Genomic DNA, 56,174 nt, shown 5'->3' on the forward strand with positions numbered 1-56,174 from the left:
GAGAGCGGCATGTTCATCGGACGGGCGGCGGAGCTCGCCCTGCTGCGCGCCGAACTACGGGCGGCGGCCGGGGGCCGCGTCAGGACGGTCGTGATCGAGGGCCCGGAGGGCATCGGCAAGACCGCCCTGGTCCACCGGCTGCTGAGCACCGAGGCGCCCGGCCCGCGAGACGGGCAACCGGGCGACCCGCCCGCCGAAGGCCGGGACAGGCCGCCGGTCGGGGACACCGGCGGGGCGGCGATCGGGCCGCCGGTCGGGGTGGCGAGCCGGGCGCCGATCGGGACGCCGGTCGGGGCGGTGAGCGAGACGCCGGTCGGGACGGCGAGCGGGACGCCGGGGATCCGGGTGCTGTCGGCGAGCGGGGAGCGGGGCGAGCGCGATCTCAGCCTCGGCGTCATCCGCCAGCTCGCCGCCGAGGCCCGGCACCGCCTCCTCCCGGACGCGGCCCTCCCGGACGCGGCCCTCCCCAACGCAGCCCTCTCGGACACGGCCGGTTCGGACACGGCCGGTTCGGACACGGCCGGTTCGGACACGGCCGGTTCGGACACGGCCGGTTCGGACACGGCCGGCTCGGACGTGGCGGCCTTGGCGGCCTTGGCGGCCGGGCCGGTGGGGGGCCGTTTCGCCGCGTCGTGGGTCGCGATGGCCGGCGGGGTGATCGGTGAGGTCATCTCCCAGGTCCAGGTCGGCGGGCCGGTGGTGATCGTGGTGGACGACGCCCAGTGGGCGGACCAGGCGTCCCTGCACGCCCTGACCTGCCTCCTGCGCCACCTGCGTGCCGGGCGCGTGCTCGTCCTGTTCGTCTGCCGCGACCTGGCCGGTGCCTGGCTGCCCGACGGCCTGCGGCGCCTCCTGACCGCCGACGGCGTCCTCCACCTCGCCCTCACCGGCCTCGGCGCCGCCGACCTGGACGAGCTGTCCGCCGTCCTGCTGCCGCCACCGCCCCCGGCCCGGCTCGCCGGAGCCCGTCATCCGGCATGGCCGTCCCTGCCCGCCCCGGCGTGGGACGGATCACCCGCCCCGGTGTGGGACGGATCGCCCGCCCCGATCTGGGGCGGTGCGCCCGTCACGGGACCGGGCCATCCGGTGTGGGGCGGCGCGTTCCCTTCCGCGCCGGCCACGGATGGCGGGCCGTTGGATGGCGGGTCGTGGGGCGGCGCGTTCCCTTCCGCGCCGGCCGCGAGCGGCGGGCCGTCGGGCGGTGGGCTCGGGGAGGAGGCCGCCGAGCGGCTGCGCGACCACACGCTCGGCAATCCCCTCCACGCCCGGGCCCTGCTGGCGGCCCTCCCGCTGCCCGTGCTCCGGGACCTCACCGTCCGCCTGCCCGCCCCCGCCACCTACACCCGCCCCTTCACCCGCCGCCTGGACGGCTGCGCGCCGGCCGCCCGCCGGCTCGTCGCCGCCTGCGCGGTCCTCGGCGACGGCTGCCCGCTGCACGTGGCGGCCACCGTCGCGGGCGGCCTGGACGACCCGCTGAGCACCCTGGAGGAAGCCGCCGCCGCCGGGCTGCTGCGCGAGCTGCCCGGCCGCCTCGTCGCCTTCCCCGACCCCCTCGCCCGGGCCGCCGCCTACGACGGGCTCGGCGCGGGCACCCGGGCGCGCCTCCACCTGACCGCCGCCGCGGCCTCCGGCGACACCGGCACCGCCCTGCGGCACCGCGCCGCCGCCGCGGGCGGGCCCGACGACCTGCTGGCCGAGGAGCTGGCCGGGTACGCCGCCAAGGCCGCCCAGCACGGCCAGTGGCAGGAAGCCGCCGCCCACCTGGAGCTGGCCGCCGGGCTCACCGACGCGGTGCTCGCCCCGGCCCGCCGCGAAGGGCTGCGCACCGCCGTGCTCGAACACGTCCTCATCGGCGGCGACGCCGTACGTGCCACCCGCCTGGCCGCCGCCCTCGCGCGCGAGACCTCCGGCCACCTCGCGGCCCGCGGCGCCGGCCCCGATCCGGCCCGCCAGTACGTCCTGGGCCGCCTCGCCCTCGTCACCGGCCGCTTCGACGAGGCGGCGGAGCTGCTGGCCGAAGCCTGGCGGCACCGGGCGTGGCAGCACCGGTCCTGGCAGCACCGCGCCCCCGGCCTCGCCGCCGACGTGGCCGAGCAACTGGCCTGGCTGCACCTGCTCACCGGCGACCGCGACTCGGCCGCCACCTGGGCCCGCCAGGCGATCGACCAGCCGATCGAGGGCGCGGTCGCCCGCCCGCACGACGTCCTGGCGCTGGCGGCGGGCACCCGCGGCCACGGCCGCGCGGCGTCCGGGGACGGTTTCGCCGCGGCGCTGGACTGGCTGGAGCGGGACGAGCCCGAGCGGGCGTGCGAGGTCCTGCGGCACGCCGTGACCCGGGCCGGGCAGGCGGGGCTGGCGCACCACCGGCTGCTGGCCACGGGGCTGCTCGCCGCCGCCGAGCACGCGGCGGCCCGCTGGGACGACGCCGCGGCGCGGGCCGAGCGCGCCCTGTGCGAGGCGGCGGCGCTCGGGCAGCGCTGGCTCCTGCCCGTCCTGGGGGCCGCCTGCGTGGCGCCCCTCGCCGCGCGCGGCCGGCACGAGCGCGCGCTGGCGCACGCCACCGCCGCCCTGGACGCCGCCCGCCGCACCCGGCACGCCCTCGGCGAGCGCCAGGCCGCCCTGGCCCTGGCCCTGCTCGGCGCCGGCGACCTGCCGCCGGGCCACCTGCCGCCGGGCGACCTGCCGCCGGGCGACCTGCCGCCGGGCGACCTGCCGCCGGGCGACCTGCCGCCGGGCGACCCCGCGACGGGCGGCGCCCGCGACCCCTTCGTCGCCGACCCGCGTCCGCGCCGCGTCGAGGCCCTGGTCGCCGCCGGCCGCCTGCCCGAGGCGGAGCACGTCCTGAACGCCCTGGGCGACGGTCCCGGGCGGGACGGTGACCGCTCCCGGCCTTCCGCCGGGAGCCCGCCGGGCGCGCGGCGGCGGGCCGAGCGGATCAGGCTGGCGGGCCTGCTGCTGGCCGCCAGGAACGTTCCAGAGGAGGCGGAGAGGAGCTTCGCCGCCGCCCTGACGCTGGTCGAGCACGGGGTGTGCCCGCTGGAGGAGGCCCGGGTGCTGCTGGACCTGGGACGGCTGCTGCGGCGGACCGGCCGGCGCAAGGCGGCGGCCGAGCGGCTGGCCGCCGCGCGCGCCGCCTTCGAGCGGCTGGGCGCCCGCCCGCTCGTGGAGCGCTGCGCCCGGGAGCTGGAGGCGTGCGGTCTGGAGCCGCAGGCGCCGGCCCGGCTGGGCCTCACCCCGCAGGAGCTCAGCACCGCCGCGCTGGTGGCCCACGGCCTGACCAACCGGCAGATCGCCACCGAGCTGCTGATCAGCGTCAAGACCGTCGAGTACCACATCGGCAAGATCTACACCAAGCTCGGCATCGGCTCCCGCGTGGCCCTCGCCGCCAAGTTCGCCTCGGGGGAGAGCGAGGGGCCGGCATGAGCGGCGGGCGGGGCTTGCGCGCAATGCCGAGGCTCCGGCGGCAATCCGACCGCTCGCCCGGCCGGACGGGGACTTTTCGGGCCGCTTACGCGCTGCGTAAAGGGCTTGTCGGATCCCCTGACAGGGGAGCTTGACTGCACCGGCGAGCGGCGGCGAGTAAAGGGGGCCGAGGCTACAAACCGTGACATTTGGTTTCTTGTAAAAGTATGCGGCTTGAGTGGAAAATGTGGCGTTGCTAGGGTGTCTCGATGCCAGGCATGTGGATCGGCCTTCTCAACACACCTTGACAGGTACCACTGACCACGGCACCTCAGGGCGGGCCGCGCATGCGCGGGAGATGTACGGGCGGTGCTGGATGGAATTCGGTCGCTCTGACCATTGGCGACTGCCGACGGCGATCAAGATCCTGATCGCCGGAGGGTTCGGCGCGGGCAAGACCACCATGGTGGGCGCGGTCTCCGAGACCCGGCCGCTGCGTACCGAGGAGGCGCTCACCCAGATCAGCACGGACGTGGACGACCTGTCCGGGGTCGAGCGCAAGCTCACCACCACCGTCGCCATGGACTTCGGTCGCATCACCATCCGCAACGACTACATGCTCTACCTGTTCGGCACCCCCGGCCAGGAGCGGTTCTGGTTCGTGTGGGACGAGCTGGCCCTGGGCGCGCTGGGCGCCGTCGTGCTCGCCGACACCCGCCGCCTGGACGACTGCTTCCCGTCCGTCGACTACTTCGAGAAGCGCGGCCAGCCGTTCATCGTGGCGCTCAACTGCTTCGACGGCACGCAGCACTTCACCGTCGGCGAGGTGCGCGACGCGATCGGCCTGGAGCCCGACATCCCCATCGTGCGCTGCGACGCCCGCCGCCGGGACTCCGGCAGGGAGGTCCTCATCACGCTCGTGGAGCACGCGATGCGCCGGGGCGTCTCCCCGGTCGGAACCATGTCGTGACCATGACCCGCTACCTTTGATCCGGTGGAGGAGATCGACCGCCGGATCGTCACGCTGCTGGCCCGCGACGGCCGCATGAGCTTCACCGACCTGGCCAGGGAGACCGGGCTCTCGGTCTCGGCGGTGCACCAGCGGGTGCGCCGCCTGGAGAAGCGCGGTGTCGTGCGCGGCTACGCCGCGATCGTCGACCACGACGCGATCGGGCTGCCGCTGACCGCGTTCGTGTCGATCAAGCCGATCGACCCCGCCGCGCCCGACGACGCCCCCGAACGGCTCGCCCACCTGACGGCCATCGAGGCGTGCCACAGCGTCGCGGGCGACGAGAGCTACATCCTCAAGGTGCGGGTGGCCTCGCCGGTGGCGCTGGAGGACCTGCTGCAGCAGATCCGGGCCGCCGCCAACGTCTCCACGCGGACGACGGTGGTGCTGAGCACGCCGTACGAGCACCGCACCCCGGAGATCGCCCCCGACCCCGACCCCGATCCCGGCCCCGCGCCCGACGCTCCCTGACCGGAGTTCCCCCGCGCCGGGTCCGCGGGCGGGCCGGCCGCCCACGGCCACGGTTGTACGACGACTTACCATGTCGTCATGATGACTCCCGCGGACCGCATCGCCCGCGTCCGGCTCTCGTCCGTCTACCTCCCGCTCGACACCCCCGTCAGCGACGCCAAGGTGCTCACCGGCCGCCAGCGCCCGATGACCGAGATCGCGTTCCTGTTCGCCGAGATCGCCACTGACGAGGGGCACGAGGGCATCGGCTTCGCCTACTCCAAGCGGGCGGGCGGCCCCGGCCAGTACGCCCACGCCAAGGAGATCGCGCACGACCTGCTCGGCGAGGACCCCAACGACATCCCCCGCCTGTGGGACAAGCTGTGCTGGGCCGGCGCGTCGGTGGGCCGCAGCGGCCTGGCGGTGCAGGCCATCGCCGCGCTCGACGTCGCGCTGTGGGACATGAAGGCCAAGCGCGCGGCGCTGCCCCTGGCCAAGCTGCTCGGCGCCCACCGCGACTCCGTCCGCTGCTACAACACCTCGGGCGGCTTCCTGCACGCCCCCGTCGAGCAGGTGCTGGAGAACGCCACGGCGGCGCTGGAGCGCGGCATCGGCGGGATCAAGATCAAGGTGGGCCAGCCGGACACCCGCGCCGACCTGGCCCGGGTGCGGGCGGTGCGCGAGCACCTCGGCGAGGGCGTCCCGCTCATGGTGGACGCCAACCAGCAGTGGGACCGCCCGGCCGCCGCCCGCATGGGCCGCGCGCTGGAGGAGTACGGCCTGGTCTGGATCGAGGAGCCGCTGGACGCCTACGACCACGCCGGGCACGCCGCCCTGGCCGCCGCGCTCGACACGCCGATCGCCACCGGCGAGATGCTGACCAGCGTCGCCGAGCACGCCGAGCTGATCCGGGCCGGCGGCGCGGACGTCGTCCAGCCGGACGCGCCCCGCATCGGCGGCATCACCCCGTTCCTGCGGCTGGCGGCCCTCGCCGCCCACGAGCGCCTCCAGCTCGCCCCCCACTTCGCGATGGAGATCCACCTCCACCTGGCCGCCGCGTACCCGCTGGAGCCGTGGGTGGAGCACTTCGAGTGGCTGGAGCCGCTGTTCGAGGAGCGGCTGGAGATCCGCGACGGGCGCATGCTCGTCCCGGGACGGCCGGGCATCGGCGTCACGCTGAGCGAGCAGGCCGCCAAGTGGACCGCCGAGCGCTACGAGACCCCGTGACCAGCCGCACCCAGCAGCTCGTCGACACGCTGACCGCGCGCATCCAGGAAGGCGTCATCCGGCCGGGCGAGCGGCTGCCCACCGAGAGCGATCTGGTGGCCGCGTACGGCGTGAGCAGGACCGTCGTGCGCGAGGCCGTCGCCCGGCTCAAGGCCGCCGGGCTCGTCGAGACCCAGCACGGGCGGGGCAGCTTCGTGCTGGCCCGGCCCAGCACGACCGGGTTCGGCCCGGCGCCCGCCAGGACCCGGCAGGAGGTGCTGGACCTGCTGGAGTTCCGGATGGGGGTCGAGATCGAGTCGGCGGGGCTGGCCGCCGCGCGGCGCACGGAGGCGGCGCTGGCGGGGCTGCGCGAGGCCCTGGACGCCTTCGCGGCGGCCGGCGGGAACCCGGGCGCGGCGGTCCACGCCGACTACCTGTTCCACCTGCGGATCGCGCTGGCCACCGGCAACCGGTACTACGGCGACCTGATCGGCTCGCTCGGCCCCTCGATGATCATCGTGCCGCGCGACCGGCTGCGGTCCGGGCGGCCGGAGCTCGCCGGGATCGTGGCCGAGCACGAGTCGATCCACGCCGCCATCGAGCGGGGGGACGCCGAGGCCGCCCGCGCGGCCGTCCGCGTCCACCTGTCGAACAGCCGCGCCCGGCTCCTGCGCGACCCCGGCACCTGAGACGGGCGAGCCGGGGAGCCGGGGCCCGATCGGGGAGCCGCCGGGCGGGTCAGGGGACCGCGGGGGCCGGGCTGGGGGCCTCCGGAGCGCCTGCCGGACGGCGCCCGGCGCGGTACCCCGGGCTGTAGTGGGCGCGCAGGCGGATCTCGACCGCCTCCGGGGCGGACGGCTTCGGGACGGCCGCTTCCCGGGTGGACGCTTCCCGGGCGGCCGCATCCCGGGCGGCCGGTTCCCGGGCCGCCAGGTGGTCCAGGCCGAGCAGGGCCGCGCCCATGACCGGCGGCACGTCGGCCACGACCGGCTCGGCCAGCGGCGCCCGCGCCGCGAACTCCCGCTCCAGCAGGGACGTCATCAGCGGGTCCCGGGCCGTCAGCAGGCCGCCGCCCAGCACCACCTCGGCCGGCCGCTCCAGCAGCCCGAGCCGGCGCAGGCACACCTCCGCCATGATCGCCACCTCGCCGGCCTGCCGCTCGACCAGCGACCTGGCCACGGCGTCCCCGGCCGCCGCCGCCGCGAACACGCCGGGCGCGAGCTCGTGCAGCCGCTGCTCGTCCAGGCGGCCGAAGTGCAGCGCGAGGACGACCTCCTCGACGGTCGGCGTCCCGAAGTGGGCGGTGACCAGACCGGCGAGGGCGGTCGGCGCGCCGCGGCCGTCCTCGGCGCGGGCCGCGTGCCACAGGACCTCCTCGCCGAGGGCATGGCCGCCGCCCCAGTCGCCGCTGACGCGGCCGAGCGCCGGGAAGCGGGCCACCGCGCCGCCGGGGGAGACGCCGACGGCGTTGATGCCCGCCCCGCACACCACCGCCACGCCCCACGGCGCGGACGCGCCCGCCCGCAGCAGCGCGAACGTGTCGTTGCGCACCACCACGTCCGTCCCGAGCCCCCGGGCGGCCAGCTCCCGCGCCAGGGCCTCCTCCTCCACGGGCAGGTCCGCCCCGGCCAGGCACGCCGACACCAGATCGAAGGGCCCGTGACGCCCCGGAGAAGCCCCGGCGGGAGGCAGGGCGGCGGGAGGCAGGGCGGCGGGCGGCAGGGCGGTGACCGCCGCCGCTATGACGTCCACGGCCGCCGGCACGCCCTCCCGCTGCGGGGCGAACGCGCCCGCCCGCGCCGTGGCCAGCACCCGCCCGTCCTCGGTCACCACGGCCACGTCCGTCTTGCTGTTGCCGCCGTCCACGGCCAGCACGAGCCTGGGCCGCCTCACGCGACCACCGTCCCCGGGCCCTCCGGGGCCCCGGCGGCCGCCCACGGCAGGTGCTCGCGGCCCGCCTCCAGCAGCAGCCCCGTCAGCTCCTCGGCCGTCTCGTCCTGCCCGACCAGCGGATGGGCGAGCAGCGCGTCGCGTACCCGGTCCGCGCCGCCGCGCAGGGCCGCCTCCAGGGCCAGCGTCTCGTACGCCGACACGTGCGCGATCAGCCCCGCGTACAGCGGCTCCACCGGCGGCACCGGCAGCGGCGCCGCGCCCGCCGCCCCCACGGCCGCCGGCGTCTCGATGACCGCCTCGTCCGGCAGGAAGGGCAGCGTGCCGCCGTTGCGCACGTTCACCACCTGGGTGTCGCCCCGGTCGCCGAGCAGCGAGGCGATCAGCGCCACCGCCGCCTCCGAGTAGAACGCCCCGCCCCGCCGCGCCAGCAGCGCGGGCTTGGTCACCACGGCCGGGTCGGCGTACAGCTCCAGCAGCCGCGCCTCCAGCGCGGCCACCTCCGAGGCGCGCGAGGGCCGGTCGCGCTGCTCGCGCACCACCGCGTCGTGGGCGTAGAAGTACCGCAGGTAGTACGACGGCACCGCGCCCAGCCGGGCCAGCAGCCCGGGCCGCAGCCCGACCTCGGCGGCGATCTCCGCCCCGTGCCCGGCGAGCAGCGCGGGCAGCACGTCGCGGCCGTCCAGGTACACCGCCCGCTCCCACGACAGGTGGTTGAGCCCGACGTGCCCGAGCGAGACCCGGGAGGGCTCCACGCCGAGCAGGGCGGCGAAGCGGCGCTGGAAGCCGATCGCCACGTTGCACAGCCCGATCGCGCGGTGCCCGGCGTCCAGCAACGCCCGGGTGACGATGCCGACCGGGTTGGTGAAGCTCACGATCCAGGCGCCCGGCGCGTGCTCGCGCACGGTCTCGGCGATCGACAACACCACCGGCACCGTGCGCAGCGCCTTGGCCAGCCCGCCCGCGCCCGTCGTCTCCTGCCCGACGCAGCCGCACCGCGGGGGCACCGTCTCGTCCCGCTCGCGCGCGGCCTGCCCGCCCACCCTGAGCTGGAGCAGCACCACCGCCGCCCCGGCCACGCCCTCGGCGGCCGAGGACGTGGCCAGCACCCGCGCCGGGTGCCCGGCGTGCGCCAGCATGCGCCGCGCCATCCCGGCCACCAGCTCCAGCCGGGAGGCGTCCGGATCTATCAGCACGATCTCCGACACCGGCAGCTCGTCGCGCAGCCGGGCGAGCCCGTCCACGAGCTCCGGCGTGTACGTCGAGCCGCCCCCGACCACCGCCAGCCTCACCCCTTCACCCCCGTCAAGGTCACGCCCTCGATGAACACCCGCTGGGCGAGGAAGAACACGATGATCACCGGCGCGGTCACCAGCAGCGTGGCGGCCATGGTGAGGTTCCACTGCACGCTGTGGAACGCCTTGAAGGTCGCCAGGCCCAGCGACAGCGTCAGGTGGTCCTGCTGCACGCCGGCGTAGAGCAGCGGCCCGTAGTAGTCGTTCCAGCAGTAGAAGAACTGGAACAGCGCGACCGCGGCCACGGCCGGCCGGGCCATCGGCAGCACCACCCGGGTCAGCGTCCGGAAGTCGGAGCAGCCGTCCACCTTGGCCGCGTCGGTGTACTCGCGCGGGATCGTGACCAGGAACTGGCGCAGCAGGAAGATGGAGAAGGCGTCGCCGAACACCATCGGCAGGATCAGCGGCCACAGGCTGTCGGTGAGCCCCAGCCGCGCCCACACCAGGTAGAGCGGCACCGCGACGACCTGCGGCGGCAACATCATCGTGGTGATCACCACGAGGAAGGCCATCCGCCGCCCCCGGAAGCGGAAGCGGGCCAGGGCGTAGGCCACCGGCACCGACGACACCACCGTGAACAGCGTGCCGAGCGCCGCGTACAGCAGCGTGTTGCCCGCCCACCGCAGCAGCAGCGACCTGTCGAACACCTCCGTCAGGTTGCCCCAGTTCCAGCTGCGCGGCCACAGCTCACTGGTCAGCGCCTGCTCGTCGGTCATCAGCGCGGTCAGCGCCATGAACGCCACCGGCGCCAGGAACATCAGCGCCAGCGTGACGGCGAGGGCGTGCGTGGCGATCCACAGCAGCACCCGCCGCCGGCGCGCCCGCGCCCCCTCGCGACGGCGGGCGTCGCCCGGCGCGGCCGGGCGGGCGGCGAGGGCGGTGACCTCCCGCGTGACGCTCATGAGCCCTCCTCGGCCCCGGCCCGGCGGAACTGCCGCAGCAGGATCAGCGTGAAGACCATCGAGACGGCGAACAGCAGCAGCGCCAGCACGCACGCGTAGCCCATCGAGTAGTCGCGGAAGCCGGCCTGGAACAGCCACTGCGGCAGCGTGAGCAGCGACTCGTCCGGGTAGCCGGGCGTGAACGAGCTGCCCGGCGAGTCGGTCGTGCCCGAGGCGACCCGGGAGGCGACCATCGCCTGGGAGAAGTACTGCAGGGCGTAGATGACGTTGGTGACCAGGGCGAACATCAGCACCGGCGCGATCACCGGCAGCGTCACGCTGCGGAACTGCCGCCAGGGCCCCGCGCCGTCGATGGCGGCGGCCTCGTACAGGTGACGGGGCACGTCGAGCAGCGCCGCCATGAAGATCACCATGAGCTGGCCGCAGCCCCACAACGACAGCAGCGTCAGGCTCGGCTTCGACCAGTCCGGATCGCCGAACCAGTCCGGCCCGCGCACCCCGGCCAGCGACAGCAGGTGGTCCACCGGGCCGGTGCCGGGGTTGAGCAGGAAGACGAACGTGATCGTGCCGGCCGTCATCGGCACCAGCGACGGCAGGTAGAACACCGTGCGCAGCAGCCCGGCGCCGGCCTTGAGCCGGACGACGAGCTGCGCCAGCGCCAGCGCGAACAGCACCGTCGCCGGGACCATGATCGCCACCAGCCAGAGCGTGTTGCGCGCCGAGACGCCGACCCTGGGGTCGCGCAGCAGGTAGCGGTAGTTGTCGAGCCCGGCGAACTCGAGGGTGTACATGTCGTAGTGGTGGAAGGAGAAGTACACCGTGGACAGCAGCGGGTAGACGAAGAAGATCGACACCCCGGCGATCCACGGCGACAGCCACAGCAGGGCGCGCGGGCCCTCGCCGCGCCACCGGCGGGCCGGCGGCGCGGGCGGGAGACAGGTCACGGTCAGCCTCCGGACAGCTTCAGCTTGTCGTCGATCTGCCGGTCCACGTCCTTCAGCCCGGCGGCCAGGTCGGGCACCGCGCCGCGCTCCCACTTGGCGGCGAACGCGGCGAACGCCTCCTGGTTGAAGACGCTGTTCACGCTGGGCGGCAACGTCGAGGTCCTGGGATGGGCGAAGATGTCGAGGAAGGTCTGGAAGTTGGCGTCCTTGGCCAGGTCCGGCGACTGCATGGCGGCCTTGGTCGTGGGCACGTTGCGCAGCGCGTTCGACAGCGTCACCAGCGAGGCGGTGTCGGTGGTCAGGTACTTCACCAGCTCCCACGCCTGCCGCGGGTGCGCGGCGCCCTTCGGCACGCCGATCACGGTGCCGGCGGTGAAACCGCTGCCGTACAGGTCGGGCCGGTCGTCGGCGACGGGCAGGGGAGCGGTGCCGTAGTCCAGGCCCTTGGCGTCATTGGCGATCATGGCGTTGCGCCACTCGCCGTCCAGGACCATCGCGACCTTGCCCTTGTAGAAGGGGTGCTCGGCGCTCCACTCGTCGCCCAGGCCCTTCCTGAACTTCTCCAGCTTGTCGTGGCCGAACCAGTCGACCAGCTCCTTCTGCCAGGTCAGCAGCTTCTTCCAGGCCGGGTCGGAGCCGATGGCCGAGGTGCCGTCGGGGTTGTACCACTTCGCGCCCACCATCGGGCCGAGGTGGCTCGGGGTGTTCTCGTAGTACTGGACGCTCGGCACGAACCCGGCGACCTTGATGGTGCCGTCGGCGTCGCGGACGGTGAGCTTCTTGGCCAGCTCCGCCAGCTCGCTCAGCGTCCTGGGCGGCCGGTGGCCCTTCATCAGCGCCTTGTTGTAGTAGAGGCCGTAGGCGTCGGCCAGCAGCGGCAGCGTGCACTGGCGGCCCTCGAAGGCGGTGTAGGAGCGGGCCACGGCCGGCAGCACCGACAGGTCGACGCCGTCCTGCCTGATGACCGGCGTCAGGTCCTGGAACGCTCCCGACCGGCACCACTGGGCGACGTTGTCGGTGGTGAACGAGGCCGCCACGTCGGGCGGGTTGCCGCCGCGGACGGCCTGGGTGATCTGGTCGTCCTGGACGCCCTTGGTGGCCTTGACGGTGATCTGCGGGTACTTCTGGTTGAACCTCGCGATGGCCTCCTCGAACGCCTTGACCTCGGCGTCGGTGGAGAAGCCGTGCCACAGCTCGATGGTGGCGGCCGGCAGGGCCTGCGAGGCGGATCCGGAGGGCCGGGGGGCGCCGAGCGAGGGCCCGGCCTGCCTGCCTGCGGTGCAGGCGGTCAGCGCCGCGGAGCACAGCAGTGCCGCGGCGGCCGCGAGAGGGACGAAGCGCACGGGGGGTGCCTCCTGCCAGTTCGGACGGGGCCGGTCACGAGGGGACCGTGGAGCCGAACACCTCCTCGCGCACGGTCCCCAATGCCAGGTCCAGGGCGCCGGCCAGGACCGGGTTGCCCTCGACGCTCGACAGCCGCACACGGGGGCGGGGGATGGTCAGGGCGTGCAGCTCGTGCTCGACGAGCTCGCGCAGGGTCTCGCCGCCGGACAGCACGACGCCGCCGGTCAGCACGATCAGCCCGGGGTCGATCACGGCCGTGATGGCAGCCAGGCCCACGGCCAGGCGGGCGGCGATGTCGCGCAGCCCGGCCCTGGCGTCGTCGGCCCGCGGCCCGCCGCCCTCCGCCAGCCGGACGGCGTTGGCGACCGCCTGGCGGAAGTCGGCGCCGCGCACGCCGTAGGAACGCAACAGCTTGAGCACCGCGGGGCCGCCGGTGAGCGCCTGGTAGCCGTGGCTGGCGTAGCGGCCGGCCTCGCGGGCGGTCGGCGCGCCCGGGGTGGGCATGTAGCCCACCTCGCCCGCGCCGCCGGTCGCGCCCCGGTGCATGCGCCCGCCGAGGACGACGGCCGAGCCGATGCCCTCGTCGGCCCACAGCAGCACGAAGTCCCCGCCGCCGCGGGCCGCGCCGTGGGCCTGCTCGGCGAGCGCGACGAGGTTGACGTTGTTCTCGACGTCCACCGGCACGCCCAGGCCGGCGGACAGGGCAGGCACCAGGTCGGGGATCTGCCAGCCGGGGACGTCCTTGGCCGCGGCGTACCCCAGCCGGCCGGTGGCCGGGTCGATCGCGGCCTGCACGCCGATCACCACCCGGCGCGGTCTGTCCGGCGGGTTGGCGCCCGCCAGCGCCGCGGCCAGGCGCTCCACCAGCTCGCCGGCGGGCCGCCTGCGGGGCGTGGGCAGCGTGTGCTCGCCCACGACCGTGCCGGTGAGGTCGGCGATCCTGGCCTCGATCCGGTCCGGGGTGACGTCCAGGGCGCCCGCGTACGCCGCCGCCGGGTTGATCCGGTAGACCTCCGCCGTCCGCCCCGGCAGGCCCTCCCTGACGCCGTCCAGCACCACCAGGCCCGCCTCCTGGAGCCGGACGAGGAGCTGGGAGGCGGTGGGCTTGGACAGGCCGGTGAGCGCGCCGATCTCGGGGCGGGTGAGCGGGCCGCGCTCGAGGAGTGCGTGGAGGGCCGCGCGGTCGTTGATGGCGCGTAGCAGACTGGGGGTCCCCGGCACCGGAGCGCTCACGCCGCCTCCCTCCATCGAGTTAGGAAACTTTCCTAACTCACGATGACCATAAGAAGGCCACGGGTGAACGGTCAAGAGGCGAGACGAAGACGTAACGGAGGCTTGGGAGGGAAGGAAAGCGGGCGGAGCCTCGCTGCAGGCATGCTAATGTCGTCGTTTGTCGTAACAACAAGCAGATTGGCCTGGAGTGTCCCATTAACCACATTAATGGTCAGGCGGCAACGCGTCAAACGGAGCTCGCCAAGGAGCAGGAATACGTCACCGCGCTCTACGACCGGCTCGACGCCCTGCGCGAGCGCACCCAGCACCAGCTCAAGGAGGTACTGGCCACCGGCGCCGTCGGCACGATGCAGAACAGGTCCGAGCGCGACACGTTCGCCGAGATGTACGCCTCCAGGCTGGCCCGGCTGTGGGCGGTCGAGCGCGGCCTGGTCTTCGGCCGGCTGGACCACGTCGAGGAGGGCCGGCTCTACATCGGCAAGCTCGGCCTCACCGACGACGACCAGCGGCGCCTGCTCATCGACTGGCGCGCCCCCGTCGCGCAGCCGTTCTACCGCGCCACCCCCGCCGCCCCGATGGGCGTCACCCGCCGCCGCCACCTGCAGACCAGGGGCCGCGCGGTCATCGGCGTGGACGACGACCTGCTCGACCTCGACGCGCTCAGCGACGACGACCGCGCCACCCTCAACGGCGAGGCCGCGCTGCTGGCCGCGCTCGACGAGCACCGCACCGGCCGCATGCGCGACATCGTCGCCACCATCCAGGCCGAGCAGGACCGGGTCATCCGCGGCGACCTGAACGGCGTGCTCGTCGTCCAGGGCGGCCCCGGCACCGGCAAGACCGTCGTCGCCCTGCACCGGGCCGCCTACCTGCTCTACACCCACCGCGAGCGGCTGGAGCGCCGCGGCGTGCTCATCCTCGGCCCCAACCTGACCTTCCTGCGCTACATCGAGCAGGTCCTGCCCTCGCTCGGCGAGACCGACGTGCTGCTGTCCACCGTCGGCGAGCTGTACCCCGGCGTGACCGCCGCCGGCAGGGAGCGCCCCGAGGTGGCCGCGCTCAAGGGCGACCCGCGCATGGTGGAGGTCCTCGCCAGGGCCGTGCGCGACCGGCAGAAGATGCCGCGCAAGCCCGTCGAGATCGCCCTGGGCCGGCTGACGCTCACCATCGACAGGAACATGCTCGACTCCGCCAGGAACAAGGCCGCCCGCTCGCGCCGCCCGCACAACCAGGCGCGCGCCGTGTTCGTCCGCTCGCTGCTCAACGCCCTGGCCCGCCAGCAGGCCCGCAAGCTCGGCAAGGGCCTCATCGACGAGGACGAGCTGGGCGACCTGCGCGAGGAGCTGCGCACCGAGCCCGCCGTCAAGGCCGCGCTCAACCGGCTGTGGCCGTACCTGACGCCCCAGCGGCTGCTGCTGGGCCTCTACACCTCGCCCGAGCGGCTCGGCTACGCCGCCGCCCACCTGGCGCCCGAGGAGCGGGCGCTGCTGCGCCGCGACGGCGCGCGGGCCGGGGAGTGGACCGAGTCCGACGTGCCGCTCCTGGACGAGGCCGCCGAGCTGCTGGGCGACATCGACGAGCAGGTGCTGCGCGCCACCGCCCTGCAGGCCGAGGAGGAGCTGGCCGCCGCCCGCCGGGCCGAGGAGCACGAGCGCGAGGCCGAGCTGGCCTACGCCCGCGAGGTGCTGGAGCTGACCGGGCTGTCGGACGTCATGGAGGCCGAGCGGCTGGCCGAGCGCCAGCGCGGCGAGGGCCCCTACCTCACCACCGCCGAGCGGGCCGCGGCCGACCGCACCTGGGCCTACGGGCACGTCATCGTGGACGAGGCGCAGGAGCTGTCGCCCATGGCCTGGCGGGCCGTCATGCGCCGCTGCCCCGCCCGGTCGATGACGATCGTCGGCGACATCGCCCAGACCGGCTCGGCCGCCGGGGCCCGGTCGTGGGCGCAGGTGCTGGACCCGTACGTGGCCGGGCGCTGGCGCCAGGAGCGGCTCACCGTCAACTACCGCACGCCGGTCGAGCTGATGGCGGTGGCCGCCCGCGTCCTGGCCGCCATCGACCCGGCGCTGGAGGCGCCCGCGTCGGTGCGCGAGAGCGGCGCCGAGCCGTGGGCCGCCCCGCTGGAGGCGCTGCCCGAGCTGGCCGCGGCCGAGGCCGGCGAGGGCGGCAAGGTCGCCGTGGTGGTGCCGGACGAGCTGCTGGAGCCGCTCGGCGCGCGGGTCGCCGCGGCCGTGGCCGGCACGGTCGTGGTCACGCCGGGGTCGGGCCGGGCCAAGGGGGCCGAGGCGCTGGACGCGCCGGTGGCCGTCATGGGGGTGGCGGACGCCAAGGGGCTGGAGTTCGACTCGGTCATCGTGGCCGAGCCCGGCCTCGTCGCCGGCCAGTCGCCCCGGGGGCTCAGCGACCTGTACGTCGCCCTCACGCGGGCCACGCAGCGGCTCGGCGTCGTACACGAGGGGCCGCTGCCCGAGGCGCTGCGGGGCCTGCCTCGCCGGCCGCCGCCCGCCGCCGGGAGGCGCTGACCGGGCCCGTCGCGGGCGGCTCCGCGCGCCCCACCGGCGGAAAGCCGGCGTCGCCGCTGATCGGGACACGGTTGACATCTGAGGTGGAGTCGGTAGTTTGCTGCGGAGTCCAGCACGGGACTTGGCCGGTTGGCCGTCTCTGACATCGTCGGATCCTGCGTCCGTGACGGAGCGTGACTTCGTCCACACAGCCAGGTGCAGGGCCGTCGGTCCGTCGAGTCGGGGCACCCCAACCGGGCGGGGGGTTGGACCCGGGACGGGCCCGGGAGCCCAGTAGACAACGGAATTCCGCGCTCGCCGCCGACGAGACGGATCCGGTCCGAAGGGTTTCCGGGCCCTTTTCCCGCTCCCGTGCGCCGGACGCGAGTGCGCCGGGTGATCCCGTCGGCCGCGGGATCACCCTGCCGCGCCGCCGCGACCCCGCATGCCCCCGCACGGCCCCCGCGCGGCCGTGGGCGCCACCCGGGGGCGGTACCGTTTGCGCAAGCAGGCGTTCGACGGTGGCGGAGGAGACCCGCAGTGGTGCAGGAACGAACGAGCCCGCCGTCCCCGGGCTCCGCGGGCGGCGCGGGCGGCGTCCCGGCCGTTCCCGCGGGCGCCGGGCGGTTGCCGGTGCGGGTCGCGGCGGCCGCGTCCGGCGGGCTGGTGCTGTTCGCCGCGTTCCCGCCGCTCGGCTGGTGGCCGTGCGCGCCCCTGGGCATCGCCCTCCTGGTGGTCTCCCTCTTCGGCGCCCGTCCCCGCCGCGCCGCCTGGATCGGCGCCGTCGGCGCGGCGGTGTTCCTGTTCCCGACCCTGGCCTGGGTCAGGGCGATCGGCGACGACGTGTGGGTCCTGCTGGTGGCCACGGAGAGCGTCTTCTACGCCGCCCTGGCCGCCCTGGCCGCGCTGGTGTTCCGGCTGCGCGGCTGGCCCGTGTGGTTCGGCGGCCTGTGGGTGGCGATGGAGTGGGCGCGCGGCCTGGTGCCGATCGGCGGCTTCCCGTGGGCGCGGGCGGCCTTCAGCCAGGGCCGGTCGTTGTTCACCGAGTACGCCGCGCTCGGCGGCGCCCCCCTGGTGTCGTTCGCCGTGGCCCTGTGCGGCGCCCTGCTGGCCGGCGCCGTCGTGTCCCGGCCTCCGGCCGCCCGCCCCTGGGCGCGCGCGGCACCGGCGCTCCTGGCGCTGGCGGTGCCCCTCCTGACCCTGGTGGTGCCGCGCCCCGGCGACGAGGGCCGCACGGTCAACGTCGGCATCGTGCAGGGCAACGTCCCCGGCCGCGGCATGTACGCCCTCGGCGACGAGCCGGCCGTCGTGCTGCGCAACCACGCCGACGAGACCAAGCGCCTGGCCCAGGCCGTCCGCGAGGGCAGGCTGCCCAGGCCCGACATCGTGGTCCTGCCGGAGAACTCCACCGACATCGACCCCTACCGCGACGAGTACGCCCGCCAGATCATCCAGGACTCCGTCAGCGACGTCGGCGTGCCCACGCTCGTGGGCGCCGTGGTGGCCATCGGCGACGACCGGCGCGCCACCCGCAGCCTCACCTGGGACCCGGTCACCGGGCCCGGCGCCTACTACGACAAGCAGAACCTGGTGCCGTTCGGCGAGTACACCCCGTTCAAGGACCTGGTGCTGGCCCTGTCGGAGCGGGCGAACCTGGTGGGCCGCCAGTCGGTGCCCGGCCACCGGCCCGGCGACCTCAAGCTGGGCCCGGTCACGATCGGCGCGGTCAACTGCTACGAGGTCGCCTACGACGGCACCGTGCGCGAGACCGTGCGCGCCGGCGGCACCCCGCTCGTGGTGCAGACCAACAACGCCAGCTACGCCCTGTCCAACCTGCCGGCGCAGCAGCTCGCCATGTCCCAGCTGCGCGCCGTCGAGCACAACAGGGCCGTCGTCACCGCCGCCACCACGGGGATCTCCGCTTTTGTCACGCCTGACGGTAAGGTCTCCTGGCAGACCCGCGAACTGATCGCGGACATGAACGTGGTGAAGGTGCCCGTCCGCACCCAGGAGACGCTCGCCACCAAGGTGGGCGCCTGGCCGGAATGGGCACTGACGGTGATGGGAGTCGCGGCGGCCGCGGTCGCCGCGTGGAGCGGCGGACGACGGGCCAGGCGGTGAGGTGACGGGTGAGGACCTACTGAACATGGAGACTCTCGGCAGGGTGCTCGTCGTCGTCCCGACCTACAACGAGCGCGACAACCTCCCCTCGATCGTCGAGCGCATCCGGTCGGCCGTGCCGCACGCCCACGTGCTCGTGGCCGACGACAACAGCCCCGACGGCACCGGCGAGGTCGCCGACGGGCTGGCCGCCGCCGACGAGCAGGTGCACGTCCTGCACCGGCCCGGCAAGCAGGGCCTCGGCGCGGCCTACATCGCGGGTTTCCGCTGGGGCCTGGACCAGGGCTACGAGGTGCTGGTGGAGATGGACGCCGACGGCTCCCACCAGCCCGAGGAGCTGCCCCGGCTGCTGGACGCGCTGGGCGAGGGCGCCGACCTGGCCATCGGCTCGCGGTACGTCCCCGGCGGCCGGATCGTCAACTGGCCGCAGCGGCGCGAGCTGCTGTCCAAGGGCGCCAACGTCTACACCCGCGTCATGCTCGGCCTGCCGGTGCGCGACGCGACCGCGGGCTTTCGCGCCTACCGGGCCGCCGCCCTGGAGAAGGTGGGCCTGGCGGGGGTGGAGTCGCAGGGCTACTGCTTCCAGGTGGACCTGACGCTGCGCACGTCCCGGCACGGGCTGCGGGTGGTGGAGGTGCCGATCACGTTCGTGGAGCGGACGGTCGGCAAGAGCAAGATGAGCGGGAAGATCATGTCCGAGGCGCTGTGGCGCATCGGGTTGTGGGGCGTGGCCGGCCTCCCCAGGCGGCTGCGCCGCGGCCGCGGCACCGGCACCGGCTAGCCCGGACCGGCCGGCTCGGCACAGGTCAGCCCGGCCGCTCAGGAACGCGCGCGGCGCCCCGCGCGTTGTTCCCGGTGTACGCGGTCCCTGGCGTGCGTGCGCGTGATGCGGAATCGAGGAAAACGATGCGGCTCCTGCTGTTCCTGGCCTTCCTGGTCGTCCCCGTGCTGGAGATCTGGCTGCTGATCCAGGTCGGGTCCGTGATCGGCGGGCCCGCGACCGTGGCCCTGCTGATCGCCGACAGCCTGCTCGGCGCCTGGCTCGTGCGCCGCGAGGGGCGGCGGGCCTGGCGGGCGCTGCAGGAGGCGCTGCGCTCCGGCCGGATGCCCGAGCGCGAGCTGGCCGACGGCGGCCTGGTGCTGGTGGGCGGCACGCTGCTGCTGACGCCCGGCTTCTTCAGCGACGTCCTCGGCTTCGCGTGCATCCTGCCGGCCACGCGGCCGTTCATGCGGCGGCTGGGGGCGTGGCTCTTCGAGCGGCGCATCAAGCGCATGGCGGCGGCCTCGCCGTACGCCGGCCTCTTCCCGGCCCGCCAGGACCCCGGCGCCTCCCACGGCGCTCCCCACGGCGGCCCGGTGGTGACCGGCGAGGTCATCAGGGAGGAGCGCGACCCGCGCTAGCACGTATGGCCCGTCCCCTGCGGGGAAGGCGTCCCCGATCTCCGAGGAACGCCGGGAGGGCACATGCCGCGGGTGGACAGAATCGCCGAGCCGTGGGGGACGCGGACGCCGTACGGGCCGGGTGAGCCCTGGCCGGTGCGCGTGGACTCCTTCCTGGAGGCGGGCCTGGGCGAGCAGGACGTGGAGCGCTGGGTGCAGAGCGCGTCGATCCTGCACAGCAACGGCGACGCCATGGACATCGCCGTCCGCGCGGGCCGCATCGTCGGGGTGCGCGGCCGGGCCGCCGACCGGGTCAACCGCGGCCGCCTGGACCCCAAGGACCTGTACGCCTGGCAGTCCGGCCGCGCCCCCGACCGCCTGACGCGCCCCCTGGTCCGCGAGAACGGCCGGCTGGTGGAGAGCGACTGGGAGACCGCCATGGACCGCGTCACCGGCAACCTGCGGCGGCTGCTGGCCGACCAGGGGCCGAGCGCCGTCGGCTTCTACACCACCGGCCAGCTCTTCCTGGAGGAGTACTACACCCTCGCCCTGCTCGCGCACGGCGGCATCGGCACCAACCACGTGGACGGCAACACCCGCCTGTGCACGGCCACGGCGGCGGCCGCGCTGAAGGAGTCGTTCGGCTGCGACGGCCAGCCCGGCTCGTACGCGGACGTGGACCATGCCGACGTCATCGCCCTGTACGGCCACAACGTCGCCGAGACCCAGAGCGTCCTGTGGAGCCGCGTTCTCGACCGGCTGGCCGGCCCCAACCCGCCCGCCCTGGTCTGCGTGGACCCGCGCGAGACCGAGGTCGCCCGCGCCGCCGCCGTCCACCTGGCCCCGCGCCCCGGCACCAACGTCGCGCTCATGAACGGCCTGCTGCACGAGATCATCGCCAACGGCTGGATCGACGAGGGCTACCTGCGCTCCCACACGGTCGGCTTCGAGGAGTTGCGCGAGCGCGTGGCCGCCTGGCCGCCGGAGGAGGCCGCCCGCGTCTGTGACGTGCCGGTGGCCGACCTGCGCGAGGCGGCCCGGCTGCTGGGCACCGCCGAGCGGTTACTGTCCACCGTCCTGCAGGGCTTCTACCAGGCCCACCAGGCCACGGCCGCGGCCGTGCAGGTCAACAACGTGCACCTGCTGCGTGGCATGCTCGGCCGGCCCGGCTGCGGCGTGCTGCAGATGAACGGCCAGCCCACCGCCCAGAACACCCGCGAGTGCGGCGCCGACGGCGACCTGCCGGGCTTTCGCAACTGGGCCAACGAGGCGCACGTGCGCGACCTGGCCCGCGTCTGGAACATCGACCCGATGGACATCCCGCACTACTCGCCGCCCACCCACGCGATGCAGATGTTCCGCTACGCCGAGGAGGGCTCGATCCGGTTCCTGTACGTGATCGGCACCAACCCGGCGGTGTCGCTGCCCGAGCTGCGCCGCGTCCGCTCGATCCTGGCGCGCGAGGGGCTGTTCCTGGTGGTGCAGGACATCTTCCTGTCGGAGACCGCGCGGCTCGCCGACGTGGTGCTGCCGGCCGCGACCTGGGGCGAGAAGACCGGCACCTTCACCAACGCCGACCGCACCGTGCACCTGTCGGACCAGGCCGTGGACCCGCCCGGCGAGGCCAGGTCCGACCTCGACATCTTCCTCGACCTCGCGCGCCGCCTGGACCTGCGCGACAAGGACGGCGCGCCGCTGGTCAAGTGGAGCGACCCCGAGGGCGCGTTCGAGGGCTGGAAGGAGTGCTCGCGCGGCCGGCCGTGCGACTACACCGGGCTGACGTACGCGATGCTGCGCGGCGGCAGCGGCGTGCAGTGGCCGTGCGACGAGGCCCACCCCGTCGGCACCGAGCGGCTCTACGCCGACGGCCGCTTCTTCAGCGCCCCCGACTACTGCGAGGGCTACGGGCGCGACCTGGTGACCGGCGCGCCGCTGTCGGACACCGAGTACAAGGCGCTCAACCCCGGCGCCAAGGCGATCATCAAGGCGGCCGAGTACGTCCCGCCGCACGAGCCGCCCGGCGAGGAGTTCCCGCTCTGCCTGATCACCGGCCGCACGCTCTACCACTTCCACACCCGCACCAAGACCGGGCGCACCCCGCAGCTCCGGCAGGCCGCGCCGCAGGTGTGGGCCGAGCTGTCGCCGGGGGAGGCCGCCCGCGCCGGGCTGGCCGAGGGCGACCTGCTGGAGGTGGCCACGCCGCGCGGCACGGTCCGCGCCCGGCTGCGGGTGACCGCCATGCGGGACGGGGTGGTCTTCCTGCCGTTCCACTACGGCTACTGGGACGAGCCCGGCGGATCCGGGCCGCGGGACGCGGAGAGCGGCCGGGCGGCCAACGAGCTGACCGTCACCGACTGGGACCCGGTCTCCAAGCAGCCCCTGTTCAAGACGGCCGCGGCCCGGGTGCGGCTGGTCGAGCCGGGCGGCGGCGAGCCGTCCCCGGCGCCCACCACGGCCGCGTCCAGGCCGGTCGCGCCGGGCGTGCCGGCCACCGCCGGCGGCGAGGCCGCCCTGGCCCGCGAGGGAGGCGCCGCGTGAAGCTGGACCTGGTGCTCAAGGAGCTGCACCGCGCCGAGAACGGGCTGGCCCACCTGCTGCTGCGGATGTCGGAGCGGCACCGTACCGACCACGAGACGTACTACGTGGCCCGCGACCTGGCCGCCTGGTCGCGCGACCACGTGCGCCTGCTGGCCGAGGCGGGCGAGGGCTACGGGCTGGAGCTGGACCCGTCGCCGGCGGGGGAGTCCACGCCGGTGGAGCGGATGCGGGAGAAGGCCGCCGAATGGCTCGGCCGGCGCCAGGAGCCCGGCCTGCTCCTGCTGGCCGACTTCCGCCACCTGTACCGGGAGGCCGCGGGCGTGTCGATGGACTGGGAGCTGCTCGCCCAGGCCGCGCAGGGCGCCCGGCGGCGCGAGCTGCTGGAGCTGGCCAGGAGCTGCCACCCGCGGACGCTGCGCCAGCTCCGCTGGGCCGACTCCCGGCTCAAGGACACCGCCACCCAGGTGCTGGTGAGCTGAGGCGGACACGAAGGACCCCCGGGCCGGAACCGGCCCGGGGGTCTCACCGTGAGAAGAAGCTCAGGCGCTCTTGCGGCGCTGGGCCCGAAGGACCGCCAGCCGCTCGTTGAGCACCTCCTCAAGATCCTCGATGGACCGCCGTTCCAGGAGCATGTCCCAGTGTGTCCGCGGGGGCTTGATCTTCTTCGACTCCGGCTGCTCGCCGTCCACTCGCACCGCGGTCGCGCCGCACATGCGGCACTCCCACGTCGCGGGGATCTCGGCCTCGGCGGCAAGCGGCACCTCGAAGCGATGGCCCTTCGGACAGGTGTAGGACACCTCCTGGCGCGGGGCCAGATCCGTGTTACGGTCGTTCTCGTAGCTGGTTGCCCCGAGCCGGGTGCCACGAAGCGCGCGCTCGCCCATGTCTGAATGCCTCCTACAGGGCCCCCATGCGTGGGGGGTCTGTCTCCCACGGTGTCTAACGCTTGGTACCGTGATGGGATTCCCACCCTCGGGGTGATCCAATCGCGCTCGGCCCCTCGGTTTCTGGCCCCGCTGCTCCGGGCGGGTGGCGATGCGCGGCGATCAGCGGCGATCAGCGGTGGTCAGACGCGTTCGGGCACCTCGTTGCCCGCGTCGCGGATGGCCTTGGGCAGGTTCGTCAGGGCCAGCAACACGAAACCGAGCACGAAGAAGACCACCATCGAGACGATGGCGATGCGGTAGCTGTTGGTCAGCTGCAACGCCACGGTGACGGTCAGCGAGCCGATGAACGCCGAACCCTTGTCGCTGATCTGCAGCAGGCTGAAGTACTCCGCCTCGCGCCCCTTCGGGATGACCTGCGAGAACAACGAGCGCGACAGCGCCTGCGTGCCGCCCAGCACGATCGCGATGGCGAAGGCCATCAGGTAGAACTGCAGCGCCTGCCCCTCGGCCACGAACATGGCCGCCGCCACGATCGCCGTCCACAACACCAGGCTCCCCAGCACCGTGCGCTTGGTACCGAGGGCGCGCGCCAGCCGGCCCAGCAGCAGCGCCCCGAAGAACGCCACGAACTGCACCATCAGGATCGCGGTGATCTGCACGGTCTGGGGCAGCTTGAGCGCCTCGGAGGCGAACGCCGCGCTGTTGCCGATCACGGTCTGCACGCCGTCGTTGTAGACCAGGTACGCCACCAGGAACAGCAGCGTCAGCGGGTAGCGCCGCAGCTCGGCGAGGGTGCGGCCGAGCTGGCGGAAGCTGCCGCCGACCGAGGCCAGCGCGGTGCTCTCGTGCGCCGGCACCGGCCGGTTGCGCAGCCGCAGCAGCGGCACGATGGTGAACGTGGCCCACCACAGGCCGGAGGAGGCCATGCAGATCCGCACCGCCATGCCCTGGCTCAGCCCCAGGCTCTCGTACTGCAGGTACAGCACCAGGTTGAGGGCCAGCAGCAGGCCGCCGCCCAGGTAGCCGATGGCCCAGCCGCGCGAGGAGACCCTGTCGCGCTCCTGCGGGGTGGAGATCTGCGGCAGGAACGAGTCGTAGACCACGATGGACGAGCCGTAGGCCAGGTTCGCCAGGATGAACAGCACCCCGCCCAGCAGGTAGCGGTCGCCCTCGACGAAGAACAGGCCCATCGCGGCCAGCGCCCCGACGTAGGCGAAGCCGCCGAGCAGCTCCTTCTTGCGGCCGGTGTGGTCGGCCAGCGCGCCCACCACCGGCAGGAACACGATCTGCAGGAACACCGCGACCGTGGTGATCAGCCCGAAGTACGCGGCCGGCCGGATGTCGGCGCCCAGCACGTCCACGTACCCCAGGCCGGGGTTGGCGGCGGCCAGCTCGTCGAAGGTGTCGGCGCAGGTGGCGGCGGCCACGCCGGGGAAGTCCTTGGCGCAGGCCGCGGTCCTGGCGACCGGGATGAGGTAGGGCCCCAGGAAGACCGAGATGACCACGGTGTAGAAGGCCGAGTTGGCCCAGTCGTAGACGTACCAGCCGCGCTGCTCGCGCCGGCGCGCTGCGGGGGAGTCGTCGAGGGCCGCGGGGGGTGCGGGTACGGGCATGGGGACGGGTCGCTCCTTCGCGGCGGCGGGGTGGGGGAGAGGCTCGGGGTCAGGCGGCCAGGCTGCCGGGATGCCACTGGCCGCGCCGGCTCAGCACCTCGCGCAGGCCGGTGACGTTGTCGGTCATGATGCCGTCCACGCCGAGGTCGAGCAGCTGCTCCATGCGGGCGGGGTCGTTGACGGTCCACACGTGCACCTGCATGCCGATGGCGTGCGCGGTGCGGACCAGGCGGCGGGTGGTGACGCGCAGCCCGCGGATGCCCACCGGCACCTGGGCGCAGGGGACGCCGGCGCGCGACAGGCGGGCCAGCAGCCGGCCGTAGCCGGAGGTGGCGGCCGCGGCGCGCAGCGCGGCCACGCCGCGCGGCCCGAGCGCCGAGCACACCTCCCGGCCCAGCGCCGCCTTGGCCAGCACCAGCCGCTCGTCGGAGAAGGAGGTCAGGCAGATCCGGTCGTAGGCGTTGGTGCGCCGGACCGCCTCGGCCAGCGGCGCGATCGCCGCGGCCTCCTTGACGTCGATGTTGAAGCGGACCTGCGGCCAGGTGCCCAGGAGGTCCTCCAGCAGGGGGATCTCGTGGACGCCGCCGATGCGGGCCCGCCGGACCGCCCGGTAGGGCAGCTCGGAGATGCGCCCCCGCTGGTCGGTCACCCGGTCGAGGGTGTGGTCGTGGAAGGCGACCAGCACGCCGTCGGCGGTGGCGTGCGCGTCGGTCTCCAGATAGGTGTAGCCGAGCCCGACCGCCCGTTCGAAGGCGGCCACGGAGTTCTCCGCGCCTTCCGCGGCTCCTCCGCGGTGGGCGAAGGCGAGCGGGCCCGGATGGTCGAGGAAGGCGAATCGGCGGCTCAGCACGTCCTGAAGTATGCCCTTCCGGGATGAACGGTGTGGTTACGAATCGGGGAGATTCTGCCACTCCTGGCGGCGTGCCTCGGCCAGCGCGATGGCGGTGGCCACCGCGACGTTGAACGAGCCCACCCGGCCGACCTGCGGGATGTAGCAGGCGCCGTCCACGGCGTCGAGCAGGGCGGGGGAGCAGCCGTGGTCCTCGCTGCCGACCACCAGGCACACGTCGCGCCCGAGGTCGGCCCGGTGCAGCGGCACCGCCTCGGCGGTCAGCTCGATGGCCAGCACGGTGAAGCCCTCCTCGCGGGCGGCCTTGACCGCCTCGGTGGCGGGCACCGGCTCGTGCCAGGTGACCAGCCGCTCGGTGCCGAGCGCGGTCTTGCCGGCCTTGGGGTTGGTCGGCGGGGTGGCGTTGCCGGCCAGCCAGATCTCGTCCACGCCGAACGCCGCCGCGCTGCGGAAGATCGAGCCGATGTTGAACGGGCCGGTGACCGACTCCACGATCAGGCCGAGGCGGTTGGCGGTGTTCCTGCGCCAGGTGCGGTTGAGCCGCTTGACGTCGGTGGGGCGCAGCTGCCTTCTCATGGGGTCACCTTCAGGATGCGGTAGGCGGCCCGGCTGGCCTCGCGGGAGACCTGCCAGCCCTGCTCGCCGAGCCAGCGCTGCAGGGAGTCGGAGCCGAGGTGTTTCTGGACGACCAGGTAGGCCACGCCGTCGGGCGTCAGCCGGGACAGCCACCTGGTGAGCATGTCGTGCAGGGCCTGCTTGCCGATGCGGATCGCCGGGTTGGACCAGATCGCCCGGAACCGGACGTCGCCCGGCACCTCGTCGGCATGCACTGACCTTACTTTGTCAAGGCGGGCGGTCTTGGCATTGCGCTCGGTCAGCTCCAGGCCGCGCCGGTTGACATCGACGGCCCACACGGTGGCCCGCGGGGCACGGGAGGCCATCGTCAGCGCGATCGGCCCGTAGCCGCAGCCCAGGTCGAGCAGGTCGCCCTCCTGGGGCGGCGGCGGGACGCTCTCCAGCAGCACGCGCGTGCCCACGTCGACCCGCTCCGGCGAGAACACCCCGCTGTCGGTCTCCAGCCGCAGGTGCAGGTCGGGCAGGACGAGATCGACCGCGCCGGGCCGGCTGGCGGCGCCCGGCCGCTCGGAGAAGTAGTGGGCCACGTGGTGAAACGTTACGGGATGCGCGAGCCGAACATGACCGCGGCGCCCGCCACCAGGAGCCCGGCGATGACGGCGGCCACGATGAACCACTGGGTGATCTCCTGGCTGACCAGCTTGTAGCCGAGCGAGGTGCCGATCTGCTCGTAGACCTCGCGCAGCTCGGCGCCGGACTCGGCGGTGTAGGCGCGACCGGAGGTGCCGTCGGACAGCGACTGCAGGGTCTGCTTGTTGACCGGGACGTTCACCGGGCGGCCGTCGATGTCGACGGTGCCGTCCTGGGTGCCGTAGGCGATGGTGGAGACCGGGACGTGGGCCTGCTGGGCGGCCTCGATGGCCTCGTTGACGGAGCGGCCGGAGGTGTTGTCGCCGTCGGACAGCAGCACGATCGCGGCGGGCGGCGGGTCGGTGGCGGCCTGCTGGTCGAAGGCGCGCAGCGAGTCGAGGGCGTTGAAGACGGCCTCGCCGATGGCGGTGCCCGGGCGGGTGGTGAGGGTGCCGATGGCGGTGATGACGGCCTGGTGGTCGGTGGTGGGGGAGATGACGACGTTGGCCGAGCGGGCGAAGGAGACGACGCCGACGTTGAAGCGGTCGGGCAGCTCGCGGGCGAAGTTCTGGGCGGCGGTCTTGGCGGCGGCGATGCGGTTGGGCTGGACGTCGCCGGCGTCCATGGACAGCGACACGTCCAGGGCGATCATGATGGTGGCCCGGTCGCGGGGGACGCGGACCTGGTCGGCGGGCTTGGCGGCGCCGATGACCAGCAGCGACATCATGACGAGGAAGAGGGCGGGCGCGACGTGCCGGCGCCAGCCGGGGCCGGCGGGGGCGACGAGGTCGAGCAGGGCGAGGTTGGTGAAGCGCACGGTGTAGCGGCGGCGGGCGAACATCGCCGCGACGTAGCCGGCCACCAGCAGCGCCACCAGGACGAACAACCACAGCCAGCCGGGCGCGAGGAACGTCATGTCACCTTCCCGTGGGCTCTGCGGGCGACGTGGCTCATGCGGCGCTGGCGCAGCACGAACTGCGCGATGTCGAAGACCCAGTCGCGGTCGGTGCGCAGCACCAGGTGGGCGATGCCGGCGCGGCGCAGCGCCCGGCGGGTGCCCTCGCGCTGGAGCTCCGCGGCTTCGGCGTAGGCCCGGCGGACTTTGGGCGTCAGGTGCACCTCGCGTACGTTCCCGGTCTCGGGGTCGGCGAACGCGACCCGGCCGACGTCGGGCAGTTCGAGCTCGCGGGGGTCGATGACCTCGACGGCCAGGACCTGGTGGCGGGCGGCCAGCCGCCTGATGGGGCGCTCCCAGGGGCGTTCGGCGTCGGGGTCGAGGTCGGGGCGGGCGTCGAGGAAGTCGGAGACGACGAGCCGCATGCCGCGCCTGCGGCGGGTGGCGGTCAGCACCTCGATGCCCTCGGCCAGGTCGGGCGGGTCGGGCACGACCTGGCCGCGGGGGGCGTCCATGAGGGAGTGCAGCAGCCCGTACAGGGCGGGGCGGCCGGTGCGGGCGGGCATGCGGTGGACGTACTCGTCGTGCAGGACCAGCGCGCCGAAGCGGTCGCCCATGCGGCTGGACAGGAAGCCGATGGCGCCGACGGCGGCGATGACCAGGTCGCGTTTGTCGGTGTCGGCGGTGCCGAAGTCCATGCTGGGCGACAGGTCGGCCAGGGCCCAGGTCTCCAGCTCGCGGTCGGCGATGAGGTCGCGGACGTGGGGGACGGTGGTGCGGGCGGTGACGTTCCAGTCCATGCGGCGCACGTCGTCCTCGCCGGGGACGTAGACGCGGCTGTCGCCGGCCTCGCTGCCGGTGCCGGGCAGCAGGCCCTGGTGGGCTCCGTGGAGCAGCCCGTCGAGCCGCCGGGTCACGGTGAGTTCCAGCCTGCGCAGCGCCTGCTCGGCGGTGGGGGTGCTCAACGGTTCTGGTTCCAGACGACGAGGGGCGGGGGGACGGAGTGCAGGATCTGCTTGACGACCTGCTCGGGGTCGACGCCGTCGGCCAGGGCGTCGAAGGTGAGCATGAGGCGGTGGGCCATGACGTCCACGGCGACGTCGCGCACGTCGTCGGGCAGCAGGTAGTCGCGGCCGCGCAGCAGGGCCAGGGCGCGGCCGGCGGCGACCAGGCCGAGGGTGGCGCGGGGGCTGACGCCGATCTCGATGGTGTCGGTGAGGTCGGCCAGGCCGTACTCGGCGGGGGCGCGGGTGGCCATGACCAAGCGGACGACGTAGTCGGCGACGAGCTGGTGGACCGAGACCTCCTCGGCGGCCTGCTGGAGGGCGAGCAGCTTGTCGGGTTCGAGGACGCGGTCGGGGACGGGCGGGGTGACGCTCATCCGCTGCAGGATCTCCAGCTCCTCGTGGGCGGTGGGGTGGGGGACGCGGACCCGGAACAGGAAGCGGTCGCGCTGCACCTCGGGCAGCGGGTAGACGCCCTCGGACTCGATGGGGTTCTGGGTGGCCAGCACGATGAACGGCCTGGGCAGCGGATGGGTGACGCCGGCCAGGGTGACCTGGCGCTCGGCCATGACCTCCAGGAGGGCGGACTGGACCTTGGCGGGGGCGCGGTTGATCTCGTCGGCGAGCAGGAAGTTGACGAAGACGGGGCCGAGCTCGACGTCGAACTTCTCGTTGGAGGGGTGGTAGACGCGGGTGCCGACGATGTCGCTGGGCACCAGGTCGGGGGTGAACTGGATGCGGGCGAAGGTGCCGCCCACGACGGTGGCCAGGGTGGAGGCGGCGAGGGTCTTGGCGACGCCGGGCACCCCTTCCAGCAGGCAGTGGCCGCGGGCGAGCAGGGCCACGACGAGCCTTTCCACCATGTGCTCCTGGCCGACGATCACCCGCCGGACCTCGTCGAGACTCTGACGCAGCAGTGCCGCGTCGGTTCCGTCCGGCAACTCTTCGGCGACGCTCATGACGCCATTCCACCAAACGCGCCGCAAACGTGCACGACGCCACGTCTGTGCTTTCATGGCAAACGTGGCAAGTCCCCTGCAGTACGGTGATCCGCCCCGGCTGGGGCCCTTCGTGGTGCAGGCGCGCCTGCACCAGGCGCCGGCCGGTTTCGTGTACCTGGGTCAGGCCGCCGACGGGCGGGCGGTGTCGCTGGCGGTGCTGACGCGGGGCGCCGCGTTCGACGCCGCGGCGCGCGAGCGGTTCATCACCGCGATCCGGGAGGCGGGGGGCGATCGGGCCGGCCGCCGCGGCTGGTTCGGGCGTCCGGGGCGGTCGCGGGCGGCGGCCGGGGGCACCGGGGGCACCGGGGGCACCGGGGGCACCGCCGGGGGTGCCGTGCTGGACGGGGCGCCGGAGGTGCTGGACAGCCGGCTGGGCAGCGCGCCGTGGGTGGCGGTGCCGTACGTGCCGGGGCGGCCGGGGGCGGAGTGGTTCCTGGAGCCGGTAATGGTGGGCGGGACGCTCATCGGGCAGGCGCACGGGCCGGACTTCGTGCCGTACTGGCTGACCGACCGGGCGCCGGCGCTGCCGGGCACGGCGACGCGGCGCCGGCCGCCGACCGAGACGCGGCGGCGGGTGCTGATGGCCGGGCTGGCGCTGGCGCTGCTGCTGGTGTTGGTGACGGCGATCCTGCTGCTGCTGATGCTGGGCAGGAACGACAGCGAGCCGCAGCCCCGGCAGCTGCCGCCGACGGTGTTCGTGCCGACGGCGCCGCCGACGCCGGAGACGACCGAGCCGCGGCCCTCGCCGTCGCAGTCGCCGTCGCCGACCGAGAGCGGGCCGCTCACGCCGGGCAGCACGCCCGGCGACGACCAGGGCGAGGGGTCGGCCCTGTAGCGGGGCCCGGCCCGCGCCCCGGCCGTGGGCCGGCGGGCCCCGGGCTCAGGGCTCCCTAGATTCAGGGCTCCCTAGATTCAGGGCTCCCTAGGTTCAGGGTTCCCGGCTTCAGGGCTTCAGTGGCGCGGCGACCGCCAGCGTCGTGTAGGACATGGTGAAGCCGCCGCCGGCCGCGTCCACGGCGGCTCCGACGGCCGCCAGCACCTCGGCCAGCGCGTCCGGCGGGAGCCTGGTCAGCCCGCCCGTGGTGGGCAGCAGGTCGAGCCACGCGTCGCGGGTGTAGTGGTGCTCCCAGTCGAAGCGCCAGTGCTCGGGCTCGCCGAACCCGGTGGCCTGCCGGATGCCGTCGGCGAAGGTGGCGAACATCTGGCGGTAGATCTCCCGGGCGGGCTTGGGCGGGCCGGCGGCGAACGGCGAGCCGGGCGCCACGCGCCGCAGCGCGGCGGCGAACGCCTCCGCGATCGGCGGCGGCGGGTCGTAGGCGTGGGCGAAGACCGCCAGCAGGCCGCCGGGGCGCAGCACCCGTGCCGCCTTGGCCGGGCCGGCCACCGGGTCCACCCAGTGCCAGGACTGGCCGGCGACGACCGCGTCGAACGTGCGTCCCGCGTCGTCCCAGTCCTCGAAGGTGGCGACCTCGGCCTCGACGCCGGTGCGGCGGGCGTGGCCGGCCATGCGGGGGTCCGGCTCGACCCCGAGCACCGTGCAGCCGGCGGCGAGGAACTGGCGGGCCTCGATGCCGGTGCCGCAGCCGACGTCGAGGAGGTCGGGGCCGGGGGCGGCGGCTATGATCCGCTGCACCAGGGCCTGCGGGTAGGCGGGGCGGGCGCGGTCGTAGCGTTCGGCGTCCACTCCGAACGATTCGGCCATCTGCCTGGCCTTATGGGGTTCGTTCCCGGGCGGGCGGGGGTCGTCCCGCGGTATAGTGGGCATGCGCCCACCATAGTGGGCACGCGCCCACTCGACAACCCTGGCCCCGTTCGCGCTGATGTGAGGGAGAACCGGCGATGCCCACTGGAGTGGCGCTGCGCGACGTGCGGCGGCAGTTGTTCGACGCCGCCGAGCGGGTCCTGCTCCGGGACGGCGCCGGCGGGCTGACCAGCCGCGCCGTCACGGACGAGGCGGGCGTCGCCAAGGGCGTCCTGCACCGGCACTTCGCGGACTTCGACGACTTCCTGGCCGAGCTGGTGCGGGAGCGCCTGGCCCGGCTGGACGCCCAGGCCGCCGGGCTGCGCGCGGCCGCCGGCACCGGCACCGTCGCCGGCAACCTCACCGCCGCGCTGGTCGAGCTGTTCGACCCGATCGCCGTGTCGATCGTCGCCCTCGTCCTGTTCAGGGACGAACTGCGCGCCCGCCTGCGCCGGGCCGGGCCGGGCGCGGGCGTCCCGGTCCTCACCCAGGCCGCGGGGGCGATCGGCGCCTACCTGGGCGAGGAGCGCGCGATGGGCCGCATCGCGGCCGACGCCGACGTGGACGCGCTCGCGCTCTCCCTGATCGGCGCGGGGCACCTGCTGTTCGCCGGCCGCGACGCCGGCTCCCGGGAGCCCGGGGACGTCGCCCAGGTGGTCCACGCCGTCATCGCCGACGTGGTGCAGCGGCGGCTGTTGTGAGCCCGCTGTGAGCCCGCCGTCGTGAGCCCGCCGTCGTGAGCCCGCGCTAAAGGGCTTGAGCCTCACGTCACGTGAGGGCCTAGCGTCCCGGCCATGGAATTCATCGTGCACGACACCCTGACGACGATGGCCGCGCTGCTGCGCCGGCCCCTGGGCGAGCGGCCGGACGCGGTGCGGGAGATGCTCATGCCCATGCGGCAGGCGATCCCGATGCCCGGCGACCTCGTGGACATCCACCACCAGGCGGGCGGCTTCCGGGTCGACGCCGAGGACCCGCGCTACCTGCCCGCCGTCGAGCGCATGATCGAGGCCGACGTGCTCGGCCAGGTGCGGCGCGAGCTGGAGCGCGCCTCCGCGCGGCTGGGCGCGGCCAAGCAGCACGAGTCGCTGCAGGTCATGTTCGTGCTCGGCAATCCCGACGACGAGCACCTGATGAAGCGCAGCGGCGGCTACTACGGCATGGGCGGCTCGCCGGGCTGGCTGTTCCTGCTGGCCTGGCCGGGCGAGGAGGTGATCGGCAGGATCGCGCACTGCGCGGTGCACGAGTTCCACCACAACGTGCGCTTCACGAACGTGGAGTGGAACCCGGCGCGGGTCACCGTCGGGGAGCACGTGATAGCCGAGGGGCTGGCCGAGGCGTTCGTGCGGGAGCTGTCCGGGCCGGAGGCGATGGGGCCGTGGTCGGCGATGGTGACGGGGGCCGAGTTCGACCGGGCGTACGAGCTGATCATGAAGGACTTCGACCTGGAGGGGATGCAGCACACCTCGGCGTACGTGCTGGGCGACGGCGCCATGACCGCCTTCGGGCAGGAGCCGCGCGGCATCCCCGACATGGCGGGGTACGCGGTGGGGCTGCGGCTGGTCGACCGCGCGCTGGCCGCCACCGGGCTGACGGCCACCGAGGCGACCCTGCTCCCGGCCGCCGAGCTGATGCGGCGCGGCGGCATCCGCTAGGACCGCGGCCGGGGCCACGGCGCCCGGGGATGTACGGCGCGGCCGGAGGTGCTCCGGCCGCGCCTTCTCATGTTCGCGATTGTTTGTCGAGGAAAATTCGCTGAGGGTGGAATGCGCTTTTAGAGAAATGCGCCGCCAGCGAAAACAATTCATGGCCCGCGGCGGGCGGGGATAGCGTTTTTCGCGCGAATACCCGCACGAGAAAGGCGACCGTCATGACGGAGACCCAGCGCACGGCCTGGCCGGACCAGCTCAGCCAGCGTCTGCTCAAGGAGCGCATCGTCGTCCTCGGCCAGGAGGTCGACGACGAGATTTGCAACCGGCTCTGCGGCGAGTTGCTCCTGCTGGCGGCCGAGGACCCCAGGCGTGACATAACCCTTTACATCAATTCCCCCGGCGGTTCGGTGACCGCCGGGATGGCGCTCTACGACATGATGCAGTTCATTCCGTGTGACGTGGCGACGGTGGCGATGGGGTTCGCCGCGTCGATGGGCCAGGTGCTGCTGACGGCGGGCGCCAAGGGCAAGCGGTACGCGCTGCCCAACGCCCGCGTCGTCATGCACCAGCCGCTGGGCGGCATCGGCGGCTCGGCCACTGACATCCAGATCCAGGCCGACAACATGCTCTACACCAAGCGGCGGATGGCCGAGATCATCGCCCACCACACGGGCCAGCCGCTGGAGCGCATCCAGGCCGACTCCGACCGCGACCGGTGGTTCACCGCTCAGGAGGCCCTGGAGTACGGCATCGTCGACCACATCGCCGAAGGGATGAACTGACATGAGCGGGCGTTACGTGCTGCCGTCGTTCACGGAGCGCACCTCGTACGGGATGAAGGAGCTCAACCCGTACACCAAGCTGTTCGAGGACCGGGTGATCTTCCTGGGCGCGCCGATCGACGACACCGTGGCCAACGACGTGATGGCGCAGCTGCTGACGCTGGAGTCGCTCGACCCCGACCGCGACGTCAGCATCTACATCAACTCCCCGGGCGGGTCGTTCACGGCGATGAACGCCATCTACGACACCATGCAGTTCATCCGGCCGGAGATCCACACGGTCTGCATCGGCGAGGCGGCCTCGGCGGCGGCGGTGCTGCTGGCCGCCGGCGCGCCGGGCAAGCGGGCCGCGCTGCCGCACGCCCGGGTGCTGCTGCACGAGCCGCACACCGAGGGCGGGCGCGGTCAGGGCAGCGACCTGGAGATCCACGCCAGGGAGATCCTGCGGATGCGCGACCAGCAGGAGGAGATCCTGTCCCGGCACACGGGGCGCTCGCCGCTGGAGATCCGCAAGGACATCGAGCGCGACCGCATCTTCACCGCCGAGCAGGCGCGCACGTACGGGCTGGTGGACGACATCTACGCCTCCAGGAAGCGCACCCTCGCCCCCGCCCGCTGATCTTCTGCCCCCTTTTCCCCGCAGGCGGCGCGCCCTCGTGGCGCGCCGCCTTTCCCTCGGTGAGCATGGATCCCGTGCACGACGCCCCCTGGAGCGCGGAGGATCCCTCATGACCGAGCAGCAGCCCTGGCGGTGGGACGAGCCGACCTGGCGCGGGCACGTGGCCCGGGTGCGCGCCGGCCGCGCCCTGCGCCCCGAGTCCTGGCCGGGCGGCGCCCGCGTCGCCGTGGCCCTGTCCTTCGACTCCGACCACGAGACGATCCCGCTGCGCGACGGCGACACCCGGCCGGGCCGGCTCTCCCAGGGCGAGTACGGCGCCCGCGCCGGCGCCCCGCGCGTGCTGCGCCTGCTGGAGCGGCACGGCATCCCGGCCTCGTTCTTCGTGCCGGCCGTCTCCGCCCTGCTGCACCCCGGCGAGGTACGCGACTACGTCGCCGCCGGTCACGAGGTCGCCATGCACGGCTGGATCCACGAGCGCACCATGCTGCTCACCCCGGCCGAGGAGCGCGAGCTGGCGCTGCGCGCCGCCGACACCCTGGAGCGGCTGGCCGGCTCCCGCCCGGTCGGCATCCGCACCCCGTCGTGGGACTTCTCCGACCACACCCTGGCCATCACCCGCGAGCTGGGCCTCGCCTACGACTCCTCGCTGATGGCCGACGACGAGCCGTACGAGCTGCTGGCCGACGGCGAGCCCACCGGCGTGGTGGAGATCCCGGTCGAGTGGATCAGGGACGACGCGCCCTACCTGACGATGGACCGCCACGGCTCGTCGCGGCCGTACACGCCGCCGCGCGAGGTCGCCGGGATCTGGCGCGACGAGTTCGACGCCGCCTACGCCGAGGGCGCGCTGTTCCAGCTCACCCTGCATCCCCACGTCATCGGCCACCGCTCGCGCATGGCGGCGCTGGCCGGGCTGCTCGACCACATCGCCGGCCACCGGGGCGTCTGGTACGCCACGCACGCCCAGGTCGCCGCCCATGTCTGGGAGCACGGGCGATGAGCACCACGGCGACGCCGGGGCGCCGCGGGGCCGGCGGCAGGGTGCTCGCGGGGGCGGGGAGGCCAGGGTTGCGGCTGGGGCCGTTCGACGCTTCCGAGCCGGGCGCCTATCTTCCTGAGAGCACCGGACGGGTACGGACGGAGGCGACGGACCGCCTGTCGGCGCGGCTGCGCGCGCAGCCCGAAGGCCGTGGCGACATCGGGCGGGACATCGCCGTCCGCCGCCGTCCCCGTCGGGGCGTACGACCATGACCGTGCCGTCCTGGCCGGCGTCGAGGCCGGGCGGGCACCGATGGCGAGGGGCACCTCGCCGCTCTGGAGGAAAGGCAACCGATGACCACGCGTGACGAGACGGGCGACCGGACGGAGGGCGGGGCGGCCGCGGGGGAGCTGCGCGCCTGGCTCGGCCGGCACCGCGAGGAGATGCTCGCCGACCTGGCCGCCTACGTCTCGCTGGAGACCCCCAGCAACGACAAGGCCCTGCTGGACGCGGGCCTGCGCTGGCTCGACGGGTGGCTGGAGGCCCGGCTGGGCGCTCCCGCGGCCACCCGCCTGGTGGACGGCGGCGCCCCCGGCCAGGGCGGCGGGCGCGGCGAGGCCGGCGTGTACGGCGACGCCAGGCTCAATGACTACCCCGGCCTCGGCGAGGTCCCGGTGCTGCTGCTGGCCCACTACGACACGGTCTGGCCCGCCGGGACGCTGGCCGGCTGGCCGTTCACCGTGGACGGCGACCGCGCCACCGGCCCCGGCGTCTTCGACATGAAGGCCGGCCTGGTCCAGCTCGTGTGGGCGCTGCGCGCGCTGGAGGCCGCCGGGCTGGCGCGCCCGCCGCTGCGGCTGCTGCTCAACGGCGACGAGGAGATCGGCAGCCCCCTGTCGCGCCCGCTCATCGAGGAGACCGCCGAGAGCGCCGCCGCGGTGCTGGTCTTCGAGGCCAGCGGGGACGGCGCGCTGAAGACCGCCCGCAAGGGCGTCGGCATCTTCCGGCTCGGCATCACCGGCCTGGAGGCGCACGCCGGGCTGGAGCCGGCCAAGGGCGCCAGCGCCGTCGACGAGCTGGCCCGGGCGGTGCGCTACCTGCACGACCTGTCCGACCCGGACGCCGGCACCACGGTCAACGTGGGCGTCGTGTCCGGCGGCACCGCCTCCAACGTGGTGGCCGGCGCCGCCTGGGCCGAGGTGGACGTCCGGGTGTCCAGCCAGGCCGAGGCCGACCGGATCGCCACCGCCCTGGCCGAGTTGCGGCCGCACGACGAGCGGGCCGTCATCGAGGTGCGGGGCGGCTGGAACCGGCCGGTCATGGAGCGCGGCCCCGGCACCGCGCGGCTGTTCGCCCTGGCCAGGAAGGTGGCCGCCGGGATGGGGCTGGAGCTGGAGGAGTGCTCCGTGGGCGGGGCCAGCGACGGCAACTTCGCCGCCGCGCTCGGCCTGCCCGTCCTGGACGGCCTGGGCGCGGTGGGCCACGGGGCGCACGCCCGGCACGAGTACGTCAGCGTGGAGGGCATGCTGGAACGCGCGGCGCTGACCGCGGCCCTGCTGCACGCCCTGGCCGCCCGCGCCTGACCCGTGCCCGGCCGCCCGTTCCGGATCGGGCCCGCACGCCGGCGGCATCAGTGGCACTTGTACACTTCTGGGGTTTTCTCGGGGGAAGTCGGGGGAGTGCCGCGTGCCGCTGGAGCAGGTCCTGGTGTTGCTGGCCGCGGCGGCGGGCGCCGGCTGGATCGACGCCGTCGTGGGCGGCGGCGGGCTGGTGCAGCTGCCCGCCATCATGATCACCGGACTGCCCACGGTCGAGGCGATGGCCACCAACAAGCTGTCGTCGGTGTTCGGCACCGCCTCGGCCGCCGTGGCCTACGCCCGCTCCACCAAGTTCGACCGGCGGGTGGCGCTGCCGGGCGCGGCGCTGGCGGTGCTGAGCGCCGGGCTCGGCGCGTGGGCCGCGGCCTCGGTCTCGACCGAGGTGCTGCGGCCCGCCGTCATGGTGGTGCTGCTCGGCGTGGCGGCGTTCGTGACGCTGCGGCCCTCGCTGGGGGCCGTGCCGCGGCCGCAGCTGCGCACCGACCGGCGGGTGGTGGCCGCGGTGTCGGTGGCCGGGGTGGGCATCGCCTTCTACGACGGCATCATGGGGCCCGGCACCGGGACGTTCCTCATCATCGCCTTCACCACCATCCTCGGGCTGGACTTCGTCTCCGCCTCGGCCTCGGCGAAGATCATCAATGTGGGGACGAACGTCGGCGCGCTGCTGGTCTTCGGCGCGCAGGGGCACCTGCAGTGGGGGCTGGGGCTCGGCATGGCGGTGTGCAACGTCGCCGGCGCCCAGCTCGGCGCGCGGATGGCGCTCAAGCGGGGCGCGGCCTTCGTCCGGATCGTGCTGCTGTGCGTGGTGGTCGCGATGGTCGCCAGGCTGGCCTGGCAGCAGTTCGCCGGGTGACGATCGGCGGGTGACGGGCCGGCGGGTGACGGGCCGGCGGGTGACGGGCCAGCGGGTGACGGGCCAGCGGGTGACGGGCCGGCGGGCGACGGTCAGCGGGTGGCGGGCTCGCGGGCTCGCAGCGCCGTCGCGGCCAGGGCCACGAACGCCGCCAGCAACGCGGGGACGGCCAGCGCGCGCGGCAGCCCGGCCATCTCCCCGGCCGCGCCGATGAGCACCGGCCCCGACAGGAACCCCAGGTACCCGATCGAGGCCACCCGCGCCAGCGCCCGCCCCGCGAACGCCGGATCGCGCCGCCCGGCCGCCGAGAACACCTGCGGGACGATGCACGACAGCCCCGCCCCGAAGCAGCCGAACCCGGCCACGCCCGCCACCGGATGCCCGGCCAGCAGCGCCAGCCCCAGCCCGGCGGCGGCCAGCAGCCCGCAGCAGCGCACCAGCGGCACCGGCCCGAACCTGGCCGCCAGCCGGTCGCCCGCCAGCCGGCCCGCCGTCATCATGATCGAGAACGCCGCGTACCCGGCCGCCGCGAACCCCGGCGAGGAGCCCAGGTCCTCGCGCAGGTAGACCGAGCTCCAGTCGGCCGCCGCCCCTTCGCCCACCAGGCAGCAGAACGCCAGCACCCCCAGGAACAGCGTCCCCTTCGGCAGCCCGCCCTCGCCGGCCCGGCCCGCGCCCGGATCCGGCGGCGGCCGCATCGCCCACCGGGCCGCCCACAGGGCCAGCGCCGCGATGACCGCCCCCGCCGTCCAGAACGTCACCGCCGGCGACAGCCCCGCGTGCGCCGACAGCCCGCCGAGCCCGGACCCGGCGAACCCGCCGATGCTGAAGACCGCGTGGAACGACGACATGACCGGCCGGCCGTGCGCCCGCTCCACCGCGACCGCGTTGGCGTTCATGGCCACGTCCAGGACGCCGTGCGCGATCCCGAACACCAGCAGCGCGGCGGCCAGCGCCACCAGGCTCCCGGCGTAGGCGGCCGGGACCAGCGCCAGCCCCTGCACCAGCGCCGCCGGCACCATGACCCGGTGGCTGCCGTGCCGGTCCACCAGCCGTCCCACCGCCGTCATGCCGATGACCGCCCCGGCCGCGATGGCCAGCAGCGCCAGGCTGAACTCGCCCTCGCCCAGGCCGAGGCGCTCCTTGACGGCGGGGATGCGCGCGGTCCACGTCCCGATGGCCGCGCCGGCCAGGAAGAACAGCAGGTAGACCGCCGTGCGCTCGCGCCTCACGCGAGCCCCGCCGCGGCCGCGGGGACCTCGCGCACGGCCACGCCGGCCGCCACCAGCGCGTCGCGCTCCTCGCGCGGGATGCCGGAGTCGGTCACCACGACGTCCAGCCGCGAGATCGGGCACACCGCGCCGAACGCCGTCCGCGCGAACTTGCCCGAGTCGCAGGCCACCACCACCCGCCGCGCCGAGGCGATCGCGGCCTGCTTGATCGCGACCTCCGGCAGGTCGTGCGCGGTCAGCCCGTGCTCGGCCGACAGCCCGCAGCAGCCGATCACCGCCGTGTCGAAGCGCAACGCCCGCAGCGCGTGCTCGGCCAGCGGGCCCATCACGTTCAGCTCGCCCGGCCGCACCTCGCCGCCCGGCAGCACCAGCCGTACCCGGGGGGCGCCCGCCAGCAGCGCCACCGGCTGCAACGCCAGCGGCAGCACGGTCAGCCGGCGGCCGGTCAGGGCGCGGGCCACCTCCAGCGCGGTGGTGCCGCCGTCCAGCACCACCGCCTCGCCGTCGGCGATCATCCCGGCCACCTCGGCGCCGATCAGCCGCTTGGCCTCCACCGCCTCCCGCTCGCGCACGCCGAACGGCGGCTCCTCGCCGCGCAGCAGCAGCGACAGCGCGCCGCCCCTGACGCGCCGGACCACGCCCTGCTGGGCCAGCTCGTCGAGGTCGCGCCTGATCGTCATCTCCGACACGCCGTGCTCGGCGGCCAGCTCGGCGACCGAGACGCTGTCGTGGGTCCTTAAGGCGTTCATGATGGCGTGCAAACGATCCATATGTTCATACAAACACGATTTCTGTGCGCAATACAATGAGGAATATGCGCGCCAGCCGGTTACTCTCGCTGCTCCTGCTCCTGCAGACGCGCGGCCGCATGACCGCCCCCGAGCTGGCCGCCGAGCTGGAGGTGTCGGTCCGCACCGTCTACCGGGACGTCGAGGCGCTGTCGGCCGCCGGCGTGCCGGTCTACGCCGACCGCGGGCCCGCCGGCGGCTACCAGCTCCTCGACGGCTACCGCACCCGCCTCAACGGGCTGACCGCCGAGGAGGCGTCCTCGCTGTTCCTGGCCGGGCTGCCCGGGCCCGCCGCCGACCTGGGGATGGCCGAGGTCGCGGCCACCGCGGAGCTGAAGCTGCTGGCCGCGCTGCCGCCCGAGCCACGCTCGCACGCCTCCCGCATGCGCGAGCGGTTCCTGCTGGACGTGCCCGGCTGGTACCGCTCCGGCGACGACGTGCCGCACCTCGGCGAGGTCGCCGAGGCGGTGTGGGACCAGCGGCCGCTGCACATGACCTACCGGCGGTGGGGGCAGCAGGAGGTGGACCGGGTGGTCCACCCGTACGGGCTGGTGCTCAAGGGCGGCTCCTGGTATCTGGTGGCCGCGCCGCCGGACGGCTCGCCCCGCACCTACCGGGTGGCGCGCGTGCTGACCCTGGAGACGCTGCCCGGCCACTTCCAGCGGCCCGAGGGCTTCGAGCTGGCGGCGTTCTGGAACGCCTACGCCAAGGAGTTCCGCGAGCGGATGTACACCGCCGAGTGCGTGATCAAGCTGGCGCCCGGCAGGGGGGAGCTGCTGGCGTACACGGTGGGCCGCGACGTCGTCGAGACCGCGCTGGCCGCCGCCGGCGCGCCCGACCCGGAGGGCTGGCTCACCCTCACCCTGCCGGTCGAGTCGATCAAGCACGCGCGCTGGCTGCTGCTGCGCATGGGCGCCGACGTCGAGGTGCTGGAGCCGCCCGAGCTGCGCGCCATGATGCGCGAGGCCGTCGCCGAGCTGAACAAGCTCTACGGCTGACGGCTGCACGGCTGACGGCTGCACGGCTGAACAAGCTGCCTGAAAGCCGCACGCCTGAAAGCCGCACGCCTGAAAGCCGCACGCCTGAAAGCCGCACGCCTGAAAGCCGTGCGCCTGAAAACCGGCGGCGCCTCCCGGCGGTTCTCTGCCAGGATGCCCGCCATGTACCTTCTCGCCTTCGCGGGGGCGTGCGTCCTGATCGCCATGGTGCCCGGCGTCAGCACGGCCGTCATCCTGCGCCAGACCATCCGCGCCGGCCGCGCCAGCGGCCTGGCCGCCACCCTCGGCAACGAGACCGGCATCCTGCTGTGGGGCCTGGCCGCCGCCTTCGGGCTGTCGGCGCTGCTGGTGGCCTCCCAGCTCGCCTACGACGTCATGCGCGTCACGGGCGCGGCCGTGCTGGTCGTGATGGGCGCCCAGTCGCTCTGGCAGGCGCGCAAGGGCGCCCCCCTGCCCGAGGTGGCCACGCTCCCCGGGCGGCGGGCGTCCTACCTGGCCGGGCTCGGGACGTGCCTGGCCAACCCCAAGGCCGCGGTGTTCGCGATGTCGTTCCTGCCGCAGTTCGTCCCCGCCGGGCAGGACGTGCCCGCCACGCTGGCGACGCTGGCCGTGGTGTGGGTGCTCGTCGACCTGCTCTGGTACGGCCTGCTCATCTGGGCCGTCGCCAGGGCCCGCGACTGGCTCGGCCGGCCGCGGGTGCGCCGCGTGCTGGAGCGGGTCTCCGGCGTGGTGCTGATCGGGCTGGGCGCGCGCCTGGTCGTGGAGTCCCGGTGACGATCGGTCTGGACTACCGTTGGGGCATGACGAACGACCTGGCGACCCTGATGCGGCAGGCGCAGGACGACGACCCCCTGCTGGCCCTGCACGCCACCACCGCGCTGCGCCGCGAGATCGAGCGGCTGGAGGCCGTCCAGGTGCGGCGGGCGCGGGTGGCCGGGCTGGCCTGGTCCCAGATCGCCGACGCGATCGGCGTGAGCAAGCAGGCGGTCCACAAGAAGTACGGCCGCCGCTGACCCCTCGCCAGACGGCCCCGGCGGGCGGACAGTGGCGTCATGGGATCCGGCAGGGAATTCGACGTCGAAGGTCTGCTGCGCCTGTGGACCGAGCCCCTGCCTCCGCCCGGCGAGGCGGAGGCGGCCTTCCGCGCGTACTACACCGACCCCGTACGGGTGAACGGCGCCCTCCTCACCGCCGCCGACCTGGTCGCCCGGGCGGCGGCCATGCAGGGGGCGTTCACCGAGACCCGGCGGGAGGTGCTGAGCCTGGCCGCCGGAGCCGCCGCCCTCGTCCAGCCCTGACTTCTCCGGCGGGGCCGGTCAGAGGAGCTGACCGGCCGCCTGGGCGGCGATCAGGTGGGCGTACCTGCCGCGCAGGGCCAGCAGCTCCTCGTGGGTGCCGCGCTCCACGATCCGCCCCCGGTCCACCACCAGGATCAGATCGGCGTCGCGGACCGTGCTCAGGCGGTGGGCGATGACGATCCTGGTCTGGGCCAGGCGGCCGAGGTTGGCCTCGATGGCGGCCTCGGTGGCGCTGTCGAGGTTGCTGGTGGCCTCGTCCAGCAGCAGCACCTTGGGGCGCGACAACGCCGCGCGGGCCAGGGCCAGCCGCTGGCGCTGGCCGCCGGACAGCCCGCCGCCGTCGGTCAGCATCGTCTCGTACCCCATGGGCATGGCCATGATCTCGTCGTGCAGCTCGGCCAGCCGGGCGGCGGCCACCACCCGGTCCAGGGGCGCGGCGGGGTCGTTGAGCGCGATGTTGTCCCTGATCGAGCCGTTGAACAGCGACGGCTCCTGGGTGACCACGCCGAACTGGCGGCGCAGCGTCCGCAGGTTCAGCTCCCCGGCCGGCACGCCGTCGTAGCGGATCTCGCCCTCCACCGGGGCGTGCAGCGCGAGCAGCAGCCTGGCCAGGGTGGTCTTGCCCGAGCCCGACGCGCCGACCAGCGCCACCTTCTGGCCGGGGCGGATGGCGACCGACACCTCCCGCACCGTCCACGGGCTGCGCGGGTCGTGGCGGAAGCTCACCCCGCGCAGCTCGATCGCGCCGCGCAGCCGCAGCACCTCGATGCCCTCGCTCGGCTCCGGCTCGGAGGCCAGGATGTCCGACAGCCGGTCGAAGTGCGCGCCCGCCTGCTGCAGGCTCTGCAGCCCCGTCATCAGCGAGCCCAGCGGGGTCAGCGCGGCCAGGGCGATGGCGTTGAGCGCGATGAGCGCGCCCACGGTGAGCTGCCCGTCGAGCACCCGCCAGGCGCCCAGCCACAGCAGCCCGAGCGGCGCCATCACCCGGACCGCCGCCAGCGACGAGTCCAGCAGCCCCCGGGTGAGCCCGGCCCGCACGTCCGCGCGGAGCTGCTTGTCGAAGTGCGCCGACCACTGCTCGACCGCCCGCCTCTCGGCGCCCGACGCCTTGAGCGTCTCGATCCCGTTGATGGCCTGGATGAGGCTGTTCTGGGACGCCGCCAGCGCGGTCAGCTCCTGCCGGGTGAGCGTGGCGACCCGGCCGGCGGTGACGAGCATGAGGAGCGACTGGACGACGGCCACGCCGGTCAGCGCCAACCCGAACACCGGGTCCCAGAAGTAGACCACCACCAGGTAGCCGGCGGCCAGCGGCCCGTCCAGCAGCGCCGCCACGACCTGGCCGGTGAGGATGTCGCCGAGCTGGGAGACGCTGGCCGCCCTGGTCACCAGGTCGCCCTTGCCGCGCTGCGTGAAGTACCGGTACGGCAGCGCCACCAGATGCTTCACCACGCCCTCGGTCAGCTCCTGATCGGCCCGCGCCCGCACGGCCACCAGCAGCGCGCTGCGCAGGTACCCGATCGCGAGCTGGGCCGCGCCCGCCAGCAGCACCGCGCCGCCCAGCAGCGACAGCACCGCCACGCCGCGCGACGGGACGATCATGTCCAGCAGGAGCTGGGAGAACAGCGGCAGCGCCAGCCCGAGGAGCTGGAGCAGCAGCGAGGCCGCGATGATCTGCGCCAGCAGCCCCTTGCGCCGCCGGAACAGCGTGCGGACGAACTCCCTGCGCCACGCGCTCGCCATCGACGTCGTGCCGCGCTGGAACCCCTCGCCTGGCTCGAAGACCAGCAGCACGCCGGTGAACCCGGCGCCGAACTCCTCGGCGGTCAGCCGGCGGCGGCCCTGGGCCGGGTCCACGATGTCCACCCGGTCGGGCGACCAGCGCTCCACCACCACGAAGTGGCTGAACTCCCAGTGCGCCACGGCCGGGAGCGGCACCCGGGCCAGGTCCTCGGGGGCCAGCGAGAAGGCGCGGGCCTTGAGCCCGTGCTCGCGGGCGCCGTCCACGACGGCCTTGGCGCTCAGGCCGTCCCTGCCGATCTGGAGGCGCTCGGAGACCTGGTGGAGGGTGGTGCGGTGGCCGTGGTGGCACAGGACCATCGCCAGGCAGGCGGCGCCGCACTCGGTGGGGGTGTTCTGCAGCAGGACGGGCAGGCGGCGGATCACGCGGCGGCTCCCGCCGCGCGCAGGGTCAGCACCGCCAGGACGACGGCCGCCGCGAGGATCGCCATCACGATCAGCCACAACACCAGGAAGGACGGGCCGCCGATCACCAGCGGCGCGCGGACGGGCTCGCGGCCCGCGGCCCGCCCGCGCACCGCCTCCTCGCGGAAGATCCGCCGCCCCTGCTCCGGCGCCTGCGAGGCGGCCGCCGGCGGCTCCGCGTTCTGCGGGGCGGGGTGGCGGGGACGGGAGAGCGGGCGGGTCACGTCGTACGGATCGCTCATGACCAGTGCCACTCCACCGTGGCGGCCGCCCGCCGCTCCGCCAGCCACCGCTCGAACGCCGCCCGCCCGGCCGCCGCCAGCGTCCCGGCGTCGTCCGCCGCCTCGGTCCTGGACAGCACGGCCCCCGTCAGGAACCCGCCGTCCGGCACCGCCTCGGGCCCCACGACCTCCCCGGCCGCCGCGCCCCGCAGCGCCGCGGGCAGCTCGTGCTCCCACCGCGTCCCCACGGTCACCACGGCCTCCCCGCACAGCGCCGCGCCGCCCGGCAGCTCGCCGGGCGAGCCCGCGAGCACCTTCTCCGGCCCGGTCACCCACACGGCCCGCACCCGCGCGAAGTCCGCCCGGTGCCCGGCCAGGTACGCCGCCGCCAGCTCGGCCTCCTTGTCCTTCCTGAAGCGCCGCCGCCGCGCGATCGCGCCGAGGTACGCCTCGAACTGCTCGCCCGTCATGCCCGTCTCGGCCAGCCAGGCCAGCGTGGCCGCCCGGTCGCGCAGCCCGCGCCCGCGGCGGAACTCGTCCGCCGTGGCCTGCAGCTCGGCCGCGCTGACCGGCGCGTCCCCGTCCGCGGCCTCCTCCAGGGCGGCCGCCAGCAGGCACTGGTCCACGATCTCCCGGTACGGCGAGGCGTCCCGCCGCGACAGCGTCCGCAGCATGGTCAGCGCCTGCGGTACCGACACGTGCACGCCGTCCACGCTGACCAGGTGCCCGGCCGCCCAGTGCGTCGAATGGTCGATCAGCCACGGCACCCCGTCCTCGGGCGGCGCGGTCAGCGCCACCGTGCCGCCGCCGGGGTGGTCGAGGACGAGGTCGTAGTCCACCAGCGGCGTCCCGGGGCGCTCGTCCACCACGAGCTGCGCCCCGGTCGCCGGATGCCGCGCCGCCCATTCGCGGGCCGCCGCGCGGGCGGCGGGAACGGCGGAGCGGCGGCGGGGCAGCGAGCGCAGCAGCTCCGCCCCCGACTCCAGGGCCTGCGCGAACGCGCTTTCCTTCACGGGTTGCCTCCGTCCATCAGCCAGGCCGCGATCGCGTCGCTGACCGGCAGCCCGGCCCACAGTTCGACGAACCCCCACGCGCCGTTGGAGTTCAGCTCCAGGAACACGTACTCGCCGCCGGGCGTGACGATGAGGTCCAGAGCGGCATAGGTGAGGCCGACGTCGGCGACCAGCCGCGCGCAGCGCCGCGCCACCTCGGCCGGCAGCTCGTGCGGCCCGTAGCGGACGCGGTCGTTGTCGTAGTGCCGCCAGTCGTGCCTGGCCGCGGCGGAGGCCGAGGCGTCGATCTCGGCCGCGAGCACCCGCTCGCCGACCACGATCACCCGCAGCTCGACGGCCTTGTCCACGTACGGCTGCAGGATGACCGGCTCGTGCCGCAGCCGGTGCCGCGAGGTCAGGTGCCTGCGCTCGACCACGGTCGTGTACGCGCGGTGCGGCTGCCCGTCGATCCTGAACCGCTCGGCGGCGATCTGCTTGGCCACCAGCCGCCCGCCCGCCGCCTCGTAGGCGGGCACCAGCCGCGCCGGGTCGTTGGTGTAGACGGTGTCGGGCACCGTGAAGCCCAGGTCGGCCGCGCGCGCCAGGTGGAAGATCTTGTTGTGCGCGCGCAGCTCGTCGGCGCGGGTGCCGGGCAGCCAGCGGGCGTCCAGCAGGCTCCACACGCCGTCCAGCATGACCTCGGCCTGCAGCCGGGCGTGCTCCCGATGGCTCGGCTCGGCCACGTCGCCGGCCGCGCGCGGCCCGCTCGGCCGGCTGCGCCACACCGCGGTGACCTCCGACAGGTCCACGGTGCGGTCCCCGGTCTCCAGCAGCAGCCGCCGCCGGCCGCCGGCGAACTCCGCGGTGATCCGGCTCTCGCCGGGGAAGTCGCCGTTGTCCCACCACAACACGGGAACGCCGGGCCCGTCGTCGCCGAGCAGCCGGGCGCCGCGCCGCAGCAGCGCCACCAGCACCCGCTCGGCCGCGCCGTCGTCGCGCGCACTCATGATCATTATCACTGCCGGTCCCGTCCGAACGTTCTCGCCTCGACGTGTTCGAAGGCGCGGTGGGACGCCGCTCGCGTCCCACCGCGCCGTTGTCTATCGGCTGCCGCCGAGATCTAGATCAGCCACCACTCGTAAGGCACGTCGTCGAGGGTCCACGCGCTGGCGGTCCACTGCTTGCGCGCGCTGCCGGACACCTCGCCCAGCTCGGCCTCGGACAGCTCCGCCCCCTCGAACGGCAGATCGTCGATCGTGATCTTCGACATGGCTTTCCCTCCCGGCCGCGTCACCGCGGCCCCCATCAGTGGCCGGCGCCCGAGGACGGGCGCCGGTCGCCGGGGTCGTCGTCGCGTCCCCGGTCGGACACCGTGGAACATTAGGGACGGCGACTTGGAGGCGACTTGTGAGCCACTACGCCTCTGTCACAAGTCGGCCTTCAGTGGCGGGGTCCTCAGAGCCGCCCGTGGGCCTGGCGGTAGCGGGAGGGGGCGATGCCGTACTTGCCGGTGAACGCCTGGCGCAGCGTCTCGGCCGAGCCGAAGCCGCAGCGGGCCGCGACCGCCGGCATCGGCAGGGACGTGCCGGTCAGCAGATGGGCGGCCGCCTCCAGGCGGGCGTCCCGGACGAACTGGGCGGGCGTGCGCCCGAGATGGGTGAGGAACAGCCGGGTCAGGTGCCGGACGCTGATCCCGGCGTGGGCCGCGAGGGCGGCGGCGGACAGGTCGCCGCCGAGGTCGGCGTTGACGTGCTCGACCAGGCGGCGCACCACGTCGTTGGCGGGCGGCGGAGCGGTGGTGAAGATGCTCATCTGCGCCTGGTTGCCGGGGCGCTGGAGGTAGATGACCAGGTGGCGGGCGATCAGCCGGGCCATCTCGGGGCCGTGGTCCTCCTCGATCAGGGCCACCGACAGGTCCAGCGCGCTGGTGACGCCGGCGGAGGTGATGAGGTTGCCGTCCCGGATGTAGATGGGGTCGGGGTCCACGACGACCCCGGGGTGGCGGGCGGCCATGTCGCCGGCGTACCGCCAGTGCGTGGTGACGCGCCGCCCGTTCAGCAGGCCGGCGGCGGCGAGGACGCCCGCCCCGGTGCAGATGGAGGCGACGCGGCGGCTCTCGCGCGCCAGCCGCCGCACGTGCGCCACGATCAGCGGGTTGCCGGCCGCCTCCTCGTGCCCGAGGCCGCCGGTGACCAGCAGCGTGTCGAACGGGCCCGTGGCGCGTTCGAGCGGATGGCCGCCCTGGAGGCTCAGCCCGGTGGGCAGACTGATCGGGCGGCCCCCGAGGGTCAGCAGCCTGGTGCGGTACGGGACGCGCGCGTGCCCGTACTGGCTGACCATGCCGAGGCTCGTGGTGACGCAGGCGATGTCGATCAGTTCGGCGCCGTCGTAGCCGACGATGGCGACCAGCCGCTCGTCCATGAGACGAATCTAGTTCGCCTTCCGGCCGGAGGCACCGCGCCGGCTCATGACGAGATCCGCGGCCACCCGGGCCGGCCCGCACAAGGTCTGCCCGTGCTCCCGGAACAACGCGTCCCGCGAGCCGAACCGGCCCAGGTCGGCCAGCACGTGACCGGACAGGTCGCAGGACGGGCCGCCGCCGCCGTCCCAGTCCACGGCGGTGCGCGCCACGGCGTCGAACAGCGTCTCGGCGCCGGTGTTGGTGAACGGGGCGGCGCACGACGGCGCGTCCTGGCTCCCGTACAGCTCCGAGACCGGGACCCACCGCCCCGCGAGGCGGAACTCCGGCCAGGCCAGCACCACCCGGGACGGGACCAGCGGGCGCAGCCGGGGGAAGCGGGCGTGCCAGAACCGGCCGTCCACCAGCAGCCCGCGCACGCGGGTGGGAACGGCGCAGCAGCGCGCCACCGCCTCCAGCACCGCCAGCCGCTGGCTGCAGGAACCACGGCCGCGCAGCAGCGTCCTGGAGACCGGCTGCGTGTCGTCCATCGCGTACACCGGGCGGATCCGGGCGGCGATGAGCCGGTGGGCCGCGACCAGCAGCCCCCGGCCCGGCCCGGGGGCGGCGGCCCGGACCTCGGCGGCCAGCGCCCGCACCCGCGGGTGCCGCAGGTCCAGGATCGGGGTGGCCGCGAGGCCGGTCGGCTGCTCGTCGGTCATCCCGCCACTGTACGGGCCACGTCCGGCCGTTCGGGGTCCCGCGCCCGGCCGCGGCCCGGGCGGCCCGGCCACCAGGCCCGCTCCCCGAGGTCCCGTACCAGGGCCGGCACCAGCAGCGAGCGCACCACCAGGGTGTCGAGCAGCACCCCGAAGGCGACGATGAAAGCGATCTGCACGAGGAAGGCCAGCGGGATCACCACCAGCGCGGCGAAGGTGGCGGCCAGCACCACCCCCGCCGAGGTGATCACCCCGCCGGTGGTGACCAGCCCGCGCAGCACGCCCTCGCGCGTCCCGTGAACCGCGCTCTCCTCGCGGACCCGGGACATGAGGAAGATGTTGTAGTCCACGCCCAGCGCCACCAGGAAGACGAACCCGTACAGCGGGACCGACGCGTCGCTGCCGGTGAAGCCGAGCAGGTGCTCCAGGACGAGCGCCGAGACGCCGAGCGTGGCCAGGAAGTTCAGCGCCACCGTGGCGACCAGGAGCAGCGGCGTCACCAGCGAGCGCAGCAGGACCACCAGGATGAGCAGGATGATCGCCAGCACCACCGGGACGATGAGCAGCGTGTCGTGCCGCGCGGTGCGCGTGGTGTCGTAGCGCTGGGCGCTGTAGCCGCCGACCAGGACGCCGTCCTCGGCGTCGAGGGCGGCGCGCAGGCGGGCGACGGTCTCCTGGGCGGCCTCGCCGTCCGGCGCGTCGCGCAGCGTGGCTTCCAGCAGCACCCGGCCGTCCACCACCTTCGGCGCCCCGCCCGGCCGCCCGTCCGGCTGCCCGCCCGGCTGCCCGTCCGGCCGCCCGCCTGGCCGCCCGTCCGGCTGCCCGCCCGGGTGCCCGCCCGCGCCGGCCGCCGTGACCTCCGACACGCCCTCGACGCGGCGGGCCGCCGCCGCCACGGCCTCGGCCCGCCCGGCTGGGGCGACGATGACGGCCGGCTGCCCCGACCCGCCGGGGAAGTGCGCGCCGAGGGCCGCCTGGGCGGCCACCGACGGCGCGTCGTTGACGAACGTCTCCTCCAGCGGCACCCCGCCCGCCTCCAGCCGGGGCGCGAGCAGGGCGAGCGCGGCCAGCGGCAGGGCGGTGGCGATCCAGAGCCGGCGCGGGCGGCGGCCCACCCGGCCGGCCACGCGGCGCCAGATCCCGCCGGCGCCGCTCCCTGCGGGACGCGGCCGGGCCGGCCACAGCGCGGCCCTTCCCAGCAGGACGAGGGCGGCGGGCAGGAAGGTCAGCGCGCTGAGCGCGGCGCAGGCGATGCCGATGGCGCCCACGGGGCCGAGCGCCCGGTTGTTGGTCAGGCTGCTGAGCAGCAGCGCCAGCAGGCCCAGCGCGACGGTGGCGGCGCTGGCCAGGATCGGCCCGGCCGAGCGCCGCAGCGCCACCCGGCCCGCGGCGAGGCGGTCGCGGCCGGCGTCCAGCTCCTCGCGGAAGCGGGCGGTCAGCAGCAGCGCGTAGTCGGTGGCCGCGCCGATGACCAGGATGAACAGGATGCCCTGCACCTGGCCGTCCACCCGTACGACGTCGTTGCCGGCCAGGACGTACACCACGGCGCAGGCCAGGCCGAGCGCGAGGATCGCGCCGGCGATGATGACCAGCGGCAGCAGCACGCTCCGGTACACCGCCAGCAGGATCACCAGCACGGCCGCCAGCGCGACCAGGAGCAGCAGCCCGTCGATGCCGGCGAAGGCGGCCGACAGGTCGGCCCGGGTGGCGGCGGGCCCGGCGAGCTGCGCGCGCAGGCCGTCCACGGCCACCGCGGCGCCGATCCGGCCGAGGGCGTCGCCGAGCTCGCCGCCCGGCAGGCCGGGGCGGAGCTGGACGACGCCGCGCAGCGCCAGGCCGTCGTCGGAGGGGAGGGCGGGGGAGGGCGTGCCGGTGACGCCGGGCGTGCCGCGCAGCGCGGCCAGCGCGCGAGTGGCGGCGGCGCGCTGCGCGTCCGTGACGGCCCGGCCGGAGGCGGTCCACACCACGATGACCGGCTGCGCCTCGCCCTGCCGGAACCTCTCCTGCGCCTCCAGCACGCGTGTCGACTCCGCGCTGCGGGGCAGGAAGGCGGCCTGGTCGTTGGTGGAGACCTCGCCGAGCCTGCCCGCGAACGGCCCCAGCCCGCCGCCCACGGCCAGCCAGGCCAGCACCAGCAGCGCCGGGACGAGCCACCGGACCGGTTGCCGGATCACGACATCACCTCTCCGTCACGCCATGTAGCTCGACCATCAATTATCTCAATGATTGAGTTAATGTAGCATGGACCCATGAACGGCGACAGTGGGGAGGGCATCGGCGAGGACGATCTCGGGCTCCAGTCCTTCGCGGCGCGGCTGCGCCGGATGACCGCCGAGTTCAACCGCATCGCCCACGAGTTCGCCGGCGAGCACGGGCTGCACACCACCGACGTCCAGGCGCTCGTCATCATCTTCGACTCGCCGACGCCGATCACCCCGAGCCGCCTGCGCGAGGAGCTCAACCTCACCTCGGGCGCGGTCACCGCGTGCCTCGACCGGCTGGAGCGGGCCGGCCACATCCGCCGCGTCCGCGAGGCGCACGACCGCCGCGTGGTCCACCTGCACTACCTCGACGCGGCCAAGGAGTTCGCCGCCGCCTTCTTCCGGCCGGTGGGCCGCAGCACCGGCAACGCGCTGGCCCGCTTCAGCGAGGAGGAGCTGCGCACCGTGGCCGCCTTCCTCGACGCCATGAACGAGGAGCTGGGCGTGCTGCGCTCGGCCACCCGCTCCTCCTGACCGGCAGGCGTGTCCGGCCGCGCCGGGCCCGCGGGGCGTGCGAGGATGCCGGCATGGAGCCGTGGGGAACGCGTTCTGCACGCGAGGGTCACCTCGAGGTCCTGGGCCGCGACGCCTGCCTGGCGCTGCTGGCCGCCGTCACCGTCGGCCGCCTCGCCTGGCCCGCGCCGGGCGGCCGGCCGGAGGTCGTGCCCGTCAACTTCGTGCTGGACGGCGGCGACCTGGTCTTCCGCATCTCCCGGCGCGGCGGCGAGATCACCGCGGTCGAGCACGGGGTGCCGCTGTCGTTCGAGGCCGACGACCTGGAGCCCGCCCTGCGCGTGGGCTGGAGCGTGCTGGTGAGCGGCCGGGCCGCGGTCGTCACCGGCGCCGCGGAGATCCGCCGCCTGGAGGAGCTGGCCGGCGCGCCGTGGGTGGCGCTGCCCGAGCCGGTCTTCGTCCGGCTGCGGGCCGAGGAGGTCACCGGCCGCCGCCTGCCGCTGCACCCGGGCGGCGTCACCGTCGAGAGCCCCGGGCAGGGCTGACCCGGCCGCGCGGCGGGCCCGCGCGGGTCAGCCGGCGAACGACTGCGTGCCGAGGACGGTCACCAGGGCCAGCCGCTCGGCGTCCTCGCTGCCCGGCTCGGCCGTGTAGACCATGATGCGCAGGTCGCTGCCGGCGACCGTCAGCACGTCGCAGTCCAGCGTCAGCGGGCCCACCTGCGGGTGGAGGATGGTCTTGCGGCCGGAGGCGTGATGGCCGACGGCGCCGGAGTCCCACAGCCCGGCGAAGCGCGCGCTGCCGGCGCGCAGCTCCGCGACCAGCCGCCGCAGCCGCTGGTCGGCCGGGTAGCGGTCGGCCGTGGCACGCAGGTCGGCGACCAGCGCCTCCTCGAACGCGGCCAGCGACTCCGGCGTGTGCCTGACCCGGCCGCCGCCGCCGAGGAAGTGCCGCCACACGCTGTTGCGCTCGTGGCCGCGCCACCCGGACGGGTCGCCCATCAGCGCCGCGTACGGCGGGTTCGCCAGCAGCAGCGTCCAGGACGCGTCGTAGACCGCGACGGGCGTGCCGGCCAGCCGGTCCAGCATCCGCTGCACGCTCGGGGTGATGAACGCCGGCACCGTCTGCGGCCCCGGCGGCGCCAGCCCGGCCAGCCGGAACAGGTGTGCCCGCTCGGCCGCCGACAGCCGCAGCGCCCGGCCCAGCGCCTCGACGACCTGCGCCGACGGGTGGGCGGCGCGGCCCTGTTCGAGGCGGGTGACGTACTCGACGGAGATGCCCGCCAGCAGGGCCAGCTCCTCCCTGCGCAGCCCCGGCGCGCGCCGCCGCCCGCCCGCGGGCAGCCCGGCCGCCTCCGGCGTGGCCCGCTCACGCCACCGCCGCACCGCCTGCCCGAACTCGCCCGCCGTCATGCCGCCAAGTCTGCCGCACTCCGCCCCGTTTTACCTGGTACCGGCAGTCCCAGGACCGCGGGTGGCATGGCTGCCGGCCCCGGCCGGGCGGGACGGTGGAGGCATGACGACGACCCTCATCACCGGGGCCAACAAGGGCCTCGGATTCGAGACCGCCCGCCGGCTCGTGGCCGCCGGGCATACCGTGTACCTCGGCAGCCGCGACCCCGGGCGGGGCCGGCGCGCCGCCGACGCCCTGGGCGCCCGCCCGCTCGTCCTCGACGTCACCGACGACGCCTCCGTGGCCGCCGCGGCCAGGACCGTCGAGGCCGACGGCGGGCTCGACGTGCTGGTCAACAACGCCGGCATCGAGGCGCGCACGGCGGGCAACGGCGTGCCCACCGCCGAGGAGACGACCGCCGAGCAGATGCGCGAGCTGTTCGAGACCAACGTCTTCGGGCTCGTCCGGGTCACCCGTGCCTTCCTGCCGCTGCTGCGCCGCTCGGCCGCCCCGGTCGTGGTCAACGTCAGCAGCGGCCTGGCCTCGCTGGCGAGGATGAGCACCGAGGGCACCCTCGGGTACGCCTACCCGGGGGTGGCGTACCCGGCGTCGAAGGCGGCGGTCAACATGATCACCGTCCAGTACGCCAAGGCGTTCCCCGGCATGCGGATCAACGCGGTCGAGCCCGGCTTCACCGCCACCGACCTGAACGGGCGCACCGGCACCCAGACCGTCGAGGAGGGCGCCGAGATCATCGTCCGCATGGCGCAGGTGGGCCGGGACGGCCCGACCGGCGGCTACTTCGACGCGGCGGGCCCCCTCCCCTGGTGAGGACCCGCGCGGCCCGCTGACCAGCGATGCACGCCAGGATGTCGCGATTTTCCGACATCTTCGGCACGAAATCCGTATCACTGTGTCATCGCGCGTCTCCAACGTTTCCGTAACCAGGCTCGACAGCCCCCCACCCCGAGGAGGTTGCTGGAGGCAGCAAACGTGGGGCGCGCCCCGCGGCCACGGCGCGCGCCCCACTCGCCAGCCACATGGACTCCATCTCGGCACGAGGGAGGGCAGATGGCCAGCTTGCGCCATCTCAGCATGATCGTGGCGGCGGCGGCAACCATGATCGCCACCGTCTCCTGCGCGACGGAGACCGGGTCGAACCGGTCCGCGCCCCCGTCCGCGACGCAAGGCACCGGACAGCCCGTGACCGGCGGGACGCTGCGGCTGGTCGGCAGCGGCGACGTCGACCACCTCGACCCGACCAGCGCCTATTACACCGTCACCAACGGCCTGATCCGCGGCTACGCCCGCCAGCTCTTCGCGCTGCGCGGCGTGCCGGCCGGCACGGACACGACCAAGGGCTTCGAGCTGGTCCCCGACGTCGCGAGCGAGCTGCCCACCACGGACAACGGCGGGCTGAGCGCGGACAGGCTCACCTACACGATCAAGCTGCGCGACGGCGTGCAGTGGGACACCCAGCCGCCCCGCCAGGTGACGGCGGGCGACTTCGTGCGCGGGTTCAAGCGGCTGTGCAACCCGGTCGCGGGGGCCGGGGCGCCCGGCTACTACACCAGCACCATCAAGGGCATGGCCGAGTACTGCGACGCCTACGCCGGCGCGTTCAAGAAGGCCAAGCCCACCGCGCAGGCGCTGGCCGCCTTCCAGAACGGCCACGACATCGCCGGCGTCCAGGCCAAGGACGACAAGACCCTCGTCTTCACCCTCACCCAGCCGGCCGGCGACTTCCTCAACATCCTGTCGCTGAACTTCTCCTCGGCCGCCCCCGCCGAGTACGACCAGTACGTCCCCGACGACGCCACCTTCCGCCAGCACGTGATCTCCAACGGCCCCTACAAGATCGCCTCGTACGTGGCCACCAAGTCCATCCGGCTGGAGCGCAACCCGGCGTGGAAGCAGGAGTCGGACCCGATCCGGCACCAGTACGTCAACGCCGTCGAGGTCAAGATGGGCGTCGCCGAGCCGGACGCCGTGCAGCAGCAGATCGAGGCCGGCAGCGCCGACCTGGCCTGGGACCTGCCGGTGCCCACCTCGCAGATCCCGCGGCTGAAGTCCGGCGACCCGAACTTCCACATCTTCCCCGGCGCCGTGACCAACCCGTACCTGGTCTTCAACCTGCAGAGCAAGAACGAGAACGGCGCGATGGGCAAGCTCAAGGTCCGCCAGGCCATCGAGTACGCCATCAACAAGGTCGCCATCGCCAAGATCTACGGTGGCGCGGACGTGGCGGTGCCGCTGCACACCGCGATCCCGCCGGGCAACATCGGCTACCAGGAGTACAACCCGTACCCGACGCCGGGCGACCAGGGCGACCCGGCCAAGTGCAAGCAACTGCTGTCCGAGGCCGGCTACCCCAACGGCCTGACCCTCATCGGGGCCTACCGCAACGCGGGCAACCACCCGGCCAACTTCCAGTCGTACTCGGCCGACCTCAAGGCGTGCGGCATCACGGTCAAGGGCCTGCCGGTGCGCCAGGGCGACTACTACGGCGCGTTCCTGCAGAACCCGTCCATCGCCAAGGACAGCAAGTGGGACATCTCGGCTCCCGGCTGGGTCCCCGACTGGTACGGCAACAACGGCCGCGCCACCATGCAGCCGCTGTTCCAGACCAACTGCGCCCCCGGCACCAGCAACTACGGCTGCTACAGCAACCCCAAGGTGGACGACCTGATCAAGCGGGCGCTCACCGAGACCGACACCGCGAAGGCGTCGGCGCTGTGGCACCAGGCCGACCAGGCCGTGATGGCCGACGCGGTGATCGTGCCGTTCAACAACCAGAACACGCCGATCTACCAGAGCAAGCGGGTGCGGAACGCCCTCTACCTGCCGGCGTTCCAGCTCTACGACATCACCAACCTCTGGCTGCAGCCGAACACCCCGTGACCGGCGACGCGCGGCGGGCCGCCCCCACCGGAGCGGCCCGCCGGGCGTGACGAGGGAGACACATGAGCCTGCTCGAGGTGACGGACCTCCGGGTGTCCTTCCCCACGTCGGACGGCGTGGTGCAGGCGGTCAGGGGGCTGTCGTTCACCATCGGCCGCGGCCGGACGCTGGCGATCGTCGGCGAGTCCGGCAGCGGCAAGACCGTGAGCACCCAGGCCGTCCTCGGCCTCACCCCGGGTGCCGACATATCAGGAACCGCCCTGTTCGAGGGCGTCGATCTGCTCAAGCTCGACGCCGAGCAGCTCCGCCGCGTCCGCGGCGCCGAGATCAGCGTCGTCTTCCAGGACCCGCTGACCAGCCTGCACCCGCTCTACAAGGTCGGCTGGCAGATCGAGGAGCTGATCCGCGTCCACCAGCCGGAGGT

General features: G+C 74.5%; 53 protein-coding genes and 2 pseudogenes (1 of these 55 only partly in view). 28 read left to right on the top strand and 27 right to left on the bottom strand.

The window, feature by feature from the left end:
- Positions 1-9 precede the first annotated feature (9 nt).
- The 5 genes from AB0H75_RS21460 to AB0H75_RS21480 all read left to right on the top strand — a co-directional run bounded on the left by AB0H75_RS21460 (position 10) and on the right by AB0H75_RS21480 (position 6,756).
- On the top strand, positions 10-3,423 hold the full coding sequence (locus tag AB0H75_RS21460) for an AAA family ATPase (protein WP_367798663.1): 3,414 nt from the start codon (positions 10-12) through the stop codon (positions 3,421-3,423).
- Positions 3,424-3,778: 355 nt separating this feature from the next.
- Positions 3,779-4,372, top strand: coding sequence for an ATP/GTP-binding protein (locus AB0H75_RS21465; RefSeq protein WP_367798665.1), 594 nt, complete (start codon positions 3,779-3,781; stop codon positions 4,370-4,372).
- Between the two features lie 24 nt (positions 4,373-4,396).
- Positions 4,397-4,882, top strand: coding sequence for an Lrp/AsnC family transcriptional regulator (locus tag AB0H75_RS21470; RefSeq protein ID WP_367798667.1), 486 nt, complete (start codon positions 4,397-4,399; stop codon positions 4,880-4,882).
- Between the two features lie 78 nt (positions 4,883-4,960).
- Entirely contained in the window at positions 4,961-6,088 is a 1,128-nt protein-coding gene (locus AB0H75_RS21475) for a mandelate racemase/muconate lactonizing enzyme family protein (protein ID WP_367798669.1), read from the top strand.
- Entirely contained in the window at positions 6,085-6,756 is a 672-nt protein-coding gene (locus AB0H75_RS21480; protein WP_367798671.1) for a FadR/GntR family transcriptional regulator, read from the top strand. The genes AB0H75_RS21475 and AB0H75_RS21480 overlap by 4 nt, the downstream gene beginning before the upstream one ends.
- A gap of 49 nt (positions 6,757-6,805) precedes the next feature.
- Here AB0H75_RS21480 and AB0H75_RS21485 read toward each other — a convergent pair whose 3' ends face one another.
- From AB0H75_RS21485 to AB0H75_RS21510, 6 genes are read right to left on the bottom strand one after another with little or no spacing between them, the layout of a single operon-like run.
- Complete coding sequence (locus tag AB0H75_RS21485; RefSeq protein ID WP_367798673.1) at positions 6,806-7,960, bottom strand: N-acetylglucosamine kinase; 1,155 nt, start codon at positions 7,958-7,960, stop codon at positions 6,806-6,808.
- Positions 7,957-9,249, bottom strand: a complete 1,293-nt coding sequence (locus AB0H75_RS21490; protein WP_367798675.1) for a 6-phospho-beta-glucosidase — start codon at positions 9,247-9,249, stop codon at positions 7,957-7,959. The genes AB0H75_RS21485 and AB0H75_RS21490 overlap by 4 nt, the downstream gene beginning before the upstream one ends.
- Entirely contained in the window at positions 9,246-10,154 is a 909-nt protein-coding gene (locus AB0H75_RS21495) for a carbohydrate ABC transporter permease (protein WP_367798677.1), read from the bottom strand. Before AB0H75_RS21495 ends, AB0H75_RS21490 begins: the two co-directional genes overlap by 4 nt.
- On the bottom strand, positions 10,151-11,098 hold the full coding sequence (locus AB0H75_RS21500) for a carbohydrate ABC transporter permease (protein WP_367798679.1): 948 nt from the start codon (positions 11,096-11,098) through the stop codon (positions 10,151-10,153). Before AB0H75_RS21500 ends, AB0H75_RS21495 begins: the two co-directional genes overlap by 4 nt.
- 2 nt (positions 11,099-11,100) lie before the next feature.
- A complete protein-coding gene (locus AB0H75_RS21505; protein WP_367798681.1) occupies positions 11,101-12,441 on the bottom strand; it encodes an ABC transporter substrate-binding protein in 1,341 nt (446 codons plus the stop codon).
- A 34-nt stretch (positions 12,442-12,475) separates the two neighbouring features.
- Complete coding sequence (locus AB0H75_RS21510; RefSeq protein ID WP_367798683.1) at positions 12,476-13,675, bottom strand: ROK family transcriptional regulator; 1,200 nt, start codon at positions 13,673-13,675, stop codon at positions 12,476-12,478.
- A 347-nt stretch (positions 13,676-14,022) separates the two neighbouring features.
- Between AB0H75_RS21510 and AB0H75_RS21515 the strand changes: the two genes are divergently transcribed.
- From AB0H75_RS21515 to AB0H75_RS21540, 6 genes are all read left to right on the top strand, one after another.
- Positions 14,023-16,197 (top strand): ATP-binding domain-containing protein, encoded by a 2,175-nt coding sequence (locus tag AB0H75_RS21515; RefSeq protein ID WP_367798685.1) that lies wholly within the window; start codon positions 14,023-14,025, stop codon positions 16,195-16,197.
- Between the two features lie 519 nt (positions 16,198-16,716).
- A complete protein-coding gene (gene lnt, locus AB0H75_RS21520) occupies positions 16,717-18,297 on the top strand; it encodes an apolipoprotein N-acyltransferase (protein WP_367798687.1) in 1,581 nt (526 codons plus the stop codon).
- A 25-nt stretch (positions 18,298-18,322) separates the two neighbouring features.
- Positions 18,323-19,078, top strand: a complete 756-nt coding sequence (locus AB0H75_RS21525; protein ID WP_367798689.1) for a polyprenol monophosphomannose synthase — start codon at positions 18,323-18,325, stop codon at positions 19,076-19,078.
- A 125-nt stretch (positions 19,079-19,203) separates the two neighbouring features.
- Positions 19,204-19,698, top strand: a complete 495-nt coding sequence (locus AB0H75_RS21530; protein WP_367798691.1) for an FxsA family protein — start codon at positions 19,204-19,206, stop codon at positions 19,696-19,698.
- 63 nt (positions 19,699-19,761) lie between these two features.
- Positions 19,762-22,215, top strand: coding sequence for a molybdopterin oxidoreductase family protein (locus AB0H75_RS21535; RefSeq protein WP_367798693.1), 2,454 nt, complete (start codon positions 19,762-19,764; stop codon positions 22,213-22,215).
- Positions 22,212-22,694, top strand: a complete 483-nt coding sequence (locus tag AB0H75_RS21540; protein ID WP_367798695.1) for a hypothetical protein — start codon at positions 22,212-22,214, stop codon at positions 22,692-22,694. The genes AB0H75_RS21535 and AB0H75_RS21540 overlap by 4 nt, the downstream gene beginning before the upstream one ends.
- Positions 22,695-22,754: 60 nt before the next feature.
- Here the strand turns inward: AB0H75_RS21540 and AB0H75_RS21545 are convergent, their stop codons facing one another.
- From AB0H75_RS21545 to AB0H75_RS21580, 8 genes are all read right to left on the bottom strand, one after another.
- Complete coding sequence (locus AB0H75_RS21545) at positions 22,755-23,099, bottom strand: RNA polymerase-binding protein RbpA (protein WP_367798697.1); 345 nt, start codon at positions 23,097-23,099, stop codon at positions 22,755-22,757.
- Positions 23,100-23,281: 182 nt separating this feature from the next.
- Entirely contained in the window at positions 23,282-24,715 is a 1,434-nt protein-coding gene (locus AB0H75_RS21550) for an MFS transporter (protein WP_367798698.1), read from the bottom strand.
- A 49-nt stretch (positions 24,716-24,764) separates the two neighbouring features.
- The gene (locus AB0H75_RS21555) at positions 24,765-25,562 is read right to left on the bottom strand and encodes a glycerophosphodiester phosphodiesterase family protein (protein WP_367799039.1); all 798 of its coding nucleotides are present in this window, start codon (positions 25,560-25,562) and stop codon (positions 24,765-24,767) included.
- A 39-nt stretch (positions 25,563-25,601) separates the two neighbouring features.
- Positions 25,602-26,141, bottom strand: coding sequence for a TrmH family RNA methyltransferase (locus AB0H75_RS21560; RefSeq protein ID WP_367798700.1), 540 nt, complete (start codon positions 26,139-26,141; stop codon positions 25,602-25,604).
- The gene (locus AB0H75_RS21565; protein ID WP_367798702.1) at positions 26,138-26,728 is read right to left on the bottom strand and encodes a class I SAM-dependent methyltransferase; all 591 of its coding nucleotides are present in this window, start codon (positions 26,726-26,728) and stop codon (positions 26,138-26,140) included. The genes AB0H75_RS21560 and AB0H75_RS21565 overlap by 4 nt, the downstream gene beginning before the upstream one ends.
- An 11-nt stretch (positions 26,729-26,739) precedes the next feature.
- Entirely contained in the window at positions 26,740-27,687 is a 948-nt protein-coding gene (locus tag AB0H75_RS21570) for a VWA domain-containing protein (RefSeq protein ID WP_367798704.1), read from the bottom strand.
- A complete protein-coding gene (locus AB0H75_RS21575; protein WP_367798705.1) occupies positions 27,684-28,631 on the bottom strand; it encodes a DUF58 domain-containing protein in 948 nt (315 codons plus the stop codon). Before AB0H75_RS21575 ends, AB0H75_RS21570 begins: the two co-directional genes overlap by 4 nt.
- Complete coding sequence (locus AB0H75_RS21580) at positions 28,628-29,629, bottom strand: AAA family ATPase (protein WP_367798707.1); 1,002 nt, start codon at positions 29,627-29,629, stop codon at positions 28,628-28,630. The genes AB0H75_RS21575 and AB0H75_RS21580 overlap by 4 nt, the downstream gene beginning before the upstream one ends.
- Before the next feature lie 55 nt (positions 29,630-29,684).
- Between AB0H75_RS21580 and AB0H75_RS21585 the strand changes: the two genes are divergently transcribed.
- Complete coding sequence (locus tag AB0H75_RS21585; RefSeq protein ID WP_367798709.1) at positions 29,685-30,506, top strand: hypothetical protein; 822 nt, start codon at positions 29,685-29,687, stop codon at positions 30,504-30,506.
- A gap of 108 nt (positions 30,507-30,614) precedes the next feature.
- Here AB0H75_RS21585 and AB0H75_RS21590 read toward each other — a convergent pair whose 3' ends face one another.
- Entirely contained in the window at positions 30,615-31,436 is an 822-nt protein-coding gene (locus AB0H75_RS21590; RefSeq protein ID WP_367798711.1) for a class I SAM-dependent methyltransferase, read from the bottom strand.
- Positions 31,437-31,510: 74 nt separating this feature from the next.
- Here AB0H75_RS21590 and AB0H75_RS21595 point away from each other — a divergent pair, with 74 nt between their 5' ends.
- From AB0H75_RS21595 to AB0H75_RS21625, 7 genes and pseudogenes are all read left to right on the top strand, one after another.
- Entirely contained in the window at positions 31,511-32,113 is a 603-nt protein-coding gene (locus AB0H75_RS21595) for a TetR/AcrR family transcriptional regulator (RefSeq protein WP_367798713.1), read from the top strand.
- Positions 32,114-32,206: 93 nt separating this feature from the next.
- The gene (locus AB0H75_RS21600) at positions 32,207-33,067 is read left to right on the top strand and encodes a DUF2268 domain-containing protein (RefSeq protein ID WP_367798715.1); all 861 of its coding nucleotides are present in this window, start codon (positions 32,207-32,209) and stop codon (positions 33,065-33,067) included.
- A gap of 203 nt (positions 33,068-33,270) precedes the next feature.
- A pseudogene (locus AB0H75_RS21605) lies at positions 33,271-33,846 on the top strand (ClpP family protease); the annotation flags it as partial.
- Position 33,847: 1 nt separating this feature from the next.
- The gene (locus AB0H75_RS21610; protein ID WP_367798717.1) at positions 33,848-34,465 is read left to right on the top strand and encodes an ATP-dependent Clp protease proteolytic subunit; all 618 of its coding nucleotides are present in this window, start codon (positions 33,848-33,850) and stop codon (positions 34,463-34,465) included.
- 109 nt (positions 34,466-34,574) lie between these two features.
- Positions 34,575-35,465: a polysaccharide deacetylase gene (locus AB0H75_RS21615; RefSeq protein ID WP_367798719.1), complete on the top strand. Its 891-nt coding sequence runs from the start codon at positions 34,575-34,577 to the stop codon at positions 35,463-35,465.
- Between the two features lie 332 nt (positions 35,466-35,797).
- Positions 35,798-37,027 (top strand): M20 family metallopeptidase, encoded by a 1,230-nt coding sequence (locus AB0H75_RS21620; RefSeq protein ID WP_367798721.1) that lies wholly within the window; start codon positions 35,798-35,800, stop codon positions 37,025-37,027.
- A 103-nt stretch (positions 37,028-37,130) separates the two neighbouring features.
- On the top strand, positions 37,131-37,895 hold the full coding sequence (locus AB0H75_RS21625) for a sulfite exporter TauE/SafE family protein (RefSeq protein ID WP_367798723.1): 765 nt from the start codon (positions 37,131-37,133) through the stop codon (positions 37,893-37,895).
- Between the two features lie 92 nt (positions 37,896-37,987).
- On the opposite strand, the gene AB0H75_RS21630 is transcribed toward AB0H75_RS21625, so the two are convergent.
- Complete coding sequence (locus AB0H75_RS21630) at positions 37,988-39,127, bottom strand: MFS transporter (RefSeq protein ID WP_367798725.1); 1,140 nt, start codon at positions 39,125-39,127, stop codon at positions 37,988-37,990.
- Entirely contained in the window at positions 39,124-39,897 is a 774-nt protein-coding gene (locus AB0H75_RS21635) for a DeoR/GlpR family DNA-binding transcription regulator (protein WP_367798727.1), read from the bottom strand. The genes AB0H75_RS21630 and AB0H75_RS21635 overlap by 4 nt, the downstream gene beginning before the upstream one ends.
- 44 nt (positions 39,898-39,941) lie before the next feature.
- Here AB0H75_RS21635 and AB0H75_RS21640 point away from each other — a divergent pair, with 44 nt between their 5' ends.
- Positions 39,942-40,913: a helix-turn-helix transcriptional regulator gene (locus tag AB0H75_RS21640; protein ID WP_367798729.1), complete on the top strand. Its 972-nt coding sequence runs from the start codon at positions 39,942-39,944 to the stop codon at positions 40,911-40,913.
- Positions 40,914-40,950: 37 nt separating this feature from the next.
- Here the strand turns inward: AB0H75_RS21640 and AB0H75_RS21645 are convergent.
- Positions 40,951-41,022, bottom strand: a pseudogene (locus AB0H75_RS21645) (pentapeptide repeat-containing protein); the annotation flags it as partial.
- 53 nt (positions 41,023-41,075) lie between these two features.
- Between AB0H75_RS21645 and AB0H75_RS21650 the strand changes: the two are divergent.
- Genes AB0H75_RS21650 through AB0H75_RS21660 form a run of 3 tightly spaced genes read left to right on the top strand, consistent with a single transcriptional unit; the run spans position 41,076 to position 42,211 of the window.
- A complete protein-coding gene (locus tag AB0H75_RS21650; protein ID WP_367798731.1) occupies positions 41,076-41,687 on the top strand; it encodes a LysE family translocator in 612 nt (203 codons plus the stop codon).
- 26 nt (positions 41,688-41,713) lie between these two features.
- Entirely contained in the window at positions 41,714-41,926 is a 213-nt protein-coding gene (locus AB0H75_RS21655; protein ID WP_345407674.1) for a hypothetical protein, read from the top strand.
- Positions 41,927-41,965: 39 nt separating this feature from the next.
- Complete coding sequence (locus AB0H75_RS21660; RefSeq protein ID WP_367798733.1) at positions 41,966-42,211, top strand: hypothetical protein; 246 nt, start codon at positions 41,966-41,968, stop codon at positions 42,209-42,211.
- An 18-nt stretch (positions 42,212-42,229) separates the two neighbouring features.
- Here the strand turns inward: AB0H75_RS21660 and AB0H75_RS21665 are convergent, their stop codons facing one another.
- The 8 genes from AB0H75_RS21665 to AB0H75_RS21700 all read right to left on the bottom strand — a co-directional run bounded on the left by AB0H75_RS21665 (position 42,230) and on the right by AB0H75_RS21700 (position 50,917).
- Positions 42,230-44,374: a peptidase domain-containing ABC transporter gene (locus tag AB0H75_RS21665; protein ID WP_367798735.1), complete on the bottom strand. Its 2,145-nt coding sequence runs from the start codon at positions 44,372-44,374 to the stop codon at positions 42,230-42,232.
- A complete protein-coding gene (locus AB0H75_RS21670; RefSeq protein WP_367798737.1) occupies positions 44,371-44,655 on the bottom strand; it encodes a hypothetical protein in 285 nt (94 codons plus the stop codon). The genes AB0H75_RS21665 and AB0H75_RS21670 overlap by 4 nt, the downstream gene beginning before the upstream one ends.
- Positions 44,652-45,647, bottom strand: a complete 996-nt coding sequence (locus AB0H75_RS21675) for a TIGR04500 family putative peptide maturation system protein (RefSeq protein ID WP_367798739.1) — start codon at positions 45,645-45,647, stop codon at positions 44,652-44,654. The genes AB0H75_RS21670 and AB0H75_RS21675 overlap by 4 nt, the downstream gene beginning before the upstream one ends.
- Complete coding sequence (locus AB0H75_RS21680; RefSeq protein ID WP_367798741.1) at positions 45,644-46,633, bottom strand: MvdC/MvdD family ATP grasp protein; 990 nt, start codon at positions 46,631-46,633, stop codon at positions 45,644-45,646. The genes AB0H75_RS21675 and AB0H75_RS21680 overlap by 4 nt, the downstream gene beginning before the upstream one ends.
- A gap of 113 nt (positions 46,634-46,746) precedes the next feature.
- On the bottom strand, positions 46,747-46,896 hold the full coding sequence (locus AB0H75_RS21685) for a putative ATP-grasp target RiPP (protein ID WP_367798743.1): 150 nt from the start codon (positions 46,894-46,896) through the stop codon (positions 46,747-46,749).
- Between the two features lie 185 nt (positions 46,897-47,081).
- On the bottom strand, positions 47,082-48,047 hold the full coding sequence (locus tag AB0H75_RS21690; RefSeq protein ID WP_367798745.1) for a GlxA family transcriptional regulator: 966 nt from the start codon (positions 48,045-48,047) through the stop codon (positions 47,082-47,084).
- A gap of 9 nt (positions 48,048-48,056) precedes the next feature.
- The gene (locus AB0H75_RS21695; protein ID WP_367798747.1) at positions 48,057-48,746 is read right to left on the bottom strand and encodes a transglutaminase domain-containing protein; all 690 of its coding nucleotides are present in this window, start codon (positions 48,744-48,746) and stop codon (positions 48,057-48,059) included.
- On the bottom strand, positions 48,743-50,917 hold the full coding sequence (locus AB0H75_RS21700) for an MMPL family transporter (protein ID WP_367798749.1): 2,175 nt from the start codon (positions 50,915-50,917) through the stop codon (positions 48,743-48,745). Before AB0H75_RS21700 ends, AB0H75_RS21695 begins: the two co-directional genes overlap by 4 nt.
- Before the next feature lie 75 nt (positions 50,918-50,992).
- Here AB0H75_RS21700 and AB0H75_RS21705 point away from each other — a divergent pair, with 75 nt between their 5' ends.
- Positions 50,993-51,478, top strand: a complete 486-nt coding sequence (locus AB0H75_RS21705; RefSeq protein WP_367798751.1) for a MarR family winged helix-turn-helix transcriptional regulator — start codon at positions 50,993-50,995, stop codon at positions 51,476-51,478.
- A 53-nt stretch (positions 51,479-51,531) separates the two neighbouring features.
- Positions 51,532-52,002 carry a pyridoxamine 5'-phosphate oxidase family protein gene (locus AB0H75_RS21710; protein ID WP_367798753.1) on the top strand — a complete coding sequence of 157 codons (471 nt, stop codon included), beginning with the start codon at positions 51,532-51,534 and terminating at the stop codon, positions 52,000-52,002.
- A 27-nt stretch (positions 52,003-52,029) separates the two neighbouring features.
- On the opposite strand, the gene AB0H75_RS21715 is transcribed toward AB0H75_RS21710, so the two are convergent.
- Positions 52,030-52,869, bottom strand: a complete 840-nt coding sequence (locus AB0H75_RS21715) for a helix-turn-helix transcriptional regulator (RefSeq protein WP_367798755.1) — start codon at positions 52,867-52,869, stop codon at positions 52,030-52,032.
- A 103-nt stretch (positions 52,870-52,972) separates the two neighbouring features.
- Between AB0H75_RS21715 and AB0H75_RS21720 the strand changes: the two genes are divergently transcribed.
- The 3 genes from AB0H75_RS21720 to AB0H75_RS21730 all read left to right on the top strand — a co-directional run.
- Positions 52,973-53,680, top strand: coding sequence for an SDR family oxidoreductase (locus tag AB0H75_RS21720; RefSeq protein ID WP_367798757.1), 708 nt, complete (start codon positions 52,973-52,975; stop codon positions 53,678-53,680).
- A 240-nt stretch (positions 53,681-53,920) separates the two neighbouring features.
- The gene (locus AB0H75_RS21725; RefSeq protein WP_367798759.1) at positions 53,921-55,750 is read left to right on the top strand and encodes an ABC transporter substrate-binding protein; all 1,830 of its coding nucleotides are present in this window, start codon (positions 53,921-53,923) and stop codon (positions 55,748-55,750) included.
- A gap of 62 nt (positions 55,751-55,812) precedes the next feature.
- On the top strand, positions 55,813-56,174 hold the start of the coding sequence (locus AB0H75_RS21730) for an ABC transporter ATP-binding protein (protein ID WP_367798761.1). It continues 667 nt past the right edge of the window; only the first 362 of its 1,029 coding nucleotides appear in the window; its start codon is at positions 55,813-55,815; the stop codon falls past the right edge of the window.

It is taken from the genome of Nonomuraea sp. NPDC050783 (genome assembly GCF_040802095.1).
In the GTDB taxonomy this organism is placed as follows: domain Bacteria; phylum Actinomycetota; class Actinomycetes; order Streptosporangiales; family Streptosporangiaceae; genus Nonomuraea.

Coding starts and splice junctions, on each gene's coding strand:
- AB0H75_RS21475 (WP_367798669.1), top strand. CDS start 4,961: ATGATGACTCCCGCGGACCGCATCGCCCGCGTCCGGCTCTCGTCCGTC.
- AB0H75_RS21515 (WP_367798685.1), top strand. CDS start 14,023: ATGCAGAACAGGTCCGAGCGCGACACGTTCGCCGAGATGTACGCCTCC.
- AB0H75_RS21495 (WP_367798677.1), bottom strand. CDS start 10,154: ATGAGCGTCACGCGGGAGGTCACCGCCCTCGCCGCCCGCCCGGCCGCG.
- AB0H75_RS21610 (WP_367798717.1), top strand. CDS start 33,848: ATGAGCGGGCGTTACGTGCTGCCGTCGTTCACGGAGCGCACCTCGTAC.
- AB0H75_RS21715 (WP_367798755.1), bottom strand. CDS start 52,869: ATGACGGCGGGCGAGTTCGGGCAGGCGGTGCGGCGGTGGCGTGAGCGG.
- AB0H75_RS21535 (WP_367798693.1), top strand. CDS start 19,762: ATGCCGCGGGTGGACAGAATCGCCGAGCCGTGGGGGACGCGGACGCCG.
- AB0H75_RS21550 (WP_367798698.1), bottom strand. CDS start 24,715: ATGCCCGTACCCGCACCCCCCGCGGCCCTCGACGACTCCCCCGCAGCG.
- AB0H75_RS21690 (WP_367798745.1), bottom strand. CDS start 48,047: ATGGACGAGCGGCTGGTCGCCATCGTCGGCTACGACGGCGCCGAACTG.
- AB0H75_RS21590 (WP_367798711.1), bottom strand. CDS start 31,436: ATGCCCACTATACCGCGGGACGACCCCCGCCCGCCCGGGAACGAACCC.
- AB0H75_RS21695 (WP_367798747.1), bottom strand. CDS start 48,746: ATGACCGACGAGCAGCCGACCGGCCTCGCGGCCACCCCGATCCTGGAC.
- AB0H75_RS21595 (WP_367798713.1), top strand. CDS start 31,511: ATGCCCACTGGAGTGGCGCTGCGCGACGTGCGGCGGCAGTTGTTCGAC.
- AB0H75_RS21635 (WP_367798727.1), bottom strand. CDS start 39,897: ATGGATCGTTTGCACGCCATCATGAACGCCTTAAGGACCCACGACAGC.
- AB0H75_RS21560 (WP_367798700.1), bottom strand. CDS start 26,141: ATGAGAAGGCAGCTGCGCCCCACCGACGTCAAGCGGCTCAACCGCACC.
- AB0H75_RS21670 (WP_367798737.1), bottom strand. CDS start 44,655: ATGAGCGATCCGTACGACGTGACCCGCCCGCTCTCCCGTCCCCGCCAC.
- AB0H75_RS21580 (WP_367798707.1), bottom strand. CDS start 29,629: ATGAGCGTCGCCGAAGAGTTGCCGGACGGAACCGACGCGGCACTGCTG.
- AB0H75_RS21650 (WP_367798731.1), top strand. CDS start 41,076: ATGTACCTTCTCGCCTTCGCGGGGGCGTGCGTCCTGATCGCCATGGTG.
- AB0H75_RS21685 (WP_367798743.1), bottom strand. CDS start 46,896: ATGTCGAAGATCACGATCGACGATCTGCCGTTCGAGGGGGCGGAGCTG.
- AB0H75_RS21680 (WP_367798741.1), bottom strand. CDS start 46,633: ATGAGTGCGCGCGACGACGGCGCGGCCGAGCGGGTGCTGGTGGCGCTG.
- AB0H75_RS21585 (WP_367798709.1), top strand. CDS start 29,685: ATGGCAAACGTGGCAAGTCCCCTGCAGTACGGTGATCCGCCCCGGCTG.
- AB0H75_RS21620 (WP_367798721.1), top strand. CDS start 35,798: ATGACCACGCGTGACGAGACGGGCGACCGGACGGAGGGCGGGGCGGCC.
- AB0H75_RS21720 (WP_367798757.1), top strand. CDS start 52,973: ATGACGACGACCCTCATCACCGGGGCCAACAAGGGCCTCGGATTCGAG.
- AB0H75_RS21530 (WP_367798691.1), top strand. CDS start 19,204: ATGCGGCTCCTGCTGTTCCTGGCCTTCCTGGTCGTCCCCGTGCTGGAG.
- AB0H75_RS21640 (WP_367798729.1), top strand. CDS start 39,942: ATGCGCGCCAGCCGGTTACTCTCGCTGCTCCTGCTCCTGCAGACGCGC.
- AB0H75_RS21725 (WP_367798759.1), top strand. CDS start 53,921: ATGGCCAGCTTGCGCCATCTCAGCATGATCGTGGCGGCGGCGGCAACC.
- AB0H75_RS21600 (WP_367798715.1), top strand. CDS start 32,207: ATGGAATTCATCGTGCACGACACCCTGACGACGATGGCCGCGCTGCTG.
- AB0H75_RS21460 (WP_367798663.1), top strand. CDS start 10: ATGTTCATCGGACGGGCGGCGGAGCTCGCCCTGCTGCGCGCCGAACTA.
- AB0H75_RS21615 (WP_367798719.1), top strand. CDS start 34,575: ATGACCGAGCAGCAGCCCTGGCGGTGGGACGAGCCGACCTGGCGCGGG.
- AB0H75_RS21710 (WP_367798753.1), top strand. CDS start 51,532: ATGGAGCCGTGGGGAACGCGTTCTGCACGCGAGGGTCACCTCGAGGTC.
- AB0H75_RS21660 (WP_367798733.1), top strand. CDS start 41,966: ATGGGATCCGGCAGGGAATTCGACGTCGAAGGTCTGCTGCGCCTGTGG.
- AB0H75_RS21525 (WP_367798689.1), top strand. CDS start 18,323: ATGGAGACTCTCGGCAGGGTGCTCGTCGTCGTCCCGACCTACAACGAG.
- AB0H75_RS21570 (WP_367798704.1), bottom strand. CDS start 27,687: ATGACGTTCCTCGCGCCCGGCTGGCTGTGGTTGTTCGTCCTGGTGGCG.
- AB0H75_RS21545 (WP_367798697.1), bottom strand. CDS start 23,099: ATGGGCGAGCGCGCGCTTCGTGGCACCCGGCTCGGGGCAACCAGCTAC.
- AB0H75_RS21705 (WP_367798751.1), top strand. CDS start 50,993: ATGAACGGCGACAGTGGGGAGGGCATCGGCGAGGACGATCTCGGGCTC.
- AB0H75_RS21465 (WP_367798665.1), top strand. CDS start 3,779: ATGGAATTCGGTCGCTCTGACCATTGGCGACTGCCGACGGCGATCAAG.
- AB0H75_RS21655 (WP_345407674.1), top strand. CDS start 41,714: ATGACGAACGACCTGGCGACCCTGATGCGGCAGGCGCAGGACGACGAC.